The following is a 48,882-nucleotide window of genomic DNA, read 5'->3' as shown; positions in this document are numbered from 1 at the left end:
CCTTTTTTCTTAGCATAATCTGATAGTTTCATGTGAACTGCAATGTAAACTTGTACTAACCATATTAGCAGTTGTTTGCAGTCATTTGCATATATTTTTTACAAAACTTTACAATACTGTGGAATTCATCGCGGATCCAACAAAAATGAGTAGCATCTTGTTCTTCTAGGGGTAAATGGGGATAAACACCGGCATGAACCAGCCAAATATCGCCTAAATCGAGGTAAAGAGGCAAGGTTTTCAGCCAATCGATGTGATCTTGCGGTATTTTGTGGTTATAGCTCACGAGAGTAGCATGACCGCCACTATAAAGCCAAGCCGGCAACATTTCCCCCATCATTCCTTGGCTGCCCAATACTTCTAGCAGCATCTGTTCATGATTGCCTAATAGACAACCATAGCGGTGTTGACGGACAAATTCAACCACTTCGGCGCTATTAAGACCACGATCAATTAAATCGCCCAAGAAATAAACCGTTTCCTTTTCTTGAGGCGCGATTGCTTCCATTAGCTGCAAAAGAGCATCGTATTGACCGTGAACGTCACCGATGATGATTCGACGGGAGGACATGGTGGTAGAAGTTGGGTATCTGTGTTATTGTCCCCGGAGCGGGACTAACTCTAATATGCGCTCCGGCGCTCCCCACTTCCCCACCGCCAATCCCTCTAAATGTTAAGTTAAGTATCGAAGAGCGTCCGTTTCATCACCTAGTAGTAATATAATCACTGAGTTATCAACTTTGATCCTTGAGTATGACTGCATTCACCACAACCCCCACCCTTGCTAATTTGCCCGCCAGTGACAGCCGTAGCCGTGTCAGTGAATTTATGAAATCCCTACAGGATGAAATTTGTCGGGGATTAGAAGAAGTGGATGGACAAGCAAAATTTATCGAAGATAGTTGGCAACGGCCCGAAGGTGGCGGCGGACGTTCGCGAGTTTTGCGGGAAGGGGCAATTTTTGAACAAGCAGGGGTGAATTTTTCGGAAGTTTGGGGGAAAGAATTACCTCCTAGCATTGCCAAACAACGGCCCGAGGCTGCCGGTCATCAATTTTACGCCACGGGAACCTCGATGGTTTTGCATCCTCGCAATCCTTATATTCCTACGGTTCACCTCAATTATCGCTATTTTGAAGCCGGTCCAGTTTGGTGGTTTGGCGGTGGTGCCGATTTAACTCCCTACTATGGCTTTGAAGAAGATGCTAGTCATTTTCACCGCACTTTTAAACAGGTTTGCGACCAACATCATCCCGAATATTATCCCGTTTTTAAACGCTGGTGTGATGAATATTTTTATCTCAATCATCGTCAGGAAGCCAGAGGCATCGGTGGGATTTTCTTTGATTACCAAGACGGTTTAGACCCTCTCTATCGCGGTCCTTTTGCCGAAAGTGATGCCGCTATCTATTCAGAAAAATTATCTCCCCAACAACCGCGCAACTGGGAAGAAATTTTTAGTTTCATTAATGACTGTGGCCGAGCTTTTCTACCCGCTTACGTTCCCATTGTCCAGAAACGGCACTCGACGGAATACGGTGACAGAGAACGTCAGTTTCAACTCTATCGTCGCGGTCGTTATGTAGAATTTAATTTAGTTTATGATCGTGGCACAATTTTTGGACTGCAAACTAACGGTCGTACCGAATCAATTTTGATGTCTTTACCTCCTTTAGTTCGTTGGGAATACTGTTATCAACCTGCACCAAACACCCCAGAAGCAAAACTCTATGATGTCTTCCTAAAACCACAAGATTGGGTTAATTGGCAAGGTTAAATCAGTTATCAGTTATCAGTTATCAGTTATCAGATTTGAGTTTTAAGTGGGCATTATGTATTAAGTGAGCAGTATTAAATAGCAGTTTCCTACTGTCTTTTTGCTGTTTAATGTTTACTGATCACTGTTTACTGATCACTGAAAATACTTCCCACACCCTTGTCAAGTAAATAAATCTAAAAATTTTGGCTAATTTTTGGACACCTCTCCATACTCGTCTGGAAACCACAGTCAAAAAGGGACAATTACTACCTAAAAATGCGTCTCTATTAGTGGCATTGTCGGCGGGTCAGGATTCCCTCTGTTTAGGTCAATTATTGCTGGATTTGCGCTCTCGTTGGGGTTGGCAACTAGCGATCGCTCACTGTGATCACCGTTGGTCTTACGACCGAGGATTAGTGGCTCATGTGCGGAAAATCGCCGAAATTTGGCAATTACCTGTTTATATTACCACCGCACCCCCCATGGCGGAAACGGAAGCCAAGGCCCGACAATGGCGTTATCAAGCTTTACAAACAATCGCCCAAGAACAGGGTTTTAATTATCTTCTCACGGCACACACGAGGAGCGATCGAGCGGAAACTTTTCTTTATAATCTCACGCGCGGGGCGGGTAGTGATGGACTTTCTGCCTTAACTTGGTGGACAAGTTTAACCCCGGATATTTTTTTAGTCCGTCCCCTCTTAAATGTCACTCGCGGGGAAACTTTCGCTTTTTGTCAAAGTCGAGAATTACCGATCTGGTACGATCGAGCTAATGAAAATTTACGCTATGCTCGCAATCGCATCCGTCGGGAATTATTACCCTACCTGCAAACTAATTTAAATCCCCAAATTGAAAAACATCTCGCCCAAACTGCTGAAATTTTGGAAGCAGAAAGCGATTATTTAGATAGTATTGCCCGGGATATTTTTCGTCAGGTTATCGATCTAGATCAACAAAGACTCGATCGCTCCCCTTTACAAATTCTACCTCTAGCGATACAAAGACGAGTGATTCGTTTATTTTTAGCTCAATATTTACCCTCATCCCCTAATTTTGCCGAAGTTGAGTCAGTGGTTAATCTCATTACTGGTGTTAATCGCGATGCCACTTCTTCCTTAACCGGCAAAATTCAGGTAGAAGTACAACAAAATTGGCTACATATCAGTTATCAGTGATCAGTTATCAGATTACAGTTTTAAGTGGACAGTGTTAATAGTAATACAATTAAACTAAAAATAAAATTGGCGGGGCATAATGAGCGAAACTAAAGTAATTAATCGAGAAAATTTACTGGTAAATCTCCGGCAACAACTGCGAGCCGGACAACAGGAATTAGCCGATTGGCAAGGGGGAAAAATGGCCATTTCTGCGGTGCCGGGGGCAGGAAAATCCCACAGTTTGGCCGTAGCTGCTGCCATGGTTATTGCTCGTGAGCAACTTCATGCTAAAAAACAGTTAATTATTGTCACCTACACGCGCTCGGCTGCCGCTAGTATTAAAGCTAAAATTAAACAACGCTTGCAAGATTTACAACTTTCTGCCCAAGGGTTCAGCGTTCAAACTCTGCATGGACTGGCCCTACAATTGGCCCGTCGTTATCCCGAATTATCGGGATTAGACCTCGAATCTTCTACCTTAGTTATTCCGACTCCTAGCCACAGAATTATTAGAAACTCGGTGGAAAAATGGCTAATTGCTGACCCAATTCGTTATCAAAAGTTATTAGAAGGAGTAGAATTTGATGGGGAAGAAACAGAAAGATTACGCCGTCAATCGGTGCTGAGAACCGAAATTTTACCTAGTCTTGCTTATGCGGCCATTCATGAGCTAAAAAGTTCGGGATTATCACCGCAGCAAGTCTGGGAATTAAGCCACTATAGCGACGATAATTATCAAATTCTCGCTATTGCTAGTGGTTTGTACCAACAGTATGAAATCCTGATGCGTCAGAAAAACTATATAGATTATGATGACATGATTTTAGGAGCCTTGCGAGTATTAGAGGAAGAAAAAATTCGCCGACAATGGCAAAAATCTGTCTTTGGAGTTTTTGAAGATGAGGCACAGGATTCTAGTCCTCTCCAAGAAAAACTAATTACTATTTTAGCAAAAAATAATGACGAGGAAATACCTAATTTAATTCGCGTCGGCGATCCCAATCAAGCCATTAATTCTACCTTTACCCCCGCCGATCCTGTTTACTTTAATTGGTTTTGTGAAAGTTGTCAAAGCGAAGGCAATTTATCGACTATGAACCAAGCAGGTCGCAGCAATACTAAAATTATTGAAGCTGCTAATTTAGTTTTACAATGGGTCGATCGAGATTGGAAACAGGGAAAAGATAATCATAAAGTTACCGAGGCTCCTTTTCGGGTTCAAGCGATTCTTCCCGTCAGCGCTGAAGATCCCCAACCTAATCCAGTTAAGGAGGGAAAAGGATTAGAAATTTATCAACCCGATGATATTTATCAAACAGTAGAATTAATTGAAAAACGTCTAGTTAAATTACTCCAAGAAAATCCTCAACATAATGCCGCTATCCTCGTTAGAGAAAATCGACAAGGACACTTTTTTGCTCAAAAATTTGCCCATTTTTATAAAAGTTATCAAATCAGAATTTTTGAAGCTAATGAGATCGAGCGCTTTTCCCAAATTCCCGCCGAAATGCTGAAACTATTGGCTTTTGTCGAACGTCCCCACTCTCCCGATTATCTCAAAGCGGCCTTAGAAGTGCTACAGTTGAGGGGTTTAATTACTGCCCAAGACTTAAATCCTTTAGTTACCTATCCCGAACAGTTTCTCTATCCCACTCCCCTCGATCCTGAACTGAAATCTAACGAAAAAATCGCCCGTCGTTATTGTTGCAGTTTACTAAAAGCTAGATTAGAATTACCCCATTATCAACTCCTGTCTTTTTTCGCTATGACTCTCCAATATTCGGGGTCAGAATTAGCCACTTTGCAAAAATTAACTGCCCGTATTTATCAGGAAACTGCTGGTAATAGTTCTCTCAAAAATACAATTAACACCCTTAATGAAATTATCGCCTCTGAGCGCTTTGAAGGAGTGGAAGAAGATAACGATGATTGTTATACTCGTCCCGGACAACTGACGATTATTACTATGCACAAAGCCAAGGGTTTAGACTGGGATTATGTTTTTATTCCCTTTCTTCATGAAGATATTATTCCTGGCAAACCTTGGGTACCCAATGGGGCGAAATTTTTGGGAGATTTTACCCTCGCAGAAGTGGCACGAGCGCAAATTCGAGCAGCGGTTCATCAACGCTATTTAAACCCCGACAGCATACCAATTATTCCCCCACCTTTAAGCGCTTGGTTAGAAGCTGGACAACTTAAAAAAGCTGAAGAATACCGACTTTTGTATGTAGCGATGACGCGAGCAAAAAGACTTTTATGGATGTCGAGTGAAAAAAAAGCTCCCTTCCGTTGGAACACTTTTCGCGGAGATGAAAGTAGTCAATTACAGGATAAAAATCCCTGTCCTGTCTTTCCTGTTTTAATCAATGCTTTCCCCGATTCTTTCTGTGTTTAACTGTTGCTGCATCGTCCGCGGATAAAGAATTAGGAAGACAAACCACCAGAGGAGTATAGGAATAGATAGGAGTAGGGTTAACCAGAGACGCTGAGTTAAAAACCAACACCCAGCAATTAGGGTAATTCCTGTCAATAAAATCGACCAAGGTTGACACCAACGGGGTTTGTGGTCCCAAACGCTACTAGATTTCGAGTTAGACATTGGTTAAGGATCGGTAATTTACTAACTTGATTTTATAGTGATCGAGCTTAAAAAACGCTTGGGAAGACCGAAAGAGTCAAAAATTACTCGATTTACTTATTTAAAAATAACTTCCCCCAATCATAGCCGCTAATAAAATAAAACCGACCCAAACATTTTGACCGAACATTTGACCATAAACTGGTTTGGGTAAATCCGATTGACGTAACAACCAGTATTGACGCAACCAAGCAATCGCCGCTAGAACCAACCCTAGCCAAAAAAAGGCTGATAACTGCATTTTTTGCCCCTCCCAAGCCAATAAACCTACTGTTATGGCAAAAAAGACCCCCACGGCTTCCGGGGCGTATTTGCCGAAAAATATGGCACTAGAGTTAATACCAACCTTGAGATCATCCTCTCGATCGGACAGAGCATAAATTGTATCAAATGCCAATGTCCAAAAAATCACCGCTCCCCATAATATAAATGTATTACTATTTAACGACCCAGTGACGGCACTCCAACAGATTAAAACCGCAAAACCCCAAGCGAGAGAAAGAACCAATTGGGGTACAGGAAAAAAACGCTTGGCGAGAGGATAGCAGATAATCAAGGGAACGGCGGCCACACATAGGCAAAAACTCAGGAAATTGAGATATAAAGCTAAAATTGCGGCACAAAAGAAAGCAATTAGAGCGATAATCAAACCAACCTTGATCGATAAAGCTCTGGCCGCTAAAGGACGGTTACGAGTGCGATCGACTTGTGGATCGATATCCCGATCCCAAAGATCGTTAACCACACAGCCGGCGGCGCTAGTGGCCAAAGTTCCCAAAACGATCACCCCGATCAAGGGTAGCGGTGGCACCCCGTCTGCCGCCAAAAATACCGCCCATAAAGCGGGAATCATCAAAATTAACCTACCGGCGGGTTTATCCCAGCGCAAGAGGCGAATAATCGTCATCCAAGTGGGTTCTAGATCGGGTTGGGATATAGTCATAATTTCTCGTAAAAAGTAGAAACTAGGAGTTAAGGGGATGTGGGGTGTGGGGTGTGGGGTTTTGGGGAGAAAATTAATTAATTTTGGCCAGTAGCTGCCTTTTGCCTTTTGCCTTTTGCCTTTCCTAACCAAGAAGTTAATTTTGCACGACTACTTACTTAACGTGATTACCAGCCCCAACTATTGGGAACGCCTTTAAATGGACCAACCACATCGGAGGTTATCCATCCCCCGTAAAAGTTGCCAGGCTGCGGTTGTACTAATTCCCCATCGGCATAACAAGCGCTCATTTTGGCGGGATAAAAAGCCAGATAATTCTTAATTGCTTGAAACTCTGGTGTTGGATCCGGATAATACCAAGCGACGTTAATTGCCTGTTGATCCCCAACGGTGATATTGTAATATCCCGCTAGACCTTTCCACTCACAAAAAGACTTTTCTGCTGTGGCTTGCAGGTATTCCATTTTAATATCTTGGGGCGGTAGATAATAAACTGGAGGATGACTGGTTTCTAGAACTCGATAACTGCTTTTAGTATCGGCAATTATCACCCCATTAAAGATAATTTTTAGGTGTTTAGGCGATAATTCTAGGCGCGGGGGACGAGGATAATCCCAGACGGATTCCTGTCCTGCTTTTGCTGGTATCGGTTGGGGACGAAACATAATTTTTCTTATATTATTCTCCGAGTCAGTATTCTCTGAGTCATTTCACCGTTTACTGATTACTGATTACTGATTGGGTGCATCTCCTATTGGTGACTTTCTCTGACATATAGGTGAGCAGCAGAAGTCATTTAAAGAGGGCGAATGCAATTCGCCCCTACAATAATAATATTATCGCACCAATGGTAGGGGCGCATCGCGTGCGCCCAAATGTAGTATAGATATTTCTACAAAATTGAGATGCACCCGATTACTTTTCACTGTTTACTGTTTACTGATCACTGAAAAGAGTTTTCTCAGGGTTTCCACTCGTTCTCGATTGACATTTAAATCCGATTCTCCTAACCGGGAGGCCGAGCGAACATCGATCGCATTTTTGCTAGGATTGAGAGAAAATTCCACATCATCGACAAATCCCATCCATTGACTGCTAAATTCGGCGTAGAGATAGTTACTATCTTGGTTAATAATTTTAGTTCTCGGTTGGGAGGCGATAATTTTAGCTAATTGCTCGATCGCTTTTTCACCGCTACCCTGATAACTAAGGGGTTCGATCGCATGAGCCTGATCCTGACTCTGACTACTAACACAATTAGGAGTGACCGGACAAGGGGCCAGTTTACCTTCCCTGACTCCCAAATAATCGGGACGATTACTGGCGAATAAACTGACGCTATCGGGAGCGATTAACCTAATTCCTAGCCAAATGAGCAGTATTCCTAGAAAAATAAACGGGGTTAGCCGGAAAGATTTTTTCACCGTGTCAGAAGTTTCAGTCATGCTAGTCTTACAGAATCACTTCAATTAACTTAACATTGATAGGTGTGACAATATCAGGAGATAGAATAAGATGTTTCTCGATGAATTACAACCCGTTGTTAAAGAACTGATTCAACAACCGATCGCTTTTTTCGGTGGTTTTGCCTCTGGATTACTGCGCTTGAAACTTTCGGACGATCCCCTCAAAAAATGGTTAGAAGAGCAGGGATTAGTCAGTTTTAACGACAATAATCAGGATAACGGCAACAGTCCCCAGTCGATCTCGATCGATTAGGAATCAGGGGTTCGCTGTTGGGGGTGAGGGTATTCTCCCATCCCCAAAACCCCCCGCTTACCACCCCATCAGCTTAACTTGTTGCTGAAAGTAGATAAATTTCCTCAGCTACTCGTTTTAATCTTCTTAATTGCGCTTCCATATCCTTTTTAGTCCATTTGGCGGCGAATTGCTGGAATCCCCACCCCACAACCGGATTAGGAATCGCAAACTCAAAACGATTGATTAAACAAGTGCCGTCATCATTGGGTTGACATTCCCAGCGATCGCAACCGCGAAAAAAGCCTTCAAATTGCCAGACAATTAATCCCGGTTCCCTCTCAATCACCGTACTTTTCAGCGTTGGCTGAATTAGGGGAATTTGAATCAAAAAACGACTTCTCCCACCGATATCGGTCTTCCAATCGCCGATAGGTTCACAAACTAACACCGGATTCAACCAACGACGCATTAACTCTAAATCCGTGATACAACGCTCCACCGTCGTGGCACTAGCTTTAATCTGAATTGATTGTTCAAATACTTGACAAGATGACATTGATCTGCTTATAAATTACTGGCTGAGAATTATCGGTAGTCGGACAAAAATAAAGTTAACTGTGCAGACAAGGCAACAGTAAGGGTTTCGGCCTTGGTTACATTTCTTAACATAGTCTTGTTTATAGCCTTTCTCATCAAGATGAAGTGTAACCTAATTTGCTATGGACGACCGGCGATCGACTCCCCAAAACGAAAACTTCCTACCTCACCATTAAGATAACTGCAAGCTCACTTTTTCACTAGCTTGAGCAACTCTCGAAAACGTTGGCGTAATCTCTCGATATTAACTGATAATAACATTGGTATCGAGAACAAAGCGTCTAGTCATCGCGTCTTCATCGGCCCGCGCCCTGTAGGGGCGAAGCATTCGGGCAGTAACCTATCGGTGAAACCGGAGATTTTCTATCCGAATGCTTCGCCCCTACTTTTTCAGCAAACCCTAAACACTTCCTGAGCGTTAGTAGCAATCTCGGCCCGTCGAGCTTCGATTCGGCGCTTGCGGATTAACTCACAAGTATGGAAGCCGTGATAAATTCTATGGAACACAAACAACACGAAAACCTATTTGCCTTGTCATATAATCATGTCTGTGCAATCTATTATTTTTGCCGATAAAAATTAAAAAATCCCGACTACAATGCCCCCTATGTGAATGATTAATTGAACAATTAAAACGCCTTAAAATAAAAACATTGCTTGGCTCAATAAATGCTGAACCATCAGTGGGATAGGCAGGATCAGGATTAGGTGAACTGAACGGACTAATATTTTTAGGTTTAGGCTCAAAAAGATATCTATTTCCATCCGAATAATTATCTTGACACCATTCATAAACAATATTATACATATCATTAGTAGTGCTTTCTCCGTTAAGAGCATAAACCCATTGCACTTCACTAGGCAGTTGATAGCTCTTTCCTGTTTTCTCTGACAATTTACCGCAAAATTCCTGAGCATTATCCCATGTAACTTGTTCTACTGGATGATTACTATCTCCTCTAAAATAAGAAGGGTTGTAAAACATAATAGACTCATATTGAGCCTGAGTAATCGGGTACTTACTCATCCAAAACCCCTTTAGTTTAACAACAGTGGGTTTATCGCCAAACAAAATAAAATCACCTGGGGGGATCGCAATCATTTCTAATTCAATTCTGTTGCGTAAAACTTCTGTAAAATTCTCCGTAATATTAGGCATACTAGATCTTAACTTCTCCTCCACAACCATCGGCTCCCCCAGCGCCGGTAAGTGGGGAATATTACCAAAACGATTCAATAATTGCCAACCTGCCAAAAGACTATTAATCCCCGCGCTTTGACTAGCATTAATCCCGTCCGCATCTTTAACCTTCTCTAGTAGCAACTTCAAAGACTCTAAAAACGGCTTATCTTCTTGATAAATGATCCGTTTCAAAAGCTGACAATCAGCGTCATTATCCAGATCAAAAATCTTGTCCGATGGGGCATCATTAGCCCGTAACCAATCGGAAAACGCCTTATTACCCTGCTCTAAAGCCAAATACTGATACTCACTCGGTAAATTAGCCAAAGATAACGCCAACTTCATGCGGATTTCAGGCAAACAAGAGGGAGCATCCGATTTTAAAGTATCGTAAAATTGCCCGTAAGCTTTGACCACGGTTGAAATTCCCATCTGCCAAAACTCCGACGTTAAAAAAGAATGATTCTTGTACTTTTCCAACAAATAGGGAATCAAGCTCGGTAACAAAGGTGTATTTTCCCAAGAATTTCCTAAAAAGAGAATATCCGCATAAAGTCCAATGACTAAACAGTGCCATACTGCCAAATACTCATAAAAACTCTTGTAATCTTGGTCGGTGATTTTATACTCTTTGCCGATTGGCAAGTTAGAAGTATCAATGCCATGCTTTTCTAACTCTTCTTTTTCTGCCAATTCTCTGTAGAAAATTTGTAAATTTTCTTCGTTCACTCCGCCCATATTTTTAATATAAGCTTCATCCTTACCCAGAGCTTGTAACTTCTGGCGAGTCACTTCCCACTCCAAAGCCCTTTTTTTCGCTGAATTATTCAGTAAATCAGCAACAGATTGACCAGATAAAATCGTCGCTTGTGTGTAAGAAACATCGCCCCCCGACCAATAACCCGCACGAAAATTGAGTTCCCCCAAGGGAATTTCAGACTCTAAAACTAAAATAGGAATACTTTTTAATTGTGCATGAAGCGCTTGCAGAGCCGACCCCCCGCCCCGTTTATTGGATTCCCAAGCTTTATCTAATAACTGGACAGGATATTGCTTACTATTCAAATAACCCTGATGAAGAAATTGCTCAATTTCCTTAGACAAAAACCCTTCATAACTAGCTTGATAGGGTTTGCCTGAACTGGGATCGTAATCTAAGCTAGGGGGTGCAAGTAGCACTTTTAAAGGCATTATGCCATGAGCGAAAGAATTTTCCAGTAAATCAGATGCTAAATTGGCGATAGGCGATTTATCTTCCCTAAGCCTTTCCCGCATTTGTATTAAAGCATTTTGATGCTGAATTTTGGTCAAATCACGCTGAAAATCTTGCTGTAACTGCAAAATATCATACTGAATCTTCTTTTCCTGCTCAAAACGCCATTTTTGAAAATCCAGATTTTTTTGATTAATCGCAAAGTTAACCTGCGCCCGAAAAGCCTCAATTTCCTTCGCTCTTTCGTGGTTAAGTTCAGCTAATTCTCTTTGAAATTCTTGATTTTCTCTTTGTTGCAATACGGAAAATTTTAATTGATTATATTGCAATTCTGCGGAATGCTTTCTACTTAATCGAGCAATTTCTTCGGAAGAATCCCGATTTAGCCGACTGATACTTTCAGAAGATTTACGATTTTCTGATGCTGACCAAGCATTATTTCCACTCGATACCAGCGCACTAAAAGCTGCACCACCGGCATAAATTAAGGCATCAGCAGCTATCTTATCTAAGGGCATATTTTAAAATTCTCCACAATAAGTTAATGATAATTACTTTTGAGCAAATACGAGATTTTTCAAGGCTGAAACTTAAACTTTTTTCGCCTGTTCCCTTAACTTTTGAGCTTCCGCCTGATATTTCTCAGATTCAGCCATCGCATTTTGGGCTTCTTTCCCATGACTAGAGGCATCTGACTGGTTTTTATGCTCACGATGCCAATCGGCTTCTTTACTGTGACTCTGAGAACTACTTAAACTATCATTAGCTTTTTTCTCTAGTTCATTGGCTTTACTTAATAACTCAGAAGCCGTCTCAGAACCAGATCGCTGTGAAAGATGATCCCAATGGGAAGTATGATCTGCGTGGGAATATTGATGGTCTGGGAAACTGTTAGCATGATGAAGGTGATAATCTGCTAAGTGCTGGTTCTCAAAACCTTGAGCAAAATGAGAAGGATGATCAACTTGAGAATATTGATGGTCTAATAAACCATTAGCGTGATGGGGTTGATAATCTGCTAAACCCTGATGCTCAAAAGCATTATGGATATGATGAGGCTCATAAATGCTGATATTAGATGGGACAAAGGGATCGTGGTGAACTCCCAAATTAGGGTCGCTTAACAAATCTTGGTGGTCGTGCAAATCCAGCGACGAATCCGCATGAGTATGTAAAGTGTGGGTAGTATCGGACTGATGAAGGTTATGATCAAAGGCTGGTAGATCCATGATGATATCTTGTCAGTGGAGGAATGAGTATTTATTTAGGCTAGGGAATAACTTGATCCAGATAAATTACCCCAATCCTAGCATATTTATTTTAGTCGAAGCCATCGGATTAGTGCAATGCGATCGCCATTTATCAAAGGATCGCCAAGTAATACTAAATCCAGTTATTAAAGACTAATTATTTAGGATTTGCTGAAAAACTTTTTGCCGCAAACCCTAACTATAGGCTCAAGCTCACTTTTTCACCAACTTGACAAATTCTCGAAAACGTTGGCGTAATCTCTCAATATTAGCCGATTTCCCGCCATAACGCCAATCAACGTAGGCGCGAGCAATCTCCTCGATAATATTCGCCACTGGCGGCGGTTGGACGCGGCGGGCGGCGGTGGCGTATTCTAAAGGGGTTTGAGCGGGATGTTTGCCATAACCGGCTTCTGTTAAGATTCCTAACATTTGCTGGTATAAACGCTCGATTGGTGGTAGTTTTGCTAACTTGCGACTCCTACGCCAACGATGGAACTGTCGCCATCCTAACCAACTAGCGTAGGCGAAGACGACCCCGACTAAACCGCCGAGAATTCCCCCGAAAAGACTGCCAGAAATAAAGCGCCATAACCAGGTCAATAACTGACCGATAGTAACGATAACATTTTCCCAAATCAGACCGAGAAAACCCGTGACTGGAGAGGGCAACCATCCGGCTACCCATTGCCAAAATTGCTTGAGGACGCTAAAAGGTTCCGCTTCCTCAAAGGATGGGGGAATTAATTCGTGGCCCGGGATAGGATCGAAAGTGTACCAACCGTAACCCGGGAAAAACACCTCTGTGATGGCGTAAGCGTCCGTATTTTGGACAACATAAAAGCCAGTGAAAGGATTAAACTGGCCAGGGGCAAAACCGGTGGCTAATCGGGCAGGAATACCGATCGAGCGTAACATAATCGTTAACACGGTGGAAAAATGATCGGCGTAACCCCCCTGAAAACGAAACAAAAAGGCCGAGACTAAATCCTCATTTTCGGCTAAAAAGGGCAAATCGGTTTTTAATTCGTAGTTTTGCTTCAATGCTTGGGCCAAATATAGGGCCTTCTCGTAGGGAGAGGTTAAAGGTGTGGGAGATTTGGCCAGCAATTCCTCGGTTTTTCGGCGGACTTTCGGGGCAATTTCGGCAGGAATTTGTAAATAATAGTTGAGAATAGACTTAGGGTAGGTTTCTGGGGCCGATCGCAGTTGGCTGCGATTGCGTTCCGGCACTTGTGAGATTACAGTATAAGTTAGCCCTTCTGCTAATCTTCCCGGCGACCTTAAGCTATTTTCTCGGTCCAGAGATACCTGTCGAGTGGGAAAAAAGAGAAACTGGGGCGAAGTAAGAGCAGGGATAATATTCGGTAAACTGGAGACAATGCTGTAGGTTTGGACTACCTGATGGGTTTTGGCTTGGGTTGCGGGTAGCGGCACAAAAAAGCGATAGGACCAACTACTGCGATTTAAATCCTCTAATTCTTGATCTCGCGAGATTTGCCACCCTTGACCAGTATAGCGATCAAAGGCCATGGCGCGCCAGAATCCGGGGGCTTGAGAATGTACCCGCATGACTGTCTGGGGAGTCATACTTCCTCGCAAATTTTGGTTAATTTGGCTGTTAAAACCGTAATAAAAGGTAGAATCTAACTGTCCTGACCCTGTAGTGGGACTATTACCGCCATTTACGCCACCATTCCCCGTTTCACCCTCGCGCACATAGCCGGGGTTAACGATTTGTCGGTCTCCCTGTTCAAAACCCTGATTTTCCATACCTGCTGGACTATTGACGGGAAAAGATTGAATTTGATAACCCGGAAAACGCGGCATCAGAGCAAAAATTGTCAATCCCAAGAGGAGAATTGTCAGAAAGAAAATCCCAAAACGTTTGGGAGAAAGGGGGGAATTTTGCGGGGAAACTAATTTTTTTGTGGCTAGATGCGGGGGTTTCCTTGAGAAGAAAGGGAGACTCTGATTGAGATTATCTAAACCTAAACGAGAACGATAGTCTAAAACTAGGGTAGGTAGGGATAAAAACAGAAAGAGGATTAACCAAGGCGCAAAAGCGAGGGTTTGGGAGATTGTCCCGGCGACTCCCAAGAGAATTAAACCGATGACCATAGAATACCCTAAATCTTTGCGTCGGGGCAGGTCAAAACTATGGAGAATTTGCAGTTGAATTAGTAATTGTGTTAGAGCAATACGACTATCCTGCATCGCAACGATATCACCCAAGAATAGCGCCAAAACTACTAACATTCCGATCGCTATACAAAATTTTGCCCCGATATTGCGCTTTTTCCTGCGTCGCCAACTCCAGATTCCGCCGATAATACTGAGAGGAACCGCCCAAAGACTGGTATAACTATCGGTAGCCACATCCGTGGCGATAATACCGACGATTACTAAAGCTTGCACCAGAATTCTTAAAATAATCGATTCCTCGGTTTCTGGTAGGGGAAAAGATTCTATCTTTTGCCAGAGGGTTTTTAAGGAAGGTCTTGGACGAGTGGCACTGCTAACCATAGGGTAAATTGGGAGAAGGACAAAGAAGTTAATTTTATGTTTCCCAGTTCTAATCTCGATCGCTCCATGGGGTAAAGTGTATTTTAGATGTCAGGAGATAGGAAAATAGGGAGATAGGGAGACGATAACTGATAACTGATAACTGATAATTGATAACTGATTACTGATTACTGACTACTGATAACTGATTACTGATAACTGATTACTGACCCATGATAGCCGTTACCAAGCCTGAAATTTTACCGTTACTTCATCCCCTGATTGGACAATTAGCCACAGCAATTCTGTCCCAGTGGGAAAATTATCTTGATTTGTCGCCCTTTGAGTTGCCGGAAGGTTTAGGCTATGTGGAGGGACGTTTAGAAGGGGAAAAATTGATTATCGAGAATCGCTGCTATCAAACTCCCCAGTTCCGCAAAATGCACCTAGAACTGGCTAAACTGGGCAATGGTTTGGATATACTTCACTGTGTCATGTTCCCCCGTCCAGAATATCCGCTGCCGATGTTCGGATGTGATATAGTCTCCGGCAAAGCGGGAATCAGTGCCGCTATTGTGGATCTTTCTCCCACCAGTGGCGATAAAACCCTCTCTAGTGCCTATAATCAAGCTTTAGCGGCTTTACCTGCGGCTAATTTCGCCCAGGCTCGTGATTTACCGCCTTGGGGTCATATTTTCTCCCAATATTGTCTGTTTATTCGTCCCGAAACCGCCGCCGAGGAACGACAATTTTTACAAAGAGTTACAGATTTCTTGACAATTCACTGCAAATGTGCTAAGGAAAGTCAGCCTCTTTCCGGGGAAGAAGCGCGCATTTATTTACAGGGACAACGGGATTATTGTAGTCAACAGCAAAAAAACGATAAAACTCGTCGTGTACTAGAAAAAGCCTTCGGTTGGGAATGGGCAGAGCTTTATATGACGGGGGTTCTCTTTGATTTGCCCGATTAAGTAGGGAGGCACAATTATTTGTAGGATGGGTTAATGGTATAAAACCCTACACCCCACACCCCACACCCTGCCCCCACCGAAAAACTTTTTTAGCAAACCCTAATTAGGCCAGAAGTCTCTTGAAACTTAACAATATTAACAGACAAGGACAGGAAAATAATTGCTAGATTGATTTAGGTACAGTCAAATGTAACCGCGAGAACAAGCGAAAAAAAGGCGGTTTTGCTAGGTAAAACCGCCAAAAAGCCCTAGCTTAATTTCTCGATTCTGACGATTAAATAAATATTAAAACAGCCGATGAATCTAACGAACTTTCCTTGGTTAACTGTCATCATCCTTTTTCCTATCGTCGCCGCTTTATTGGTTCCCATAATTCCCGATAAAGACGGTAAAACCGTGAGATGGTTTGCTCTGACGGTGGGATTAATCGACTTTGCCCTAATTATCTACGCTTTCTATAGCAGTTACGATTTCGCTAATCCCAATCTGCAATTAGTGGAAAGTTACCAATGGTTGCCCGAAATTGACCTAAGATGGTCCTTAGGAGCCGATGGCCTCTCCATGCCTCTGATTATCTTAACGGGATTTATTACCACTCTAGCTATCTTAGCGGCTTGGCCGGTGACTTTTAAACCGAAACTATTCTACTTCCTAATGCTGTTGATGTACGGGGGACAGATTGCAGTGTTTGCCGTACAGGATCTGTTACTGTTCTTCCTCGTCTGGGAATTAGAATTAGTCCCCGTCTATCTCATCCTCTCTATTTGGGGCGGTAAACGCCGTCTCTACGCGGCCACCAAATTTATCCTTTACACCGCCGGAGGCTCTCTCTTCATCCTTGTAGCGGCGCTGACGATGGCTTTTTATGGCGATACCGTCTCCTTTGACATGGTGACTATTGCCGGCAAGGATTTCCCCCTGAAACTGCAATTATTCCTCTACGCTGGTTTTCTGATTGCCTACGGGGTAAAACTGCCCATCTTCCCTCTTCATACTTGGCTGCCGGATGCCCACGGCGAAGCCACTGCCCCTGCCCATATGTTACTAGCGGGAATTTTGCTTAAAATGGGTGGTTATGCGCTCTTACGGATGAATATGGGGATGTTACCCGATGCTCACGCCGTTTTCGCCCCCGTTTTAGTGATTTTAGGGGTAGTTAATATTATCTACGCCGCCTTAACCTCCTTTGCCCAACGCAATCTTAAGCGCAAAATTGCCTATTCTTCCATCTCTCACATGGGATTTGTCCTGATTGGTATGGCTTCCTTTACCGATATTGGTACAAGCGGGGCGATGTTACAGATGATTTCCCACGGACTGATTGGGGCGAGTTTATTCTTTATGGTCGGTTGTACCTACGATCGCACCCATACCCTGATGTTAGACGAGATGGGCGGTGTCGGCAAGAAAATGAAGAAAGTTTTTGCCATGTGGACCACCTGTTCCCTCGCTTCCCTGGCTTTGCCCGGGATGAGCGGTTTTGTGGCGGAATTAATGGTATTTATCGGTTTTGCCACCAGTGATGCCTATAGTCCCACTTTCCGCGTTATTATCGTCTTTTTAGCAGCTATCGGTGTCATTCTCACTCCGATTTATCTCTTGTCCATGTTGCGAGAAATTCTCTACGGACCGGAAAATAAGGAATTAGAAGAACACCATGTCCTAGTGGATGCGGAACCCCGGGAAGTCTTTATCATCGCTTCTCTATTAGTGCCAATTATCGGCATTGGACTCTATCCCAAAGTGGCCACGACAATTTACGATGCTACTACCAATAAATTAACCGCCCTAGCGCGTAATTCTGTCCCCAGTTTGGTACAACAGGCAAAGGCAAAAACCCCTAGTTTCTCCCTTTATTCCCTAAAAGCTCCCGAAATCTAAGGAGTTATCAGTTATCAGTTATCAGTTACCAGTTACCAGATTTGAGTTTTAAGTGAGCAGTATTAAATCCCAATTTCCTCACTTCTTAACATTCAATTGATAATTTTTACTAATATTAAATCCGGTTATTAAAGAATGATTATTTATTCTCCCTTTTGCCTATTGCCTATTGCATGAGTGCCTCTCCTCATAACTAGCCTGTACTCAATGGATTTAGTATTATTATACTTTTAATTGATTGTGTGATTATTTTAATGCGATCGCTAACGAGTACAGCCTGGAGAATTATCAGAATTAGTCCCCACTGGAGCAATCGCGCCCAAAGAATATTAGGCGGTCGCAACGCGCTCGCTACGCGAGACCGCAACATAGCAAAATATAGGAGTTTAGCCCATGTCTAACGAAACCATGACTTATTCCCTAGAAGCTGTTCTGACAAGGATTGAGGGAAAAATAGACTCTCTACAAAGGGATGTTAACAAGCTAGAGATAGGACAATCGGAGTTAAAAGGGGAGATTAAAGCCTTAGGGTTTAAGGTTGAGGGCATCGATAAAAGATTAGAGAAAGTAAAAAATGAGCAATCTGTTTTAGTTAAGTCTGTTTCTGACTTACAGGGATTTCGGGGGTTAATTTTACCTCTGATTGTTGGGGGAATTAGTGCCGGTATCGGGGCAATAATCACCGTCAGCATCAGATTTTCTCTCCTCGGTGGCAACCCCTAAATAGCGCGGTCGCAACATAGCAAAATATAGGAGTTTAGCTCATGTCTAACGAAACCGTGACTTATTCCCTAGAAGCTGTTCTAACAAGGATCGAGGGGAAAATAGACTCTCTACAAAGGGATGTCAATCAAAAATTCGACAAAATTGATGAACGATTAACCAAAGTAGAAATAGGACAATCGGAGTTAAAAGGGGAAATTAAAGCCTTAGGCTTTAAGATTGAGGGCATCGATAAAAGATTAGAAAAAGTAGAAAATGAACAATCTGTTTTAGTTAAGTCTGTTTCTGACTTACAGGGATTTCGAGGGTTAATTTTACCTCTGATTGTTGGGGGAATTAGTGCCGGTATCGGGGCAATAATCACCGTCAGCATCAGATTTTCTCTACTCAGTGGCAACCCCTAAATAAGGCGATTGCAACATAGCAAAATATAGGAGTTTAGCCCATGTCTAACGAAACCGTGACTTATTCCCTAGAAGCTGTTCTGACAAGGATTGAGGGAAAAATAGACTCTCTACAAAGGGATGTTAACAAGCTAGAGATAGGACAATCGGAGTTAAAAGGGGAGATTAAAGCCCTAGATGAGCGACTAACCACAGAAATTAAAGGATTAACTGCAAGAGTCGCTAATCAGGAATTTACCAATCGAGGGATTCTAATCGCTTTGGTTGTTGCCATTTTAGGAGGGGCAGCCAAACTTTTTGGTTTTCTTCCCAATCCCTAACAGATATCTAATTAGGAAGTTGCCGTTTTCTTTTCACTGATAACTGAAAAATCCCTACCCTACCCAATCACCTCGTGTAAATCCGTCGGTGCGAGATTAGGATAAACCACTTCACCATCCTTAAACCAAATAATGCGCTGAGAGTGACGCGCCACATCAGCCTCGTGAGTTACCATGACGATAGTAATGCCACTGTTATTCAATTCTGAGAAAATAGCCATCACCTCTTGGGTAGTTTTCGAGTCTAGCGCCCCCGTCGGTTCATCAGCAAGTAATAATATGGGTTGATTGACAATTGCCCTAGCAATAGCGACGCGCTGCTGTTGTCCTCCCGATAATTGATTGGGTTTATTGTGCAGTCGATTATCTAATTTTACCTTCGTTAAAGCAGCGATCGCTCTTTCCTTTCTTTCTTGAGGAGAAACCCCACCATAAATCATCGGTAACATGACATTTTCCAGCGCACTCATCTGGGGTAAAAGATGGAATTGCTGGAAAACAAAGCCGATTTTACGATTGCGAATCTGAGCTAAATCCCCATCCGGCAGCGTGGAAACGTCCAGATTTTCTAGATAATAAGACCCCGAGGTGGGACGATCAAGACAGCCGATAATATTCATGGCTGTGGATTTTCCCGAACCTGAAGCCCCCATAATAGCGCAATATTCCCCTTTTTTTAGGCTTAAATTGATGTTATTGAGGGCTTTAACTATGGTTTCGCCACTGCCGTAGATTTTAGACACATTTTCGAGGCGAATAATTACCGGCTGATAGACTTCGGCTTTATCGTTGCGTTCGCTGAGAGAGGAAGTATCAAAACTCATGAAATAAATTCGTGGGGGCAGGGTGTGGGGTGTAGGGTGTGGAGTGTAGGGTTTTACCGATTTTCAGGGGGTCAATTACCTAATTTTCAGGCAAAAAGTGCCTAAATTTCCCCCCTGATCACTCCAAGGGCTGGCAGTTTTTGATTTCAAACAAGCTTAAAGATATTATCCAACAAGGTTTTTAGATTTATTCAGCAAGCCCTAAATAGAGATAAAACCAATAAATGCAGCTATTCTAACCTGAGCAATTCTCCATTCAAGCAACATCCTTGAGAAAACCGACTAAAGGCAAGAAAACTGGCGCTAAATTCGATCGAGCCACGGCTAAACAGGGATAGGATCGATCACTATAATTTTCCCCCACCTGCAAGGGAAAAATCTTTTCTCCTAAAGAGATAAATACTCCGCCAGCGGCCTGTAGAATTGCCCAAACCGCAGCAATATCCCAGACTTTCGGGGTTGCTTCCACTCCTCCCAAGACAGTGCCATCGGCAACCAAAAGCAGATTATAACTAGCCACTCCTATCATCCGCACTTTGCAGGGAAAGGGGTTTTTAAATACACCTGTACTACGAGCGCAGAGATTAAACAGATGATTTTTGCTGGGAAAATCGTCACTGGTGTGAATCGGTTGACCGTTGCAGTAGGCCCCCTCTGGACCGGTTAAACCCGTCTCACCGTACCAATAACCATAATAGGACTGTTTCAGGCAGGGGAGATAAACAAATCCGAACACAGGAGTCCCCCGGTAGAGAAGTCCCAGGGAAATGCCCCAGATGGGAATACCGCGAGTAAAATTAGTCGTGCCGTCGATTGGATCCACTACCCAAGACCATTCTTGATCCGGGAAAATATGGGTAGTTTCCTCGGTTAAGACTCCATGATCCTGGAAAGTGCGGGCAATTAATGATCGCAATTCGCCATCGGACCAACGGTCGGCAGCCGTCACTAAAGTCCCGTCTGCTTTATTGGTGGCCTGTAATTTGCCAAAATCAGCTACTAGGCGATCGCCCACCTGCTCGGTAGCCTGATAACAAAAGTCTAAAACCTGACTCCAAAAAGTTTCCATAATTTTCTCGTTCGTTTTCTAGTAGAATATTAGCTTAGTGTCTAAACTTAGGTAGTCGAGATTGAGCGCGGAAGCCCACCAAGAGATCAGACTAGCTACCCGTCTAGAAGCGATACTTTACCTAAAAGGGCAGCCTGTCCCCTTAACCGAGATGGTGACATTAACCAACAGCGATCGCTTGACGGTGGAAGATGCTATGATCGAGTTAATGTCCGATTATGCCCACCGGGATAGTGCCTTGGAAGTGGTGGAAACCCCCCTCGGTTATAGTTTACAATTGCGGTCAGCTTATCAGAATTTGATCGAAGACCTGATCCCGGCCGAATTAGGCACGGGAACCCTCCGCACTTTAGCAGCGATCGCAATAAAAGAACCGATTTTACAAGCGGATTTAATTAATTTACGCGGCAGTACGGCCTATCAACAGGTTCAGGACTTGGTAGAACGAGGATTTGTGAGAAAACGCAAGCAAAACGAAGGTAGATCCTATTGGTTAGAAGTAACCGATAAATTTCATCAATATTTCGAGGTTGACAATCTTAGGGAACAGGGTATTCTAGAAGCTACCGATCAGGAATAAGGAGGGAGAGGGTATATTAAGGGTAAATATTTCTGATCACTGAGCTAAACTTGAAGAAGATAGGGGGGACTTCGGGCAATCAAGAAGAGCGATTTGTTAACCTAGATCCAATAACCACTACAGCGTGGAAGTTCTGATGACTTTTAATCCTGATTTTTTTCCCTGGGAAACCGAAGAACAAAATGATAACTGTCTGATGCAGTATCTCCAGCAGCAGCATCCTGAAACCCTTGAGAGAATAGCCCAATCCGTCAGTAGCGAAATTAAAGATATTATCTCGCAAAACGTCAGGGGATTGGTGGGAATGTTGCCCTCAGAGGATTTTGCGGTACAAATTACCACCGACCGCGAGAATTTGGCGAATCTTCTCGCTTCAGCGATGATGACAGGTTATTTCCTCGGTCAAGTGGAGAAGCGCCATCATTTAGAATCAATTTTGTTAGCTACAGAATCAATTAAATTGGGCAAAAAACCAAAAATAGATTAATCCTCACCCCAAAAAGATAGAGACACTTTCATCGGTGTCTCTATCAGTTTTTAACCCCCTTTGGCAAAACTCACCATCACCAAAATCGAGAGCAGGATACCGGGGACAAGTAAACCCGCTAATAATCCAAATTCAGTCAGCGTCATAGGAGAATATGCCCAAAATTCCATCACTTCCCACTCTAACCCCCTCTTCCGGCCACCTCAACAAAGCTTAAGGAAAATTTAAAGCCTTTTATCGGTTTTTCTTCCTACACAAACCAAAGAGAGTCTTTTTGATGTGGGTAAGCGGTTTATAATTCTTTTTTCAGCGCCTCATATAAAGCTGAATAATCTTCCTCTGCTAATCCCATTGCTAAAGCTTTTTCCAGAAGGCTCTGTACTCCTGTTAGGGGAAAAGTGGTTAAATCTAACTTCTCCGATTCCTCTAAAAAGAGATTGACATCTTTGAGTAAATGTTTAGTGGGAAAGTTAGGGTTAGCATAATTTTTCTCTAACATTCTGGTTAATTTTTTGTCAAAAGTAGGCGCATATAAGGCACTTTGACGCAGGATAGTCATGAATTTTTCTAGATCTACTCCTTGCTGGGATAAAAAAGCTAAACTCAAAGCAAAAGCACTGGTTAGAGTGGCAATTAATTGATTTAAAGCTAATTTTAACGCCGCAGCGGTTCCCACTTCCCCGATTAACATCGGTTTTTGACCAAAATGTGCTAATAAATTTGACCATTGATGGAACTGTTTCTCCGTTGCTCCCACCATAACTAAGAGAGTGCCATTTTTAGCTTCGGGAATACTTCCTAACACGGGTGCTTCTAGATATTCTCCCCCTTTAGCCACAATTTGATCTCGCAGTTGTTTACTTTCAGAAGGGGCAATGGTTCCCATCTGGATAATAGTCCGATTATTGAAGTTAGATTGCTCGTAATTTAATCCTAAAACCTCTTGGATAGCGGCGGCATTAGTTAACATTAAAATCAGACAATCTGCCTCTTGAATGACTTGTTCAGGAGAGTTAACTGTTTTGGCTCCCAACTGCTGTAAAGGTGCTAATTTTTCTAAGGTGCGATTATAGGCAATAACAGAAATTTTCTGATTTAATAATCTTTCTACCATTGGCGTTCCCATTAATCCTGTTCCCAAAAATCCAACTTTCATAACTCAATTTTTCCCTGATTTAGTGATTAGTTTTTACTTGTTTTTATGGCTGTCCAATGACGATTAGAAGACTGATAAATTTTAACATTTTTTAATCCCGACTGCTGGATTAAATCGGCAATTTCTGCTAGGGTAAAAGCCGCTCGCAGCGAGTCTTGAAATAGTTGCGCTTGTCGGGGAGAAAAATTAGGATCGATTTCCCTCACCATCCCCTGGATTATTTCCTCGGAATCAGGACGGAATAAATCTCTTAAAAAAATGCCGCCATTCGGTTTTAAAACTCGCTTAATTTCGCGTAAAAAAGGCAGAGGATTTTCGAGATGATGGATTAAACTATTAGAAATAACTAAATCAAATTGCTCGGATTGGTAGGGAAGATTTTTTCCATCAACTTTCTCCAATTTGATCTGTTCTTGACAGTTAGCATTAAGGATATTTTTTTGACCAATTTCTAACATAGAATCGGCCAGATCAATAGCGATAATTTGCCATTGGGGACGTAGTTGACTGAGTATAATCGGAATGCGTGCAGTACCAGTTCCTACATCTAAGACCCTAGCATTAATACCGGCTAATTGTACGGCTTCTTTGGCGAAATTAGTATTAACTTCCGTGAAGTCCATGGCATCATATTCGATCGCTTCTTCCCGATCATCCATTACTTCTGGTTCTAAAATTCTTTCCATAGAAAAGCTATCTTTAGGGATTACAATATTCACAATACATCGGATCGGCGGTTTTTTCACCGTTGGGAAAGAGTTTTTCCTCTCGATAATCACACCTTTGACAACCGTATAGTTCCAGTTTAATTAAAGAGGTGGGAAAGTGACATAAACCACAGGGTAAACCCGATGTTCTTTCGATAATATCAAACCCCGGACAACCACAATTAGGGCATAATTGATTAAGTTTTTGAACAAGATTTGCTGTCGCAGCTGCAATTGCTTTCATCCGCGTGGGATTGTGCATAGCGCGCATATCGGTTTCTAGGTGTACTTTGCCGTTTTTGTCAAGAATATCTTCAACAATTTTAACGAAATTTTTCTGGTCAGTAATTCCCTTAAAAATATGCTCGGAGTCGAGAGAATTTTTATCAAACATCACCACTAAACCATGACTAGGAAAGCCAATTTTTTCGGCAAATTCTAAAGCAGCTGCTAGATTAGTGACAGTTTGGTGAGCGTGATTAGTTTCCGTGACTATTGCTTGACCAATTATTTCTAGATTATGGACTCGATCGAGTAATAAAATCAATTCACGATTACAGGAAACTAACGGCAAGTTAGGATAGGGATAAAAACTACCCTCACTAGCAATTCCGATATCGTATCCCGAAAGCTCGATCGCTTGTTGTGCCTTCCTGCGAGCGGTTTCAATTTGTGTCCAGATGCGCTTAATATCCCGGGTAAAAGTGCCAAAGCGATCGGTATTAAAATTATCGGGTACAATCACCTTAAGTCCTATTTCTTGCGCTAAAATCGGTGCAATCACCCGCTCTTTTCCGTGCATAGTCCCTAAAATTGCTATCCGATCTTGAAACATCTTTTCTTGAAACATCTTGATCAAGGAAAAAGTAAAAAACAGCAATCAGCGAAAAGAAAACGGCAATTTCCTACTTAAGACTGTCCACTTAAAACTCACATCTGATAACTGATAACTGATAACTAATAACTGATAACTGATAACTGATAACTGATAACTGATAACTGATGGTGGGTTACGGCGAATACTAAATAGGTGGTAAAGTATCTAAATTATTGTCGCCTAACCCACCCTACACTAAGTTTCTGGGGTTTTTCCCTGAGCTTGTTTTAATCTTTCTGCTGCTGTTTCCATGACTTCTGCAAAGTTTTCGAGAATTTCGCCGGGGTGTGCTTCCAGGATTTTTGTGGATAGGGAAATGCGGTTTTTATATTCGTCAATTTCCGCGACTACCACTTGAATTGCTTGACCAACTTTAAAGAAAGTCATGGGAGAATTAAAAGAGGCTCCTGTCACCTGTTTAGCATGGAGTAATCCCGTCACTCCACCGCAATCGACAAAGACACCGTAGGGTTGTAATTTAACCACAGTGCCACTTAATAATTTACCCACAGCTAATTGACTGATAGCGTTAGCGCGAGCAATTTCTCGCTGAGATAAAACTAATTTATTATTTTCTTCATCGATTTGAATAAAAGTTGCGGTTAAAAGTTGTCCGATCAGGGAATCTAAATCATTTTTTTCGATTAAATGGGAGCGAGGGATAAATCCTTTTAATCCTTCCACTTCTCCCGTCACTCCCCCCTTATTCACCCCCGTGACGCGCAGCTGTACCGACTTGCCACTTTCAGAGATTTCCCTGACATTTTCCCAAGCTTTTTGTAGTAATAATTGCCGCAGAGACAGGGTAACTTGTCCTTCCGCGTCCTGTCCACGGGTAATCAGAAAATCGAATTCTGCACCTATGGGTAAAGCTTCAGCAATAGAAATAACATTTTCGAGGGAAATTTCCCTTAAAGGAATAAAAGCGGAGGATTTGCCGCCAATATCGATGAATGCTCCATCGGAGGTGTGTTGATCGACTCTCCCGCGCACGATCTGCCCTTTTTCAAATTGATAATCGTATTGATCAAGAGCTTTGGCAAAATCGTCCATGGAAAAGGCAGGGTTCGGTGTCATGATAAATAGAATGGTTACAAATGTGATTTCGAACTGCTTCCAGTGTAAGCTGAAGCTTAAGGAGTCAGACCATTAAGATTTAAGAAGACTAAATAACTCTAGCACATGATCCCAAGCAGATTTGGTCGCATTAGCATTATAACTAGCCCTTTGGTCGCAGAAAAAGCCATGGTCGGCATTTTCATAGCGGAAAACTCGATGAGGAATTTGATAACGGATTAATGCGTTTTCTATCTCATCCACTTGCTTTTGAGGAATACTCGCATCTAACATCCCGAAAAATGCGTAGATTGTCCCTTTGATTTGGGGAGTCACCTTCACTGTCGCTTGACCACCCCCAGGGGTTCCCGTGGTGATTCCTGCACCGTAAAAAGAGGCAGTAACTTTGATATCCTCTAGAGTGGAGACAAGATAAACCACATGACCACCAAAACAAAAACCGATCGTGCCGACACCGGTTTTTTGCACCTGTGGCAAACTATAAAGATAATCGATGGTGGCTTGGATATCGCTGATTAATTCGGCTGCTTTGGTTTGTTCCTTGTACTGACGACCGATTTCGATATCTGCCATACTGTACCCCGTTTCAAAACCAGGAGCAAATCGCTGATAAATGGCAGGAGCGATCACTATATAGCCTTCTTGGGCAATTCTGCGGGTGACATCTCGAATATGGTCATTTACGCCGAATATTTCCTGAATCACGATAATTGCTGGATAAATTCCCACTCGATCGGGAATGGCTAAATAGGCATTTATGTCAATATCTTTGTTAGAAATCGTAACAGTTTGCGTATTAATAGTCATAATTTTCTCGGTGAAAAGGATGTTGGTTTTCTAGTAAAAAGTCAAATCTTGCTCAAATCAAAACAAACTTTGCCAAGGCCGCAGCCACCCCATTTAAGTTTACACTGGGGGCAACCCAATCGGCTTGATCCTTAACGGCTTGGGGAGCATTACCCATAGCGACACCGACACCCGCATAGGTGAGCATAGAAACATCATTAAAATTATCACCGATCGCCATAACATTTTTTGGTTGTAATCCTAGGATATCTTCGGCCAAAAATTGGGTGGCGCTTCCCTTGGTAGCCTCAACGTGGGTAACTTCAAAAAAAGTCGGACTCGATTGGGTAAAGTATAAATCTTGATTTTGATAGCGTTGCTGTAAATGCTGCCAAATCTCGGCGATAAATTGCTTATCTTCCCCCATGGCCAGGATTTTAGTGGTTTTGTGGGCGACTTTGCGTAAATCCCCCACTGCTTCGGCAATAATACCCGATCGCTGGCGATAGAATTCCGTTTCCGCGTTTAATTGCCGCACATAAAGCACATCGTCCATATAAAAATTAAGGGAGATTTTCTCCTTCCATTGGGGTTGTTCGAGATAATCCAAAAGATCGATCGCCAAGTCGGGGGAAATAGGGGTATGTCGATGGTGAACTTGGGAAACAGGATCTTGAATCCAAGCGCCATTGTAAGCAATTATAGGTAAAGTGGATTTAAGGCGTTTATGAAAGCGTAAAGCCGAGCGGTACATCCTACCAGTGCCAATAGCGACTGAAATCCCCTTTTTTTGGACGGCTGAGACAGCTTGCACCACGGCCAGATCAACCTGATTGTTATCCCCGGCGATCGTTCCATCCACATCGACAACGATTAAGCGAATATCCACAGTCTTTTCCCATTCAACGGTAACAGTTAATAGTTTGCCACTTCCCCCATCAAAAAGGGTAAATCTTGGTATTCAGCAAGCCCTAGTTAAAACCCGATGACTCTGGATGGGTAAGATAGGGATAGAGAATTCCCCAAATAACCATCGAGATAGTCGATCTGGCTAGAATTAAACTAGCCAGATCGAGACAGAGCTTAATTCTTTCAGCTAGGGGCATTTTAGCCCGTAATTCCGCCCCCGATTGGGGACGATGGATAATCAGGGAGGCCACCGCACCGATCGCCGTCCCTTTACCGATAATGATGAGGGTGCGTCGCTGCAAATTCCTGACTCCTAAGCTGGATAGATGCGAATACGGCGATTCGGTTCCTCTCCGAAGCTATCGGATTGGAGACGGTAATGTTCCACTAATTCGTGCTGCATTTTCCGCACTTTCGCCGAGCGGGGCAGTAACTCCACCGGTTGGCCGGTAGGAATAACGATTTGTTCCACCGCTAACCGGGCCTCCTCCAAAGCTTCGATCTCGTCATCACTACCGCTGCGGGCAAATAAACGCAGATCCGCACCTTCCTGATTCATCGGGTCATCAATGCCCAAAATCCGCTTTAAACCGCGAGAAATTTGGGGCAGGGTATTGGATTTGATGCCGTGGATGGGAATTTGTCTTACTTTGGCAATTTGCCGCAATTTTGACTGATTTTTAACGTGGGAACGCAGGGCCAGCACCGCGTCGGCCTCCTGTAAATCTTTGGTCAAAACGATCGGCAAATCTAGGGCCTGTACTACCTGCTCGATCGGAGCGCGACTGACTCCGTAGGGATAGACATAAACCGGCCAATCTTCGCCATTGGGACCGGGGACGCGGACTTTTTCCGTTTCCGGTTCTTCCTGCAGCCAAGATTGTTCGAGGAGGCGATCAAAATCGTTTTCCCGGTTGAGAGGGCCCGCAGGGAAACGGGCCACGGGGGTCATCCGGCCATCGGCCCGCCATCCCTTGGGTTTATCCATTTCTGGCAGATAATTGCCGCGCAAAGGGGTCAACTTTTCCGGTTTTGGTTCTTCCTGAGCGACCTGTACTTTTCCCTCCTCATCTACCCAACGGATTTGGGCAATTGCTTCCCGTCCCCGCAGCAGTTGGTCGATAGTAGTAGATACGTCCTCGTGGATGACCCAGCGCTGACGTTCCAACATTTCGATGGCAATATCAAAGGTGGGGGGTGCTTTGCGTTCTAAAACGGTCTTCTGAGAACCCCGGCGGCGTGCTTCTTCGTCTCCGAGAGTTACTGCCTGAATTCCCCCGACTAAATCCGATAAAGTCGGGTTTTTAATTAAATTTTCCAATTGATTGCCGTGGGCCGTTCCCACTAACTGCACCCCGCGTTCGGCGATCGTGCGAGCAGCCAGAGCTTCTAATTCCGTACCGATCTCATCAATCACGATTACCTCTGGCATATGGTTTTCCACTGCTTCGATCATGACCTGATGCTGTAATTCCGGACGGGACACCTGCATCCGACGAGCGCGACCGATGGCCGGATGGGGAATATCTCCATCTCCGGCGATTTCGTTGGAGGTGTCGATAATTACTACCCGTTTGTTAAGATCGTCGGCTAAAACTCGGGCTATTTCCCGGAGAGCGGTGGTTTTTCCTACCCCCGGACGACCGAGCAGCAGCAGGGATTTTCCTGTTTCCACTAGGTCGTTAATCAGGGTGATCGTACCAAAAACAGCCCGACCGATACGACAGGTTAAACCGATAATTTCCCCGTCTCGATTGCGAATGGCACTGATCCGGTGCAGGGTGCGTTCAATCCCAGCGCGATTATCGCCGCTAAAACTGCCCACCCTGGCGATCGAATACTGGATTTCTTCTTTTGAGATCGGTTCGTCTCCCAGATCGATCGCCCCATCGGGAAAACGCGCTTCTGGTATGCGTCCCAAATCCATAACTACTTCGATTAGTTGATGCTGCCGCGGGTGTTCCTCGATTTTGCCGCGAATCCGAGCTGGTAGAATTGCCAAGAGTTTGTTTAAATCGTCGGTCACTGGCATCCGAGAGGAGGGTAGGGTTTCTGGCATTAATAGTAAAGGGTTTTGGCGATAATTGGCCGTTTTTATTTCCAAGATTTTCTTGGGGTCTAACACATTTATGGGTTAGTTGTCAATTAAAAAAGTATTATAGTTTTTTGACCAAGGCTAGGCTTTTAATTGAGCAACCACCATAGAAGCGGCTTTAAGGGCTTCTTGGTAGGCTTGTGGGTCATTTTCAAGGTTAAGCTGGTCTAAATGCTCTAAAATTGGCAAAATCAATGAACGGGCGTAACTTCCATAGGCAATACCAGCGATTTTTTTTCTCAGTCCCAGTTGCTGTAATTTGGTCACGGTGTGGTCATTGGTTCCCCCGGCTAACTGCACAAATCCGGCTAGATTGCTGGAAAGGACTTTTTTGGCCATATTAATGGCCGGGTGGGTGGTCCCTTTGCCGATATCGCCGCTCATCGGTCGGCCGTCCGTCTGCCAAATCAGAGGACAGCTTAGGGGTGAAATGGTTTCTCGCAGATAGTGGAGGTGATCAATGATATATTCATCATCTTGGCAACTTATGGCGAGGATTTTTAGGTTTTTAGTTAAAGGTGCGATCGCTTGCCAGAGTCGAGCAAATTCCTCTCCATGACCGACTTGGGTATGAATTTCGATCGCATCGACTCCCATTTCGATAATTAAGGGGATGATTTCTGCGGGTTGACAGACACGGGATCTTGTCTCGATTATCTGCGGGGGACAAACGGGTAAGCAGCGACCGCAACCATAACAGCGCTGTTCAATCACTCCCCCCCCATCAATAGCATAAGCGGGACAGATTTTTTCGCAGGGACGGGGACAATCGACCGGACAGAGTTGCGGGTTAAAGACAGCTTTGCGAAAGTGGGGATCTTCACCGTCATTGAGACTGACCATTAACCAAGGTCGTCGATTTGGGGAGAATCCGGCGATTTTTTCCGCCGTTTCGATGCCTTCCTTGGCCGCAAGGATCACGGCTCGATCGGCAGCCACATCAATACAATCAGCCCCGGCGATAGTATAGGCCAAGGCGAGGTTGCGAATCGTGGGCAAATCTTGGTAACTAGCTCCACAGATGAGCTTGAACCAGTGACCCGCAACTAGGGACTGTAAGGGAGAGGGGTTTTTATCTAGCACTTTTTTATCCTATCGCGCCCAGCCCCTAAATGTCAGCCTTGTGCTGCTCTGATTCTGACTAAAGAATGATTATTAATTCTTTTTGGACGAATGCCATCGGCCTCTACATTGAACTATAAACCCAAACGCTGCTTTTGACGGGCTTTATAGGAAGCTAACAGCCAGATAGAGCCAGAAATCAAAGAAGGAGCAAGGACGAAAAAAGTGGCCATGGTTACGGGATGTTCCCGGGCCCACACCCAATAGATCATCACGGCAAAAATCAAGCCACAGTAAGCTAGTCCGAGAAAGGGAATGCCAATGACTAAAATGGCGAATCGAGTATCTTTATCCATAAAATATCGTGATGGCAGCGAAAATTTGGCTGATGGGTTCCGCTTGTCCCTATCTTTACTTATAATCTTCCTTCTGGGATTGCTTGGGGAAAAATAAGGTATTTTTTAGAATTAGGCACTGATTATTGGGAGGCCTTCCTTGCCGAAAGAAAGATTAGATTTATTATTGGTAGCCAAAAATCTCTGTGATTCCCGTCAACAGGCACAGCGATTAATTCGCGCTGGAGAGGTGAAAGTCAATCACCAAATCATCGATAAACCGGCCACAGAAATCGATCGGTCAGCGGCGATCGAGGTTAAGCAGAAACTGCCCTATTTGTCAAGGGGGGGCGAAAAATTAGCCAAGGCCTTAGAATTGTTTGCCATTGATGTCAGCGATCGCATTTGTTTAGATGGAGGCATTTCCACGGGGGGATTTACCGATTGTCTCTTGCAAAAAGGAGCAAAACGGGTTTATGGGGTCGATGTGGGTTATGGACAAGTGGCCTGGAGTTTACGGCAGGATCAACGAGTTATTTTACTAGAAAGAACTAATTTTCGCTATTTAACCCCAGAAAAGCTATACGGACAGGAAAAACCCGCCGATTTAGCAGTTATGGATCTGTCTTTTATTTCCCTGACCAAAGTTTTACCGACCCTGTGGACGCTATTAAATCCACCGCGAGAGGCGATTTTATTGGTCAAACCCCAATTCGAGGTGGGACGGGAAAAAGTCGGCAAAAAAGGGGTAGTTCGCGACTACCAAGACCAAGCAGGGGCAATTTTTCAGGTTTTACAGGCCGCCGCAGTCTTAGGATGGTTCTATCGGGGTTTAACTTGGTCTCCCATTACCGGACCTGCGGGTAATGTGGAGTATCTTCTCTGGTTGTCCACCGATACTGGCCAAGTTAGTCCCAGTTTAGCCGCGATCGCAGAAATCACCCAAGCAGCGATCGAACAGTTTTAAACCAGGTATTTTCTCAAGGAAGTGGGGAGAGGGGGAAATTTTCGGAAAACCCTTGACAAATGGCGAGACTTGCTTTATACTTTATGTATAGTGGTGATCCGTGTGCCCATATATATAGGGTTTTTGAGGGAAGATAAGAGAGAAAAAAATAGACTCAAAAATCGGGTTGGGTAGGAAGAGGATAAAGGTATGAAGACGGAAATTTTCCCTCCCCGACAAGCATTAAACAAAGCATTTCTGAGAGTCAAACCGAATCTTTGTCAGGTAGAGAAGTTTCAAGTATTCTTACATACAAAAACGATGATCGGGGAGTTCAATATATCGGAAAATGGGAGAGATAACCCGAAAAATTCTTGTTAAATCATGTTAAGTCCCGTAGAGACGATTAAAATTCTCGAAAATCATCCCGATCGCACTTTTCCAGCTGGTGAGGTTATTTTTGCCGATGGCACGGAGGGCGAGTTAATGTACGGTATTCTTAGTGGAGAGGTGGAGATGTATATCAAGGGGCAATTGATAGAAACTCTAGAAAAAGGGGATGTATTCGGAGCAGGAGCGCTCCTGCACCCAGATAAACTGCGAGAATCCACAGCTATCGCCAAAACTGATTGTAAATTAGCCTATCTCAATCAACCGCAGTTTTTATTTGCCGTGCAGGAAACCCCCATGTTTGCGATCGAAGTATTAAGAAGTTATTCCGATCGCTTTCGCAAGTTGAAAAAAATCTTCGCCGGTGAAGCATAGAGGAGCAAAGGAAAGCCATACCCTGAAAACTATTGACCGAAAATCTCACCAATAGTTAAACGGGAACCATTGACCAAATCCCCACCAGAACGCGGAGGTTTTCCCGATAATTGCACTTCTTTTAATAATAATAAACCCGCTCCCGTCTGCACCACCGGCCCGAAATTTTTCCAGAGAGCCACGATCGATCCCACTTCTCCGCTTAGATGAGAAAGGTCTTTTGTCTGTAATTCTCGAGGCAGTTGCTCCGGATCGTCTAGGGGAATAGTGGCCATCACTTTAAAGGGTTGTCCCCGGAAAGTGGTTAGCGCATGAGGATAAAAACCCCGGACTCGATCGTGAATTGTCCGGCCTGAATCTTGCCAGTGGATTAGATAGTCAGATTTTTGAATTAAAGGGGCATAGGTGGCATCATCGTTATTTTGAGGAATTGGGGTAATTTCTGCTCGATCGAGCTTAGAGAGGGTTTCTAGGAGCAAATCCGCCCCCATTTGGCCTAGGGTTGCTCCCACCTGTTCGGCATTGTCAAAAAGAGTGATCGGGGTGTAGGCTTTCAGTAGCATCGGTCCGGTGTCCATGCCCGCATCCATTAACATAGTGGTAATGCCGGTTTCTTTTTCTCCCCTAGCGATGCACCACTGCACGGGGGCTGCTCCCCGATATTTCGGTAAAATTGAGCCATGAACGTTAATACAGCCTAATCTCGGCATCTCTAGAATTTCTGGGGAGAGGATTTGTCCGTAGGCAACTACTACAAAGGCATCCGCTCGCGATTGTCTGAGAAAATTTAAGGTTTTAGCGTTTTTTTTGACACTTTTAGGCTGTAAAACTGGTATTTGCTGTTCTATGGCTATTTGTTTCACCGGTGAGGGGATTAATTGATTACCCCTTCCCCGGCGCTTGTCCGGTTGGGTAACGACGGCAATTATTTCTATATCGGGATTGGCTAATAATTTTTTGAGGGTGGGGACGGCAAAAGTCGGGGTTCCGAAAAAAACAATACGCATGGGAGAGGGGGGATTTTTCAGTTATCAGTGTGCAGTAATCATTAACGACTAACTATGCCAGACCATTGGATTTTTTTGGCTTTTTCCCGACGATAGGAGAAAAAATGCTCCTCTTGTTGATAGGTACAAAAAGGAGCGATCGCAATTTGTTGATCTCTAATTCCTAACTGTTGTAGTTGATGATAAATCACCCTTCGCACGTCCAAGCGAACTTTTCCTTTTTCCTCGTCAGCAAATAAGGGGGAAGGGGAGAGGTTAAATAAATTCGCCAGAATTTGGTCGGGATTGGTTTCTTGAGGAAATAAACTTAAACCCACTTCTGCGGCAACTTCTCTATCTACTTGATACACTTCCCCGGCAATTGCCGGCCCCAGGGCCAACACTAAGTTATCTAAACAACTACCGGAGTTTAATAACTGCTTAACTGCTTTGACAACTATTCCCTTAGCTGTCCCTCTCCATCCAGAATGAATCGCCACCCCAACACCGCTAGAGCGATCGCCTATTAGTACAGGTGTACAATCAGCACTGGCCACCCAAATCCCTTGACCGGAAGCATCGGTAATAATTCCATCCGCTTCGGCTATTTCTGGGTTAGTAATCCCTTGGGGATTTAATAGGCGATCGCCATGTACCTGTTTGACCCGATAAACTGGTACATTTGCCCCTAGAGCAGCCGTAAAAGCTTCCGGGGTTTGGGGGTAATAATGACGGGTAAAAAAGCCGTGGGACCAGTCCTCTAAGAGATTACAGGTAAGATAGGGCAATCCTTGCCATGTTTGCCATTGCCACAGAGAAGTCTCGGTTAATCGGACATCGATCGCTACATTGGTCACAGTCTAAGCCTCTCTGGCTGCAATAATACCTTATTCTTTCCTATCCTAGTTCTGAGCTTGGCAAACGGCAACCGGAAAATTATTGTCAAAACCCTTGACAAATGGCGAGACTTGCTTTAGACTTTTTATATAATGGGAATCCGTGCACCCATATATATAGGGTTTTTGAGGGAAGATAAGAGAGAAAAAAATAGCCTCAAGAATCTGGTTGGGTAGGAAGAGGATAAAGGTATAAAGACGGAAAATTTCTCTCCCCCTCAGTACAATGAGTCTCAATGTATGCTAGGGCTGAATCAATCTGTCTATCATTAAGACCAAGTTTTTCACGAATCAGCTTGGGGGGATACTGAGCCTGTAGGTAATCCATAACATCATAAAGGGTAATTCGCGTACCGGCGATTATCAATCCACGCTCTGTACGAATAATAGCTGATTGCCCGTTGGATACCAGAACCATACTCATAACCTTCTAGAATTTCATTCTATAGCTTATTTTACCGCAAATTCAGTATAGGGTCGAATATGTTCGGGTTTAAAGGCAAGGACAATTTGCTCTTTAGGAATACCGGCGGCTAATAAATCAGTGGCAATACCGTCTTCGGTTCCGTCTCGTTGTATCCAGATTTTACCATTAATAATTTGTAAATGCAGTAAACAGCCATGTACTCTTTCTCGGTTATCCCAACCTTCTAAGAGAATTAGATAGTTATCAGAGTCTTTGTCAATAATGAGGAGGCGGTTTACCTCTCCAGTAGCATAGCGCAAGTTTGCATAATAACGGAGAGATTCAATAATAATTTTTCTCATTTTTTCTAAACTATCCATCTTAAAATAACCTCCTCAATTTCGTCAAAAATTAATAATTTTAATCGTTTATTGTCTAATAAAACTTGACCAATAGGATCTTCAAAAATATCGGCAAAAGCTTGTTGATGAATTGCTAAATATAAAGTTCTTTCAGATTTTAGTTTTGTCAATAAATCATAGTATAAAATATATTGTCCTAATGCTTTTTCTAAGTCATCGATAGATGATTTGCCAACAAAACTTTTAATTTCAATGGCAATTTTTTGATTGTCTTTTTCGGCGGCAATAATTTTTTCTGCTCCTAAGTCAATATATAAATCTCTTTTTCCCCAGCGAATAATTAGGGGGTCATGGGTAATTGTCCAGCCATCTTTGTCTAAGGCAGTTCTCACGGTATCATGATAAATATCTTTTGCTAGCATTTTTATTATAACTGATGATTATTAGAGATGCAGCGATTTTGGTACTGTTGAAGAATCGGTGATTCGTCTTTTTCATCTCGTTCCCAGTTTCTACCTGAAGCATACATTAAAGCAGAGCCTTGGCACAAGCAAGTTAAATTGATTTTATTTATCCATTTTTGCCTTGAGAAATTCTTCTAATTTCTTCATATCTTCTTGACTAGGAGTAAGGGTAAATCTAGTTACACCTGATTCAGTTCGCATTCTATCCATATAAATTCTTAGGGCTTCATCATCTTCTCGATGGGAGAGGACATATTTTCTTAATTCTGGGCGAGACATTTGGTAAAAATCAGGTTGATGATTCATCTTCAAACTCCACATTAGTGAGCAAGATGCTCACATTACTATTTTCATCATACCGAAATAGATGAATATCGGTATAGAAGTTATACAGGGTTTGACACATTCTAATGCAAGTAAGCATCTGTTCGGGAGTGGGTATCATTATTGATGGCTTTTTCCTCCAATTTACGAGTTTATACCTGTAATAAGTATAGCATAATACTGGATTGAAACAGCTAATTTAGTGCCTTAGATTTAAGGGAATGCGAGCATCCTGCTCGCTAATTATTCAGGTAGTCTGCTCGCTAGATGTTATATACTAAGCCAGAGCCTTGGCACAAGCAATAACTGTTAACTGTTAACTGAATAAAAAGCAGAGCCTTAGCACAAGCAAGAGGGCTAGAGGGCAGAAGGAGAGGAAGTTATGGTACTCTCGCACAACACTCGAAAACCGAGGTCGTAGTTGAGAATAGCGCGGTCAGCCTGGTAGCTACGATACGCTGAACGGCAATACGGGGAAATGCCAACCCAAGAACCTCCGCGTACTACACGAGATTTATTGTTTTGTAACAACACATCAAGATTGTTTGATATAGCTTGATACAATTCTTCGTTTCCCTCATCCCATACCCGACCATCATTGGGCGCGTCTTCATAGTTATCGTGCCAAGGATCCAGACACCATTCCCAAACGTTCCCGTGCATATCATAAAGTCCAAAGGCATTTACGATTTGAAACCTGCCTACGGCCGTCGTCCTTGCAGGAGCGGTTTGCCCGTAATTTGCCAAAGCTGGGTCAATTTTCCACCCAAAATGATAGGGCGGATAAACTGTATTGTGAATTAATTCTTCACTGATAACCGATAACTGATAACTGACAACTGACCTACAGGCGTATTCCCACTCTGCCTCACTAGGTAAACGGTATTGATAGCCTTTCCCTTTTTCCTGAGACCAGCGCGATAGTCTTTCACAGAATTCCACTGCATCCTGCCAACGAATACGTTCCACTGGTCGGCAGCTATTTCCTTTATAGTATGAAGGTTCTGGGTTGAGATCCCGTTTAACTTTAGGCAAAAAAGCCACTGCTCGCCACTGCGCCTGTGTTATCGGATATTTACCCATCAGGAAGGGAGAAATCTTGACCTTGTGTTGCGGGCGTTCATAGCTGTACGCCCCTTCTTCTCCTTCAGAAGCACCCATCCAAAACTCACCCCCAGGAATTTCCACTATTTCTAGGTTTATTCCGTCTTCTAACTCTTCGATTACTGTGGCTGGTAGGTCGTTTTCTGCGATGATTGAGAGGGCAATATTTCCTTGCTTATCAACCTCTGCTGTCCAGATAGGAACCTCCTCTCCCCACTGCTTCAGCAACCAGGACGCTGACAGCCTTATCTGTGGTTTTTCCTTCTCATCTGTGAGTAATTGCCATAGCCTTTCTTGATTGAGGAATAATTTACGGACTGCCTCTTTTTCTAATGTCTCTCGCTCTAAATTATCAATATCTGGACTTCTCAGGTAAGAACGTAACTCCTCCTGGCTACTAGCTTGGAGAAACTCTTGAGCCAAGTCCGTAGTTTCCACTGTGTCTTTATATTGTTGCAGGACTTTCTCCGCATCTGCTAACTTGTCACCCGACCACAAATAATACTGAGATTTGTTATTTTTTTGCCAGTCTTTGGCATCTTTATCCACCTGTTTGGCTAATTCTCTTCCCTTGCGATTTTCGTTTCGCCACAGATTCAGGTTGTCCCACTTTTCAATTAAAGCTTCATGTGCCAAATCTACCCAAGCTTCTTCTTCTCGTTCAGTTTTTCCCGTTACTAAAAGGCGACCTTTCACTAATCCTTGTTTACCTTCAATCAGTTCTTTTAAAACTTTTTGTCCTTCTTGATTATCTCCAGCTAGAGACAAGATCAAGGCTTTTGATTGACGCAATCTGGTATCTTTTTCCCCATCTCCTATTTGCAGAAGATTCAAGAAAATTCGCTTAATTAAAGCTTTTTCTGCTTCCGTTCGCTCCTGCTGCGGTGAGTCTTTTTCATAATCCTTGTATTGATAGACTTTATCAGCTTGACAATTTAACGCTCCTACTATCCCACCTATCGCCTCATAAGTATCTAAAGTAACCTGATACTTTGCTTCATCTCGCCTCTGCCAAAGCTGGGTTAAAGCAAACTCTAATAAAGGCAAAAATCCTGGTTCTTGTTTAATATCTTTGAGGATTTGATTGAGTAAATTATTAGTAACTTCATAACCTTGCAGCTTGGCTGGTTCGCTGATAGCTTCTAGCAAATCTAATCCCCTTAGATCTGGCAGATATTCAGCGTTATTTTGAATCAGTTGTCGCAGCCCATCGTAACGCAAACAGGGTTCAATAAAATCCGCCCTCATGGTAGCGACAACTGCCAGAGGAGAGTCTGGAATTGTGGCAACTTGAGTAATCAATTCAATAAAGCGATCGCGCTGTTCCGCTAGAGCAAAAGTGAATAATTCCTCAAATTGATCTACCACCAGCAAGAATTTGTGTTCGCGGGGAAAAAGTTCTAATAGCGGTTTTAAGCCTTCCCTGTCTTGATTATTGATACATTGATCCAGCAATTGTTGATCATCTCGAAAATAGGGTAACAGCAGGCTTTCCAACATTGTCAACGGCTTAAATCCAGGCTTGATCGGTTCGAGAATTTGCCATCCTAATTCTTCCAACCAGGGTATCAATCCCGCCAGAACTACCGAAGATTTCCCACTTCCAGAAGCACCAATCAGAGGGACAAAATTTAGCCGATCCAGCTTAGATTTGATGTCGTCCACCACTCGCTTGCGTCCGAAGAAGAAATCACGTTCTTCCTTAGTAAACGCCAGCAATCCTTGATAGGGACAGCGCAATTCTCCCTTCTCATCTAGTAACGGGTTCACTTCTTTAACTTGAGGTTGCGCCCCATATTTGACCAGAATTAGCGATCGCCCAACTCCCATGCGAATCGGTTCTTGACCCTTCCCTCGCAATTCCCGCGAAACGAAATCAAACAGGCGATCGGCACTAATTTCTCCCGTTTCTGGGTCAGCCTGTTTTTGCGACAATCCCTTCAGTAAAGCGGCGGTGAACAAACTGTATTCCTCATCTTCCCAAGCTACCTGTTGTGACCGACAGGCAGCGATTAGGTAGTAATCTTGCTTCTCCTTAAACGCTGAGAGGCTAGGTTCTAGCAAAGTGCGATTTAATTCCCGATTTTCGGGCAATAACGCCCCCGCATGGCAACAGTCTAGCATTACCACCAGATTACTCAAACTAGAACGCCGTAATAAAGGATTGAGTTCTCGGTCTAAAGAAATGGCATTTTTGCCGTCGGGTTGGCTATCGGAGGTGGCGAGATAGGCTTCCCCGTCACCGATGCGATTGATCAGGCGAAACCCGTGTCCTGAAAAGTAGATCAAGACTTCTTGATTTTTGGTCTGCTCTCCCGATAAGATTTGCTTTAAGGCTTGCAAGACTTCATTCCCCGTTACCTTTCCTGGAACAACTTCGTAGCGTTTTTCTGCGGCAATCCAGCGATTGGGTAGGCGTTCTACATTGGCAAATGTCCCAGTATTCTCCAAGAATTTAGCAACAGCTTCCGCATCTTTGGCGGGTTTACTCAAAGGTGGCAGGAAATTGGGGTTATCGTAATGGTTAATGCCGATGACGAGGGCGTAGCGAGCCATAGACAGTCAGCAAGGGATAGAAATGTTTTTTATATTAGGTTGTTTTTTGGTAAACTGCAAGGAAAGCATAGGCCCTCCCTTAGATAATCTTTTCTTATCATCACAAGTACGGGAGAGCCAAGAAATAGTTAAGAAAAAAGTTAATTTTCAATTTCTGCATTATTTATGACTCGACTAACTCCGATCCAAATTGACGAAAACACTCTAATTTATATAGAGTCCACCGATGACCTAGAAATTCCTGCCGAGACAGTAAAAACCGAGGGAAGAGTTCCTAAAAGGGGAACTTCTATACCAGATAAACAGCAAATTTTGCAGAATTTTCAGACAATTGAAGATACAATTCGTACCTACACTACTTATACCTTAAACGCTTTTCGCAATTTAGCCATTGCCAACATTGAGGAAGTCACTTTACAATTTGGTGTGGAAATCGGCGGTGAGGTAGGAATCCCTTATATTACTAAAGGAACCGCTAAAAGTAATTTAAATATTACGGTTAAGTGTACCTTTCCTAAGCCGCCGAACTCGTCTGATTGATGGTTCAATATTTAACGTTTTCTGGTTCTTCCGTATATTCCCAAAATAAGAGAGCCAAATAATCTTGATTAAGGTCTCTGGTCTTGATTTTGGGGATAACTGGGGAATAGATCTCTGGGGAAATCCTCGGCACTTAAACAGGTTTGTAAAGCTTGGGAGGGATTATTTTTGTCCGCACCACGACTGACAGCGATAACGCACTCGGAAAAGCGCCCGGGTAATAAACTTTGACGACAGGAATCTAAAACCTGTCTAGAAATCCCTAATTTATCGGGTTCCTTGGCTGTTTCTGTTTCCGTTTGTTTGAGGGAATTAGCGGCAAACAAGGGGGCAGCGCGATGGATATCGACCACACAATTACCTAGGTCAATAGGACGACGCACTTGAAAACAAGCTTGCAGAGCCAGATTACCATCGATCGGGGTTTTGGATTTAATCATCACCACACACCGGGATAATTCTTTAGGAATTAATGCTTCTGAACAAGCGGTGGCGGCATCTTCGGGACTGACTCCCGTGCGGACAATCTGACTGATACAGGCACTAAATTGATTATTGTTGCCAAATGCGATCGCTGTTCGGTTCATTTCTACTAAGCCAAGGGAAATAGTAGCGATCGCGCTCCAACTAGCAATTTTTTTAATATGGTTTTTCATTGTTTGCTCACACCCAAGATTTTAAGGCTAACTGGCCTTGATCTTAACAGATTCACGGGGAACAGGGAACACAGAGATGGGGGAATGGGGAGATGGGGGAAGGGAGAAGGGAGAAGGGAGAAAAAAAGGCTGACTACTGGCTCCTGACTCCTGACTCCTGACTCCTGATTCCTGACTCCTAAAACCCAAGGGCCAAAATTAGTATTCTGGTACAGTGGAATCGACTTCGCGACTCCAGGCGCTGATACCACCTTTGACGTTAATTCCTTCGATACCTGCGTCTTTGAGGATAGCGAGGGCTTTAGCGGAACGTCCCCCCATCTTACAATGGGCGATAAGACGATAACCGTTGACTAATTCCTTAATTTTGGGAATTGCCGCACCATTTTCGATATCGGGTAGGGGAATTAGCACCGAGTTGGGGATATTAGCGATTTGGTACTCGTTGGGATTACGCACATCGATGAGAATGTAATCATTGGCATTGCTGTCAATTAGTGCTTTTAACTCTACTACGGTCATTTCTGTCATTTTTTGCTGTTCTGCTGCTTCTTGTGCTTTTGCTTGCGGAATACCGCAGAATTGTTCGTAATCAATTAGTTTTTCAATGACGGGACGGATAGGATTCGGACGCAATTTTAACTCGCGGAATTTCATTTCCCAAGCATTGTAAAGCAGTAAACGACCACTGAGGGTATCCGGTGCGCCGAGGATGATTTTAATGGCTTCTGTGGCTTGAATTGTGCCGATTACTCCGGGTAAAACCCCTAAAACGCCGCCTTCGGCACAGGAGGGAACCATCCCCGGTGGTGGCGGTTCGGGATAGAGATCGCGGTAGTTGGGACCGCCTTGGTAGTTAAAAACGGTTGCTTGTCCTTCAAAGCGGAAAATTGAGCCATAGACGTTGGGTTTGTCGAGAAGAACACAAGCATCATTAGTCAGATAACGGGTGGGGAAATTATCCGTCCCGTCGATGACTACATCATAGGGGGCTAAAATGTCAAGGGCATTTTCGGAACTTATGCGGGTTTCGTACAAATCCACCTGACAATAGGGGTTAATTTCTAGAATTCTGTCCTTAGCGGAAACAATTTTCGGTTTACCTACCCAAGAAGTGCCGTGAATAATTTGACGTTGCAGATTGGAACTATCGACGATATCGAAGTCAACAATACCGATTCTACCGATGCCAGCCGCCGCTAGATAGAGTAAAAGCGGGGAACCGAGTCCCCCGGTGCCGATGCAGAGAACACTGGCGGCTTTTAGTTTTTTTTGACCTTCTAAGCCCACTTCGGGCAGAATAATGTGTCGAGAGTAGCGTTGAACCTCCTCTTTGGAAAGTTCGATCGCCGCGAGATTAGGATTTAGCATAGATTGGGTAAATAGTGAAACCTGACTCGATTCGGGCAAGAATTTCGTCTCAGCACGATTTAGAGACAAAAATCAGGAAGACTCGATCGCTTCCTGGATTTTCAATTCTTTCTATGCTTATGATAGTGTGAGGGTCTGGCTCCGTGTTGTTAATATTAGTTAACTTTCCCCTGCCACTTGGGTGCGATATTCACTAGCGGAGAGGGTATCAGCCAAGGCAGTATCGGGATTTTCTACCCGCACTTTTAATAACCAACCCTCCCCGTGGGGATCATCGGCAATTAATTCGGGGGAGTCAATCATCGCTTGATTGCGATCGACTACGGTCCCCGAGACGGGAGGATAAAGATCTTCTACCGCTTTTACCGATTCAATCGTGCCGAAACTACTACCTACTTCCAGTGCCTCTCCCAATTCGGGCAATTCTAGAAACACGATATCACCCAATTGATCGACGGCAAAAGCACTAATTCCCAAGGTAGCGATTTCACCTTCGAGTCTGACGTATTCGTGGGTTTCTAGGTATCTCAAATCCTCGGGATATTCCAGTTCCATCGTCTGTCTCTAAATATTTACAGCATCAGTTAGTTTACTAGATCTCTTGGGGAAAATGTTCATCGGCTGGGGCTGTTTTATTGCCGATCGCTACCTAGACAAAATTAATTACACCGATCGAACCCTGATTAAACAGCTAGAATTGGTCTAGGTTGATCGGGGAACGCCACAGAACACTGGAAAAGTAAGGGTTAGCCGCTTTTTTAGCTCACTTAACAATACCCAGTTTAAATGCCTCCTAGCTTACTTATGTTAAATCCCATCTTAGAGCCTCGTGGTGGCGAACATCAAACCATAAGAGCCTTTTTTGAGCCAAAAAACATCGCTGTGGTGGGATTTAATCGCCAAAATCCCCAACTTGATCGCACTCTTTTACATAATCTCCATCATAATCCCGGTCAGCACCGTCTTTATCTAGTTAATCCTCACCCCGAAAACTGGCTCGATCTTCCCACCTATAGCAGTTTAGAGGATATCCAGGCGGCGATCGATCTGGTAATTATCACCGCCCCTGCCCCCGAAATTCCCGCTATTATCGCCCAATCTGTCGAAAAACAGGTTAAATGCGCCCTGATTCTCTCCACGGGTTTTCGGGAAACCGGCCAGATGGGGGAAAATTTACTCAGGGAAATTAAAGCGATCGCTGGTCAAAAATTACGCATCATCGGTCCCCATAGCTCAGGAATCTGCAATATAAGCCAAAATCTTAACGCCACCTTTTCCCCCATCCTGCCGAAAACCGGTTCAATTGCCCTGATTAGTCAAAGTGGCGCGATCGCTGCTGCCGTGCTTGATTGGAGTTTAAGCGAAAATGTCGGTTTTAGTCACTTTATCTCCCTCGGAGTCCTTTTAGATGTGGATTGGGGCGAATTACTCTATTATTTGGGAGACGATCCCCAAACCAAAAGCATCGTTATCTACCTGGAATCCCTGAATAATGCCCGCTCTTTTCTGTCCTCAGCCCGAGAAGTTGCCCTAAATAAACCAATTATCGCCATTAGTCGCCACAGTACCGACTTTGACCCCACTTCTCTTTCCCATGCTGGCAAATTGACCAGCGATCAGCTAACTCTCTCCGCTGCCTTTGCTCGCTGTGGCATCGTGGAAGTACAAAGACTGGCCGATCTCTTGAATATCACGCAAGTTTTAGCGAAAATTCCCCGATTTCCCCGGGGAAAACGCTTGACAATCATCAGCAATGGTGTTGCTCCCGCTCTTTTAGCGGCCTCGGCTTTACTGGCGGAAGATGGACAACTGGCAACCCTTACCCCCGCAACGATCGGAAAACTAGCGCCTCTTGTTCCCGCGGATATCGTCCCCCAAAATCCCATCGATCTGCGTCGCAGCAGCGATCCCGATAGCTACGCTCGCGCCCTAGAGATCGCTTTAGCGGATGCACATACCGACGCGGTGTTGATGATTCTCTCGCCTCGCTTTAACACTGATCTGCGAGAAATTGCCCTTAGAATTGCCTCAATCGCTCAAAATAGCACAAAACCCATTTTAGCAAGTTTGATGGGGGGAGAGGGCATTGCAGAGGGAGTATCGTTATTAAATCAGCAAGGTATCCCCACCTATCGCTATCCCGATTCGGCGGCCCGGGTGTTTAATTTGCTCTGGAAATATGAGGAGAATCTACGCGGTCTTTATCAAACGCCAATTTTAACCAATTCTCAGGAAAATGGCTCCGATCGAGTTTTAGTGAGCCAGATTATTGAGCAAGCAGGGGATAGAACAATTCTCAGTGAGCTAGAGTCTTTAGAGCTACTGAAAGCTTATGGAATCCCTGTTATTGTCACTAAAGTCGCCGAAAGTGCCGCAGAAGCAGTTAATCTCGCTGAATCTCTCGGTTATCCCGTGGTGATGAAACTGCATTCCCAGACGATTATCCATAAAAGCGCGGTGGGTGGGGTACAATTGCCGCTTTTTTCCCCTAGGGCAGTGGTGCAAGCGTATCAAGCGATCGAAGCTAATGTTAGCGCACAAGTGGGTGGGGAGCATTTTCTCGGGGTGAGTATTCAACCGATGTTAGAAATCGATCGAGGATATGAGTTAATTATCGGCTCTAATTACGATGATCAGTGCGGACCGGTGATAATTTTCGGTACTGGTGGCCGTTTAGTCGATATTTTTCAAGATTACGCCACCGCTCTACCTCCTTTAAATACTAATCTCGCTCGCCGACTTTTAGAAAAAACCAAGATTTATCGGGCTTTTCAGGGGACAAATGGGCTTAAATCGCTTAATTTGGCGAATTTAGAGCAAATAATCGTTAGATTTAGTAACCTGGTTAGTGAACAACCTCGCATTAAAACTATCGATATTAATCCCTTTTTTGCCGATTCAGAGCAATTAATCGCCCTTTCCGCCTCTATCCTTCTTCATCCTCCAACTACTCCCCCAGAAAAGTTATCTCATCCGGCGATTCGTCCCTATCCCGAACATTATATAGAACCTTGGACGACGAAAAGAGGCTTAAAGGTGCTAATTCGTCCAATTCAGGCAGCGGATGAGCCTTTAGTGCGACAATTTCACCATTATCTCTCGGAAGAAACCATTTATTATCGTTATTTTCACCTTGTCAATCTCGATCGCCAAACCGCTTATGATCGTCTTACGCGCATTTGTTTTATCGACTACGATCGAGTAATGAGCTTAGTGGTAGAGATTAATAACGATCAGACGGAAGAACCAGAAATTATCGCTATAGGACGCTTAAATAAACTGCACGGCGTTAATGTGGCAGAATTTGACCTATTAGTTAGGGATGACTATCAAGGTCAAGGAGTTGGTACAGAATTACTACAGCGTTTAGTCACTATTGGCAAAAAGGAAGGATTAGAGGGAATCGAAGGGGAAATTTTAAGGGATAATCGCGCTATGCAGATGATAGCCGCTAAAGTAGGGTTTTCTCTCTATAAAACTGCCGATTTTGTCAAAGTGGAACTTGAATTATGAAGCCTTTTTGACAAGCTGATCACTAATTTTCTGGCTGAATTGTTTGGGCTAATCCTTGCTCTAAAGTAAAGGGAGGTTGCCAATCTAGGGTTTTTTGAATATAGCTAGAGTCAACGGCAAGAGAACCAAGCAAGCGATCGATATTATAGCTGTTAAAAGGGAGGTTTTTCCCTGTTATAGATTCTACCCTATCACCCAGATAACCTAAGAATCTAAGTAAGGTAGTGGGGACGGGCAGCAATTGACAGGGTTGTTGAATTTGTTGAGCAATGAGTCGAATTAATTGGGGAGTAGAAACAGCTTGGTTATCGCTAATTAAAAAGATTTGATTAGCGGCCTTAGGATGATCTAAACAGGTAATAATGGCAGCGACTAAGTTACCCACAAAGACAAAACTGCGGCAATTTTTTATTGCACCAAAAGGTAAAGGTAATCCCCGTTTAATTAGTTTCATCAAGCGCTCCATATTAGCACGATTGCCTAGTCCGTAAACTAGAGTAGGACGAATAATTGTCCAAGTCATGTCACTATCTTTTGCTAGTTGAATTAAAGCTTGTTCTGCTTGCAGTTTACTACGACCATAGGGACTATCGGGGTGACAGGGAGAATTTTCGTTAAGAATATTATCACTTTCGGCAGCCATAGCATGAATAGAACTGACAAAAATAAAGTGCTTAACTCCCGCTTTTAGCGACTGCTTCACTAGGTTAATAGTCCCCTTAGTGTTAACTTTTATAAATGCTGCTTCTGGATTGGATATAGTCTCATGAAGGATATGAGCGCGTCCTGCTAGATGAATAACGGTATCAATGCCTAGCAATGCTTCTTGCCAATCGGTCATATCATCAATTTCACCCACCTGAATAGCCTTAATTGACAGGGATGCAGGAAACTCAAATTTCTGGCGAATTGCAGCTGTTATCTGGCAGTTATGTTGATGTAAAGTTGGCAGTAAGTGGCTGCCAATAAAGCCGGTAGAACCTGTAACTAAAACGTTTTTCATTATTAATTATTCAATTAAGTTTAGTAAAGTTTCCAACCATGTTTATTGAAAAAATACACAGCCGATTGAGCAAAGACTATTGCCAGTTTAGTAGAGTTGTGCGCTCCTCTTGCCCAATGATGATAAATATTTACATGGGGATAAAGTATGGTTTTGTATTTTTTAGACATTCTAAGGGTTAAATCATAATCTTCAAAATACATAAACATATTTTTATCAAAGTAGCCAATATCATCTAAATATTTTCTGTTAAATAGCATAAAACAACCACTAATAATCGGTACTTCTATTATCTGGTTATAGCTGATATCTCGCATTTCATACCAGTCTAATCTCTTTTTGAAAAGAAACTGCATTTTTTTAGGAATAAAACGTCTAATAAATAAAGTCAAAACCGTAGGTTGACGCTTGCAAAGGTATTGGATGTCCCCGCTCGGGTAAGATATTTTTGGAGTAATCAATCCCACCTCTTGATGTTTATCGAGGTAGTGAATAAGTTCAGTGATCACATTATTATCAAAATAAACATCTGGATTGATAACTAAATGATAATCATATTTTTTAGCTCTAGTAATAGCTAGGTTATGTGCTTGACCAAAACCAACGTTATTACCATTATTGAAGTAATAATCTATATCGTATTCCTGAAAATCATCAAAGATTTTTTTTAGTTCATCAGTAGGAGAGTTATCTACTACTGATAAATTAATTTCTATGGGTGTGCTGAACAGAGATTTAATTGCTTGAGTAACTATCTCTGGGTCATTTTTGTAAAGGACAAGGGAGGCCGTAAGTTGCATAAGTATCTAAAGCTATCTTTTACTAAAAAGAGTATCCAAACAGTTCTATATCTTCCTTTAGATGTTCACTAATAATATTTTTAGTTTCTTCGTTATAATAACTCCTGTAGTCTCGCTGACGTTGAGGATTTTGATTGACGCTTGCTAGTTTTACTTCTGGTAACTTAAGCAATTCTAGTATTCTCTCATAGTCTTTTTGTAAAGTCTCAAATCTACCGATGAAATCCAGGATAATCTCGCCATTTTTATCAGCTAAAAACCTTTTTTGCAGGCCCATCCCTTTTTGAGCTTTCCAGTATATATATTCCTCAAAACTCATCGCTCTAACCACATGATGTAAAGGATGCAGCTTTCTCCAACAGAGATATTTATACATTGATACCTCTAAATCCCAAGGGTTTCTGACAAAGGCAAATTTGAAAAGTTCATTATATTTATCTTGACCAATTAGGTTTTTAACCTCTAGGGCTGAAGGGTGAGGATTCAAATAGCCTTGAGGAAATTTAAAAGAATCATAAACCCAACCCATAGGGTCAGAATAAAGGTAATTGCGAAGATTAACTTTATTTCCCAAACGAAAATTAATTCTCCCTAATACCCAATCAATTTTATAGTTAAAATATTCCCAGTCATTTAAGATGATTTTTCTCATAGATTTCTCCAAAGACGACCCCGCTACTTTGGGATTATGGATAAAAAGAAAGTTGTATTTGTAGGAAATTAACATTTTATTCTTGCCTCCAGTTGATTTTTTAGGGCTGATTCAAGTCTGAATTGCATCACTATCTGATCTACCTTTATAGAATACCTCATTGGGGGTCTGATAGTCAAGACATTTTCGAGGACGATTGTTAATTAAGTTTACGGCTCTTTCCACCTCCTCTGGCTTAACGATTTTAAAATTCGTTCCCTTGGGGAAAAATTGTCTTAACAGTCCATTGGTATGCTCGTTTAATCCCCTCTCCCACGAATGATA

The 48,882-nt window shown here is 43.2% G+C and carries 50 protein-coding genes and 2 pseudogenes; 16 read left to right on the top strand and 36 right to left on the bottom strand.

Translation table 11 applies throughout. The annotated features are described in order from the left end of the window. Nucleotides 1-112: 112 nt before the first annotated feature. Nucleotides 113-571: pseudogene (locus EWV60_RS11370) on the bottom strand (metallophosphoesterase family protein); the annotation flags it as partial. A gap of 182 nt (nt 572-753) precedes the next feature. Here EWV60_RS11370 and hemF point away from each other — a divergent pair. The 3 genes from hemF (at nt 754) to EWV60_RS11355 (ending at nt 5,316) form a co-directional block, all read left to right on the top strand. Beyond that, nucleotides 754-1,776 carry an oxygen-dependent coproporphyrinogen oxidase gene (gene hemF, locus EWV60_RS11365; protein WP_004159040.1) on the top strand — a complete coding sequence of 341 codons (1,023 nt, stop codon included), beginning with the start codon at nt 754-756 and terminating at the stop codon, nt 1,774-1,776. 185 nt (nt 1,777-1,961) lie between these two features. After that, nucleotides 1,962-2,936 (top strand): tRNA lysidine(34) synthetase TilS, encoded by a 975-nt coding sequence (gene tilS / locus EWV60_RS11360; RefSeq protein WP_287232324.1) that lies wholly within the window; start codon nt 1,962-1,964, stop codon nt 2,934-2,936. A gap of 79 nt (nt 2,937-3,015) precedes the next feature. Continuing rightward, nucleotides 3,016-5,316, top strand: a complete 2,301-nt coding sequence (locus tag EWV60_RS11355; protein ID WP_287232322.1) for an ATP-dependent helicase — start codon at nt 3,016-3,018, stop codon at nt 5,314-5,316. On the opposite strand, the gene EWV60_RS11350 is transcribed toward EWV60_RS11355, so the two are convergent. From EWV60_RS11350 to EWV60_RS11335, 4 genes are all read right to left on the bottom strand, one after another. Next, nucleotides 5,281-5,520: a DUF6737 family protein gene (locus EWV60_RS11350; protein WP_046662186.1), complete on the bottom strand. Its 240-nt coding sequence runs from the start codon at nt 5,518-5,520 to the stop codon at nt 5,281-5,283. The two genes, EWV60_RS11355 and EWV60_RS11350, sit on opposite strands and share 36 nt — an antisense overlap. A 100-nt stretch (nt 5,521-5,620) precedes the next feature. Beyond that, the gene (locus EWV60_RS11345; RefSeq protein WP_287232320.1) at nt 5,621-6,502 is read right to left on the bottom strand and encodes a 4-hydroxybenzoate solanesyltransferase; all 882 of its coding nucleotides are present in this window, start codon (nt 6,500-6,502) and stop codon (nt 5,621-5,623) included. Nucleotides 6,503-6,669: 167 nt separating this feature from the next. After that, nucleotides 6,670-7,167 (bottom strand): DUF427 domain-containing protein, encoded by a 498-nt coding sequence (locus tag EWV60_RS11340; protein WP_002735494.1) that lies wholly within the window; start codon nt 7,165-7,167, stop codon nt 6,670-6,672. 264 nt (nt 7,168-7,431) lie between these two features. Then, on the bottom strand, nt 7,432-7,947 hold the full coding sequence (locus tag EWV60_RS11335) for a DUF1499 domain-containing protein (protein ID WP_287232318.1): 516 nt from the start codon (nt 7,945-7,947) through the stop codon (nt 7,432-7,434). Nucleotides 7,948-8,017: 70 nt separating this feature from the next. Between EWV60_RS11335 and EWV60_RS11330 the strand changes: the two genes are divergently transcribed. Beyond that, nucleotides 8,018-8,221 (top strand): ssl0294 family protein, encoded by a 204-nt coding sequence (locus tag EWV60_RS11330; RefSeq protein ID WP_002778572.1) that lies wholly within the window; start codon nt 8,018-8,020, stop codon nt 8,219-8,221. 73 nt (nt 8,222-8,294) lie between these two features. Here EWV60_RS11330 and EWV60_RS11325 read toward each other — a convergent pair whose 3' ends face one another. Further along, on the bottom strand, nt 8,295-8,759 hold the full coding sequence (locus EWV60_RS11325) for an SRPBCC family protein (protein ID WP_002736419.1): 465 nt from the start codon (nt 8,757-8,759) through the stop codon (nt 8,295-8,297). A 246-nt stretch (nt 8,760-9,005) separates the two neighbouring features. Between EWV60_RS11325 and EWV60_RS11320 the strand changes: the two genes are divergently transcribed. Next, nucleotides 9,006-9,215: a hypothetical protein gene (locus tag EWV60_RS11320; RefSeq protein WP_287232316.1), complete on the top strand. Its 210-nt coding sequence runs from the start codon at nt 9,006-9,008 to the stop codon at nt 9,213-9,215. A gap of 81 nt (nt 9,216-9,296) precedes the next feature. Here the strand turns inward: EWV60_RS11320 and EWV60_RS11315 are convergent, their stop codons facing one another. The 3 genes from EWV60_RS11315 to EWV60_RS11305 form a co-directional block, all read right to left on the bottom strand. Then, nucleotides 9,297-11,714, bottom strand: coding sequence for a formylglycine-generating enzyme family protein (locus EWV60_RS11315; RefSeq protein ID WP_287232314.1), 2,418 nt, complete (start codon nt 11,712-11,714; stop codon nt 9,297-9,299). A 72-nt stretch (nt 11,715-11,786) separates the two neighbouring features. Continuing rightward, complete coding sequence (locus EWV60_RS11310; protein WP_287232312.1) at nt 11,787-12,425, bottom strand: hypothetical protein; 639 nt, start codon at nt 12,423-12,425, stop codon at nt 11,787-11,789. Nucleotides 12,426-12,659: 234 nt separating this feature from the next. Further along, nucleotides 12,660-14,972, bottom strand: a complete 2,313-nt coding sequence (locus EWV60_RS11305; protein ID WP_287232311.1) for a transglutaminase TgpA family protein — start codon at nt 14,970-14,972, stop codon at nt 12,660-12,662. Between the two features lie 212 nt (nt 14,973-15,184). Between EWV60_RS11305 and EWV60_RS11300 the strand changes: the two genes are divergently transcribed. The 5 genes from EWV60_RS11300 (at nt 15,185) to EWV60_RS11280 (ending at nt 19,250) form a co-directional block, all read left to right on the top strand. After that, nucleotides 15,185-15,922, top strand: coding sequence for a phycocyanobilin:ferredoxin oxidoreductase (locus EWV60_RS11300; protein ID WP_287232309.1), 738 nt, complete (start codon nt 15,185-15,187; stop codon nt 15,920-15,922). Nucleotides 15,923-16,219: 297 nt separating this feature from the next. Beyond that, entirely contained in the window at nt 16,220-17,803 is a 1,584-nt protein-coding gene (ndhD1, locus tag EWV60_RS11295; protein WP_287232307.1) for a photosynthetic/respiratory NAD(P)H-quinone oxidoreductase subunit D1, read from the top strand. Between the two features lie 393 nt (nt 17,804-18,196). Then, nucleotides 18,197-18,526, top strand: a complete 330-nt coding sequence (locus EWV60_RS11290; protein WP_287232305.1) for a hypothetical protein — start codon at nt 18,197-18,199, stop codon at nt 18,524-18,526. A 41-nt stretch (nt 18,527-18,567) separates the two neighbouring features. Further along, complete coding sequence (locus EWV60_RS11285) at nt 18,568-18,930, top strand: DUF4164 family protein (protein WP_072923549.1); 363 nt, start codon at nt 18,568-18,570, stop codon at nt 18,928-18,930. 41 nt (nt 18,931-18,971) lie between these two features. Further along, entirely contained in the window at nt 18,972-19,250 is a 279-nt protein-coding gene (locus EWV60_RS11280) for a hypothetical protein (RefSeq protein WP_002735949.1), read from the top strand. Between the two features lie 59 nt (nt 19,251-19,309). On the opposite strand, the gene EWV60_RS11275 is transcribed toward EWV60_RS11280, so the two are convergent. Beyond that, nucleotides 19,310-20,074: an ABC transporter ATP-binding protein gene (locus EWV60_RS11275; RefSeq protein ID WP_016516373.1), complete on the bottom strand. Its 765-nt coding sequence runs from the start codon at nt 20,072-20,074 to the stop codon at nt 19,310-19,312. 256 nt (nt 20,075-20,330) lie between these two features. After that, nucleotides 20,331-21,143, bottom strand: a complete 813-nt coding sequence (locus tag EWV60_RS11270) for an inositol monophosphatase family protein (RefSeq protein WP_002737211.1) — start codon at nt 21,141-21,143, stop codon at nt 20,331-20,333. A gap of 61 nt (nt 21,144-21,204) precedes the next feature. Between EWV60_RS11270 and scpB the strand changes: the two genes are divergently transcribed. Both scpB and EWV60_RS11260 read left to right on the top strand, forming a co-directional pair. Next, nucleotides 21,205-21,723, top strand: coding sequence for an SMC-Scp complex subunit ScpB (scpB, locus tag EWV60_RS11265; protein WP_016516372.1), 519 nt, complete (start codon nt 21,205-21,207; stop codon nt 21,721-21,723). Nucleotides 21,724-21,859: 136 nt separating this feature from the next. Beyond that, on the top strand, nt 21,860-22,210 hold the full coding sequence (locus tag EWV60_RS11260) for a DUF760 domain-containing protein (RefSeq protein ID WP_002735620.1): 351 nt from the start codon (nt 21,860-21,862) through the stop codon (nt 22,208-22,210). Between the two features lie 292 nt (nt 22,211-22,502). Here the strand turns inward: EWV60_RS11260 and EWV60_RS11255 are convergent, their stop codons facing one another. The 10 genes from EWV60_RS11255 to EWV60_RS11210 form a co-directional block, all read right to left on the bottom strand. Beyond that, nucleotides 22,503-23,366: an NAD(P)-dependent oxidoreductase gene (locus EWV60_RS11255; RefSeq protein ID WP_287232301.1), complete on the bottom strand. Its 864-nt coding sequence runs from the start codon at nt 23,364-23,366 to the stop codon at nt 22,503-22,505. Nucleotides 23,367-23,392: 26 nt separating this feature from the next. After that, nucleotides 23,393-24,052 (bottom strand): class I SAM-dependent methyltransferase, encoded by a 660-nt coding sequence (locus tag EWV60_RS11250; RefSeq protein WP_287232299.1) that lies wholly within the window; start codon nt 24,050-24,052, stop codon nt 23,393-23,395. 13 nt (nt 24,053-24,065) lie between these two features. Then, a complete protein-coding gene (locus EWV60_RS11245; protein WP_287232297.1) occupies nt 24,066-24,923 on the bottom strand; it encodes a DUF6671 family protein in 858 nt (285 codons plus the stop codon). A gap of 222 nt (nt 24,924-25,145) precedes the next feature. Then, a complete protein-coding gene (locus EWV60_RS11240) occupies nt 25,146-26,003 on the bottom strand; it encodes a S1 RNA-binding domain-containing protein (protein ID WP_287232326.1) in 858 nt (285 codons plus the stop codon). A gap of 96 nt (nt 26,004-26,099) precedes the next feature. Beyond that, entirely contained in the window at nt 26,100-26,834 is a 735-nt protein-coding gene (locus tag EWV60_RS11235; protein WP_287232296.1) for a dienelactone hydrolase family protein, read from the bottom strand. A gap of 52 nt (nt 26,835-26,886) precedes the next feature. Beyond that, nucleotides 26,887-27,702, bottom strand: a complete 816-nt coding sequence (locus EWV60_RS11230) for a Cof-type HAD-IIB family hydrolase (RefSeq protein WP_287232294.1) — start codon at nt 27,700-27,702, stop codon at nt 26,887-26,889. Between the two features lie 82 nt (nt 27,703-27,784). Continuing rightward, nucleotides 27,785-28,024: a hypothetical protein gene (locus EWV60_RS11225; protein WP_287232292.1), complete on the bottom strand. Its 240-nt coding sequence runs from the start codon at nt 28,022-28,024 to the stop codon at nt 27,785-27,787. 11 nt (nt 28,025-28,035) lie between these two features. Then, nucleotides 28,036-29,781 (bottom strand): R3H domain-containing nucleic acid-binding protein, encoded by a 1,746-nt coding sequence (locus EWV60_RS11220; RefSeq protein ID WP_502705823.1) that lies wholly within the window; start codon nt 29,779-29,781, stop codon nt 28,036-28,038. A gap of 117 nt (nt 29,782-29,898) precedes the next feature. Beyond that, nucleotides 29,899-30,900, bottom strand: a complete 1,002-nt coding sequence (ldpA, locus tag EWV60_RS11215) for a circadian clock protein LdpA (RefSeq protein WP_287232290.1) — start codon at nt 30,898-30,900, stop codon at nt 29,899-29,901. Nucleotides 30,901-31,013: 113 nt separating this feature from the next. Then, nucleotides 31,014-31,235 carry a hypothetical protein gene (locus tag EWV60_RS11210; protein ID WP_002736250.1) on the bottom strand — a complete coding sequence of 74 codons (222 nt, stop codon included), beginning with the start codon at nt 31,233-31,235 and terminating at the stop codon, nt 31,014-31,016. A gap of 139 nt (nt 31,236-31,374) precedes the next feature. On the opposite strand from EWV60_RS11210, the gene EWV60_RS11205 reads away from it, so the two are divergent. After that, nucleotides 31,375-32,181: a TlyA family RNA methyltransferase gene (locus EWV60_RS11205; protein ID WP_016516363.1), complete on the top strand. Its 807-nt coding sequence runs from the start codon at nt 31,375-31,377 to the stop codon at nt 32,179-32,181. 363 nt (nt 32,182-32,544) lie between these two features. Further along, nucleotides 32,545-32,925: a cyclic nucleotide-binding domain-containing protein gene (locus EWV60_RS11200; RefSeq protein ID WP_004159138.1), complete on the top strand. Its 381-nt coding sequence runs from the start codon at nt 32,545-32,547 to the stop codon at nt 32,923-32,925. A 29-nt stretch (nt 32,926-32,954) separates the two neighbouring features. On the opposite strand, the gene fmt is transcribed toward EWV60_RS11200, so the two are convergent. From fmt to EWV60_RS11165, 8 genes and pseudogenes are all read right to left on the bottom strand, one after another. Beyond that, nucleotides 32,955-33,932 carry a methionyl-tRNA formyltransferase gene (gene fmt / locus EWV60_RS11195; RefSeq protein WP_287232286.1) on the bottom strand — a complete coding sequence of 326 codons (978 nt, stop codon included), beginning with the start codon at nt 33,930-33,932 and terminating at the stop codon, nt 32,955-32,957. Nucleotides 33,933-33,973: 41 nt separating this feature from the next. Beyond that, a complete protein-coding gene (gene pgeF / locus EWV60_RS11190; RefSeq protein WP_002736685.1) occupies nt 33,974-34,768 on the bottom strand; it encodes a peptidoglycan editing factor PgeF in 795 nt (264 codons plus the stop codon). A 241-nt stretch (nt 34,769-35,009) separates the two neighbouring features. Continuing rightward, nucleotides 35,010-35,225: pseudogene (locus tag EWV60_RS11185) on the bottom strand (DUF433 domain-containing protein); the annotation flags it as partial. A gap of 32 nt (nt 35,226-35,257) precedes the next feature. Then, nucleotides 35,258-35,593 (bottom strand): XisI protein, encoded by a 336-nt coding sequence (locus EWV60_RS11180; RefSeq protein WP_002736025.1) that lies wholly within the window; start codon nt 35,591-35,593, stop codon nt 35,258-35,260. Continuing rightward, nucleotides 35,581-35,997 (bottom strand): element excision factor XisH family protein, encoded by a 417-nt coding sequence (locus EWV60_RS11175; RefSeq protein ID WP_287232285.1) that lies wholly within the window; start codon nt 35,995-35,997, stop codon nt 35,581-35,583. The genes EWV60_RS11180 and EWV60_RS11175 overlap by 13 nt, the downstream gene beginning before the upstream one ends. A 144-nt stretch (nt 35,998-36,141) precedes the next feature. Next, a complete protein-coding gene (locus EWV60_RS11170; protein ID WP_002758886.1) occupies nt 36,142-36,345 on the bottom strand; it encodes a DUF6887 family protein in 204 nt (67 codons plus the stop codon). After that, nucleotides 36,329-36,484 (bottom strand): DUF6888 family protein, encoded by a 156-nt coding sequence (locus tag EWV60_RS23390; RefSeq protein WP_425184095.1) that lies wholly within the window; start codon nt 36,482-36,484, stop codon nt 36,329-36,331. Before EWV60_RS23390 ends, EWV60_RS11170 begins: the two co-directional genes overlap by 17 nt. A 236-nt stretch (nt 36,485-36,720) precedes the next feature. Further along, complete coding sequence (locus tag EWV60_RS11165) at nt 36,721-40,023, bottom strand: nSTAND1 domain-containing NTPase (protein WP_287232284.1); 3,303 nt, start codon at nt 40,021-40,023, stop codon at nt 36,721-36,723. 165 nt (nt 40,024-40,188) lie between these two features. Between EWV60_RS11165 and EWV60_RS11160 the strand changes: the two genes are divergently transcribed. Next, nucleotides 40,189-40,563 (top strand): CU044_2847 family protein, encoded by a 375-nt coding sequence (locus tag EWV60_RS11160; protein ID WP_004159145.1) that lies wholly within the window; start codon nt 40,189-40,191, stop codon nt 40,561-40,563. 68 nt (nt 40,564-40,631) lie between these two features. Here the strand turns inward: EWV60_RS11160 and EWV60_RS11155 are convergent, their stop codons facing one another. The 3 genes from EWV60_RS11155 to gcvH form a co-directional block, all read right to left on the bottom strand. After that, nucleotides 40,632-41,219 carry a hypothetical protein gene (locus EWV60_RS11155; protein ID WP_272071909.1) on the bottom strand — a complete coding sequence of 196 codons (588 nt, stop codon included), beginning with the start codon at nt 41,217-41,219 and terminating at the stop codon, nt 40,632-40,634. Between the two features lie 198 nt (nt 41,220-41,417). Further along, entirely contained in the window at nt 41,418-42,590 is a 1,173-nt protein-coding gene (gene moeB / locus EWV60_RS11150; protein ID WP_012266195.1) for a molybdopterin-synthase adenylyltransferase MoeB, read from the bottom strand. Nucleotides 42,591-42,749: 159 nt separating this feature from the next. Further along, a complete protein-coding gene (gene gcvH, locus EWV60_RS11145) occupies nt 42,750-43,145 on the bottom strand; it encodes a glycine cleavage system protein GcvH (RefSeq protein ID WP_002773620.1) in 396 nt (131 codons plus the stop codon). Nucleotides 43,146-43,394: 249 nt separating this feature from the next. Here gcvH and EWV60_RS11140 point away from each other — a divergent pair, with 249 nt between their 5' ends. After that, nucleotides 43,395-46,103, top strand: coding sequence for a bifunctional acetate--CoA ligase family protein/GNAT family N-acetyltransferase (locus tag EWV60_RS11140; RefSeq protein WP_287232283.1), 2,709 nt, complete (start codon nt 43,395-43,397; stop codon nt 46,101-46,103). A gap of 22 nt (nt 46,104-46,125) precedes the next feature. On the opposite strand, the gene EWV60_RS11135 is transcribed toward EWV60_RS11140, so the two are convergent. From EWV60_RS11135 to EWV60_RS11120, 4 genes are all read right to left on the bottom strand, one after another. Then, nucleotides 46,126-47,106 (bottom strand): NAD-dependent epimerase/dehydratase family protein, encoded by a 981-nt coding sequence (locus tag EWV60_RS11135; protein WP_287232282.1) that lies wholly within the window; start codon nt 47,104-47,106, stop codon nt 46,126-46,128. 20 nt (nt 47,107-47,126) lie between these two features. Next, nucleotides 47,127-47,906, bottom strand: coding sequence for a glycosyltransferase (locus tag EWV60_RS11130; protein ID WP_002773616.1), 780 nt, complete (start codon nt 47,904-47,906; stop codon nt 47,127-47,129). A 22-nt stretch (nt 47,907-47,928) separates the two neighbouring features. After that, nucleotides 47,929-48,633 carry a sulfotransferase family 2 domain-containing protein gene (locus EWV60_RS11125; RefSeq protein ID WP_287232281.1) on the bottom strand — a complete coding sequence of 235 codons (705 nt, stop codon included), beginning with the start codon at nt 48,631-48,633 and terminating at the stop codon, nt 47,929-47,931. Nucleotides 48,634-48,669: 36 nt separating this feature from the next. Beyond that, on the bottom strand, nt 48,670-48,882 hold a 213-nt coding region (locus EWV60_RS11120; RefSeq protein ID WP_502705822.1), incomplete at its 5' end, for a transposase.

Origin of the sequence: Microcystis sp. Msp_OC_L_20101000_S702 (assembly GCF_007095705.1) — a bacterium.
Lineage (GTDB): Bacteria > Cyanobacteriota > Cyanobacteriia > Cyanobacteriales > Microcystaceae > Microcystis > Microcystis ichthyoblabe_A.
The sequence above is the reverse complement of the archived record's forward strand: the minus strand, read 5'-3'. Positions and strand labels throughout refer to the sequence as shown.

What these genes read in the sequence shown, in the direction of transcription:
- EWV60_RS11135 (WP_287232282.1), bottom strand. Translation starts at nt 47,106, where the DNA reads ATGAAAAACGTTTTAGTTACAGGTTCTACCGGCTTTATTGGCAGCCAC.
- EWV60_RS11250 (WP_287232299.1), bottom strand. Translation starts at nt 24,052, where the DNA reads ATGGAAAGAATTTTAGAACCAGAAGTAATGGATGATCGGGAAGAAGCG.
- EWV60_RS11255 (WP_287232301.1), bottom strand. Translation starts at nt 23,366, where the DNA reads ATGAAAGTTGGATTTTTGGGAACAGGATTAATGGGAACGCCAATGGTA.
- EWV60_RS11325 (WP_002736419.1), bottom strand. Translation starts at nt 8,759, where the DNA reads ATGTCATCTTGTCAAGTATTTGAACAATCAATTCAGATTAAAGCTAGT.
- EWV60_RS11335 (WP_287232318.1), bottom strand. Translation starts at nt 7,947, where the DNA reads ATGACTGAAACTTCTGACACGGTGAAAAAATCTTTCCGGCTAACCCCG.
- EWV60_RS11330 (WP_002778572.1), top strand. Translation starts at nt 8,018, where the DNA reads ATGTTTCTCGATGAATTACAACCCGTTGTTAAAGAACTGATTCAACAA.
- EWV60_RS11170 (WP_002758886.1), bottom strand. Translation starts at nt 36,345, where the DNA reads ATGAATCATCAACCTGATTTTTACCAAATGTCTCGCCCAGAATTAAGA.
- EWV60_RS11140 (WP_287232283.1), top strand. Translation starts at nt 43,395, where the DNA reads ATGTTAAATCCCATCTTAGAGCCTCGTGGTGGCGAACATCAAACCATA.
- moeB (WP_012266195.1), bottom strand. Translation starts at nt 42,590, where the DNA reads ATGCTAAATCCTAATCTCGCGGCGATCGAACTTTCCAAAGAGGAGGTT.
- EWV60_RS11125 (WP_287232281.1), bottom strand. Translation starts at nt 48,633, where the DNA reads ATGTTAATTTCCTACAAATACAACTTTCTTTTTATCCATAATCCCAAA.
- EWV60_RS11175 (WP_287232285.1), bottom strand. Translation starts at nt 35,997, where the DNA reads ATGCTAGCAAAAGATATTTATCATGATACCGTGAGAACTGCCTTAGAC.
- EWV60_RS11355 (WP_287232322.1), top strand. Translation starts at nt 3,016, where the DNA reads ATGAGCGAAACTAAAGTAATTAATCGAGAAAATTTACTGGTAAATCTC.
- EWV60_RS11270 (WP_002737211.1), bottom strand. Translation starts at nt 21,143, where the DNA reads ATGGAAACTTTTTGGAGTCAGGTTTTAGACTTTTGTTATCAGGCTACC.
- EWV60_RS11160 (WP_004159145.1), top strand. Translation starts at nt 40,189, where the DNA reads ATGACTCGACTAACTCCGATCCAAATTGACGAAAACACTCTAATTTAT.
- EWV60_RS11130 (WP_002773616.1), bottom strand. Translation starts at nt 47,906, where the DNA reads ATGCAACTTACGGCCTCCCTTGTCCTTTACAAAAATGACCCAGAGATA.
- EWV60_RS11245 (WP_287232297.1), bottom strand. Translation starts at nt 24,923, where the DNA reads ATGTTTCAAGAAAAGATGTTTCAAGATCGGATAGCAATTTTAGGGACT.
- EWV60_RS11340 (WP_002735494.1), bottom strand. Translation starts at nt 7,167, where the DNA reads ATGTTTCGTCCCCAACCGATACCAGCAAAAGCAGGACAGGAATCCGTC.
- EWV60_RS11275 (WP_016516373.1), bottom strand. Translation starts at nt 20,074, where the DNA reads ATGAGTTTTGATACTTCCTCTCTCAGCGAACGCAACGATAAAGCCGAA.
- EWV60_RS11345 (WP_287232320.1), bottom strand. Translation starts at nt 6,502, where the DNA reads ATGACTATATCCCAACCCGATCTAGAACCCACTTGGATGACGATTATT.
- EWV60_RS11310 (WP_287232312.1), bottom strand. Translation starts at nt 12,425, where the DNA reads ATGGATCTACCAGCCTTTGATCATAACCTTCATCAGTCCGATACTACC.
- ndhD1 (WP_287232307.1), top strand. Translation starts at nt 16,220, where the DNA reads ATGAATCTAACGAACTTTCCTTGGTTAACTGTCATCATCCTTTTTCCT.
- EWV60_RS11180 (WP_002736025.1), bottom strand. Translation starts at nt 35,593, where the DNA reads ATGGATAGTTTAGAAAAAATGAGAAAAATTATTATTGAATCTCTCCGT.
- EWV60_RS11285 (WP_072923549.1), top strand. Translation starts at nt 18,568, where the DNA reads ATGTCTAACGAAACCGTGACTTATTCCCTAGAAGCTGTTCTAACAAGG.
- EWV60_RS11290 (WP_287232305.1), top strand. Translation starts at nt 18,197, where the DNA reads ATGTCTAACGAAACCATGACTTATTCCCTAGAAGCTGTTCTGACAAGG.
- EWV60_RS11240 (WP_287232326.1), bottom strand. Translation starts at nt 26,003, where the DNA reads ATGGACGATTTTGCCAAAGCTCTTGATCAATACGATTATCAATTTGAA.
- EWV60_RS11300 (WP_287232309.1), top strand. Translation starts at nt 15,185, where the DNA reads ATGATAGCCGTTACCAAGCCTGAAATTTTACCGTTACTTCATCCCCTG.
- EWV60_RS11165 (WP_287232284.1), bottom strand. Translation starts at nt 40,023, where the DNA reads ATGGCTCGCTACGCCCTCGTCATCGGCATTAACCATTACGATAACCCC.
- hemF (WP_004159040.1), top strand. Translation starts at nt 754, where the DNA reads ATGACTGCATTCACCACAACCCCCACCCTTGCTAATTTGCCCGCCAGT.
- EWV60_RS11280 (WP_002735949.1), top strand. Translation starts at nt 18,972, where the DNA reads ATGTCTAACGAAACCGTGACTTATTCCCTAGAAGCTGTTCTGACAAGG.
- gcvH (WP_002773620.1), bottom strand. Translation starts at nt 43,145, where the DNA reads ATGGAACTGGAATATCCCGAGGATTTGAGATACCTAGAAACCCACGAA.
- EWV60_RS11260 (WP_002735620.1), top strand. Translation starts at nt 21,860, where the DNA reads ATGACTTTTAATCCTGATTTTTTTCCCTGGGAAACCGAAGAACAAAAT.
- EWV60_RS11235 (WP_287232296.1), bottom strand. Translation starts at nt 26,834, where the DNA reads ATGACTATTAATACGCAAACTGTTACGATTTCTAACAAAGATATTGAC.
- EWV60_RS23390 (WP_425184095.1), bottom strand. Translation starts at nt 36,484, where the DNA reads ATGATACCCACTCCCGAACAGATGCTTACTTGCATTAGAATGTGTCAA.
- EWV60_RS11315 (WP_287232314.1), bottom strand. Translation starts at nt 11,714, where the DNA reads ATGCCCTTAGATAAGATAGCTGCTGATGCCTTAATTTATGCCGGTGGT.
- fmt (WP_287232286.1), bottom strand. Translation starts at nt 33,932, where the DNA reads ATGCGTATTGTTTTTTTCGGAACCCCGACTTTTGCCGTCCCCACCCTC.
- EWV60_RS11210 (WP_002736250.1), bottom strand. Translation starts at nt 31,235, where the DNA reads ATGGATAAAGATACTCGATTCGCCATTTTAGTCATTGGCATTCCCTTT.
- EWV60_RS11305 (WP_287232311.1), bottom strand. Translation starts at nt 14,972, where the DNA reads ATGGTTAGCAGTGCCACTCGTCCAAGACCTTCCTTAAAAACCCTCTGG.
- EWV60_RS11220 (WP_502705823.1), bottom strand. Translation starts at nt 29,781, where the DNA reads ATGCCAGAAACCCTACCCTCCTCTCGGATGCCAGTGACCGACGATTTA.
- EWV60_RS11200 (WP_004159138.1), top strand. Translation starts at nt 32,545, where the DNA reads ATGTTAAGTCCCGTAGAGACGATTAAAATTCTCGAAAATCATCCCGAT.
- EWV60_RS11155 (WP_272071909.1), bottom strand. Translation starts at nt 41,219, where the DNA reads ATGAAAAACCATATTAAAAAAATTGCTAGTTGGAGCGCGATCGCTACT.
- EWV60_RS11350 (WP_046662186.1), bottom strand. Translation starts at nt 5,520, where the DNA reads ATGTCTAACTCGAAATCTAGTAGCGTTTGGGACCACAAACCCCGTTGG.